General features: G+C 73.8%; 50 protein-coding genes and 1 pseudogene (1 of these 51 running past the window's edge). 20 read left to right on the top strand and 31 right to left on the bottom strand.

Going from position 1 to position 55,220, the window contains the following annotated elements; genetic code table 11:
* The 4 genes and pseudogenes from ACFWE1_RS04875 to ACFWE1_RS04890 form a co-directional block, all read right to left on the bottom strand.
* Nucleotides 1-1,785, bottom strand: a pseudogene (locus ACFWE1_RS04875) (hypothetical protein); the annotation flags it as partial.
* A 73-nt stretch (nt 1,786-1,858) separates the two neighbouring features.
* A complete protein-coding gene (locus ACFWE1_RS04880; RefSeq protein ID WP_189083696.1) occupies nt 1,859-2,170 on the bottom strand; it encodes a WXG100 family type VII secretion target in 312 nt (103 codons plus the stop codon).
* Entirely contained in the window at nt 2,167-2,811 is a 645-nt protein-coding gene (locus ACFWE1_RS04885; protein WP_376932371.1) for a WXG100 family type VII secretion target, read from the bottom strand. The genes ACFWE1_RS04880 and ACFWE1_RS04885 overlap by 4 nt, the downstream gene beginning before the upstream one ends.
* Before the next feature lie 64 nt (nt 2,812-2,875).
* Nucleotides 2,876-3,169 carry a WXG100 family type VII secretion target gene (locus tag ACFWE1_RS04890; protein WP_056010942.1) on the bottom strand — a complete coding sequence of 98 codons (294 nt, stop codon included), beginning with the start codon at nt 3,167-3,169 and terminating at the stop codon, nt 2,876-2,878.
* A gap of 174 nt (nt 3,170-3,343) precedes the next feature.
* Here ACFWE1_RS04890 and ACFWE1_RS04895 point away from each other — a divergent pair, with 174 nt between their 5' ends.
* A complete protein-coding gene (locus tag ACFWE1_RS04895) occupies nt 3,344-3,961 on the top strand; it encodes a hypothetical protein (protein WP_376932372.1) in 618 nt (205 codons plus the stop codon).
* Complete coding sequence (locus tag ACFWE1_RS04900) at nt 3,961-4,701, top strand: hypothetical protein (protein ID WP_376932373.1); 741 nt, start codon at nt 3,961-3,963, stop codon at nt 4,699-4,701. Before ACFWE1_RS04895 ends, ACFWE1_RS04900 begins: the two co-directional genes overlap by 1 nt.
* Here ACFWE1_RS04900 and ACFWE1_RS04905 read toward each other — a convergent pair.
* From ACFWE1_RS04905 to ACFWE1_RS04915, 3 genes are all read right to left on the bottom strand, one after another.
* Nucleotides 4,685-5,293, bottom strand: a complete 609-nt coding sequence (locus ACFWE1_RS04905; protein ID WP_376932374.1) for an FHA domain-containing protein — start codon at nt 5,291-5,293, stop codon at nt 4,685-4,687. The two genes, ACFWE1_RS04900 and ACFWE1_RS04905, sit on opposite strands and share 17 nt — an antisense overlap.
* 80 nt (nt 5,294-5,373) lie before the next feature.
* Nucleotides 5,374-9,708 (bottom strand): FtsK/SpoIIIE domain-containing protein, encoded by a 4,335-nt coding sequence (locus ACFWE1_RS04910; protein ID WP_376932375.1) that lies wholly within the window; start codon nt 9,706-9,708, stop codon nt 5,374-5,376.
* A 22-nt stretch (nt 9,709-9,730) separates the two neighbouring features.
* The gene (locus ACFWE1_RS04915; RefSeq protein ID WP_376932376.1) at nt 9,731-10,840 is read right to left on the bottom strand and encodes a hypothetical protein; all 1,110 of its coding nucleotides are present in this window, start codon (nt 10,838-10,840) and stop codon (nt 9,731-9,733) included.
* A gap of 51 nt (nt 10,841-10,891) precedes the next feature.
* Between ACFWE1_RS04915 and ACFWE1_RS04920 the strand changes: the two genes are divergently transcribed.
* Both ACFWE1_RS04920 and ACFWE1_RS04925 read left to right on the top strand, forming a co-directional pair.
* Nucleotides 10,892-11,509, top strand: a complete 618-nt coding sequence (locus tag ACFWE1_RS04920; protein WP_376932377.1) for a hypothetical protein — start codon at nt 10,892-10,894, stop codon at nt 11,507-11,509.
* A complete protein-coding gene (locus ACFWE1_RS04925) occupies nt 11,506-12,276 on the top strand; it encodes a hypothetical protein (RefSeq protein ID WP_376932378.1) in 771 nt (256 codons plus the stop codon). The genes ACFWE1_RS04920 and ACFWE1_RS04925 overlap by 4 nt, the downstream gene beginning before the upstream one ends.
* 7 nt (nt 12,277-12,283) lie before the next feature.
* Here ACFWE1_RS04925 and ACFWE1_RS04930 read toward each other — a convergent pair whose 3' ends face one another.
* From ACFWE1_RS04930 to rpoB, 3 genes are all read right to left on the bottom strand, one after another.
* A complete protein-coding gene (locus tag ACFWE1_RS04930) occupies nt 12,284-13,321 on the bottom strand; it encodes a hypothetical protein (protein WP_376932379.1) in 1,038 nt (345 codons plus the stop codon).
* Between the two features lie 138 nt (nt 13,322-13,459).
* Complete coding sequence (gene rpoC, locus ACFWE1_RS04935; RefSeq protein ID WP_376932380.1) at nt 13,460-17,356, bottom strand: DNA-directed RNA polymerase subunit beta'; 3,897 nt, start codon at nt 17,354-17,356, stop codon at nt 13,460-13,462.
* A gap of 41 nt (nt 17,357-17,397) precedes the next feature.
* Entirely contained in the window at nt 17,398-20,889 is a 3,492-nt protein-coding gene (rpoB, locus tag ACFWE1_RS04940) for a DNA-directed RNA polymerase subunit beta (RefSeq protein ID WP_376933064.1), read from the bottom strand.
* Between the two features lie 337 nt (nt 20,890-21,226).
* On the opposite strand from rpoB, the gene ACFWE1_RS04945 reads away from it, so the two are divergent.
* Genes ACFWE1_RS04945 through ACFWE1_RS04955 form a run of 3 tightly spaced genes read left to right on the top strand, consistent with a single transcriptional unit; the run spans nt 21,227 to nt 23,698 of the window.
* Entirely contained in the window at nt 21,227-22,003 is a 777-nt protein-coding gene (locus ACFWE1_RS04945; RefSeq protein ID WP_376932381.1) for a hypothetical protein, read from the top strand.
* Between the two features lie 18 nt (nt 22,004-22,021).
* Nucleotides 22,022-22,783, top strand: a complete 762-nt coding sequence (locus ACFWE1_RS04950) for a spermidine synthase (protein WP_376932382.1) — start codon at nt 22,022-22,024, stop codon at nt 22,781-22,783.
* Between the two features lie 48 nt (nt 22,784-22,831).
* A complete protein-coding gene (locus ACFWE1_RS04955) occupies nt 22,832-23,698 on the top strand; it encodes a spermidine synthase (RefSeq protein WP_376932383.1) in 867 nt (288 codons plus the stop codon).
* 63 nt (nt 23,699-23,761) lie between these two features.
* Here the strand turns inward: ACFWE1_RS04955 and ACFWE1_RS04960 are convergent, their stop codons facing one another.
* The 3 genes from ACFWE1_RS04960 to ACFWE1_RS04970 are packed head-to-tail and all read right to left on the bottom strand — an operon-like array spanning nt 23,762 to nt 26,111.
* Entirely contained in the window at nt 23,762-24,670 is a 909-nt protein-coding gene (locus ACFWE1_RS04960) for a biotin-dependent carboxyltransferase family protein (RefSeq protein WP_376932384.1), read from the bottom strand.
* Complete coding sequence (locus ACFWE1_RS04965; protein WP_376932385.1) at nt 24,667-25,353, bottom strand: allophanate hydrolase subunit 1; 687 nt, start codon at nt 25,351-25,353, stop codon at nt 24,667-24,669. Before ACFWE1_RS04965 ends, ACFWE1_RS04960 begins: the two co-directional genes overlap by 4 nt.
* On the bottom strand, nt 25,350-26,111 hold the full coding sequence (locus ACFWE1_RS04970) for a LamB/YcsF family protein (protein WP_376932386.1): 762 nt from the start codon (nt 26,109-26,111) through the stop codon (nt 25,350-25,352). The genes ACFWE1_RS04965 and ACFWE1_RS04970 overlap by 4 nt, the downstream gene beginning before the upstream one ends.
* A 106-nt stretch (nt 26,112-26,217) precedes the next feature.
* Between ACFWE1_RS04970 and ACFWE1_RS04975 the strand changes: the two genes are divergently transcribed.
* The 3 genes from ACFWE1_RS04975 (at nt 26,218) to ACFWE1_RS04985 (ending at nt 28,641) form a co-directional block, all read left to right on the top strand.
* Nucleotides 26,218-27,384 carry a PQQ-dependent sugar dehydrogenase gene (locus tag ACFWE1_RS04975; RefSeq protein ID WP_376932387.1) on the top strand — a complete coding sequence of 389 codons (1,167 nt, stop codon included), beginning with the start codon at nt 26,218-26,220 and terminating at the stop codon, nt 27,382-27,384.
* Nucleotides 27,385-27,442: 58 nt separating this feature from the next.
* Nucleotides 27,443-27,940: a SprT-like domain-containing protein gene (locus ACFWE1_RS04980; protein ID WP_189083680.1), complete on the top strand. Its 498-nt coding sequence runs from the start codon at nt 27,443-27,445 to the stop codon at nt 27,938-27,940.
* An 89-nt stretch (nt 27,941-28,029) separates the two neighbouring features.
* The gene (locus tag ACFWE1_RS04985) at nt 28,030-28,641 is read left to right on the top strand and encodes a CGNR zinc finger domain-containing protein (RefSeq protein ID WP_376932388.1); all 612 of its coding nucleotides are present in this window, start codon (nt 28,030-28,032) and stop codon (nt 28,639-28,641) included.
* 6 nt (nt 28,642-28,647) lie between these two features.
* Here ACFWE1_RS04985 and ACFWE1_RS04990 read toward each other — a convergent pair whose 3' ends face one another.
* Both ACFWE1_RS04990 and ACFWE1_RS04995 read right to left on the bottom strand, forming a co-directional pair.
* Nucleotides 28,648-29,424, bottom strand: a complete 777-nt coding sequence (locus ACFWE1_RS04990) for a 2-phosphosulfolactate phosphatase (RefSeq protein ID WP_376932389.1) — start codon at nt 29,422-29,424, stop codon at nt 28,648-28,650.
* A gap of 53 nt (nt 29,425-29,477) precedes the next feature.
* A complete protein-coding gene (locus tag ACFWE1_RS04995) occupies nt 29,478-30,752 on the bottom strand; it encodes a hypothetical protein (RefSeq protein WP_376932390.1) in 1,275 nt (424 codons plus the stop codon).
* A gap of 59 nt (nt 30,753-30,811) precedes the next feature.
* On the opposite strand from ACFWE1_RS04995, the gene ACFWE1_RS05000 reads away from it, so the two are divergent.
* From ACFWE1_RS05000 to ACFWE1_RS05015, 4 genes are all read left to right on the top strand, one after another.
* Nucleotides 30,812-31,321, top strand: a complete 510-nt coding sequence (locus ACFWE1_RS05000; RefSeq protein WP_376932391.1) for a hypothetical protein — start codon at nt 30,812-30,814, stop codon at nt 31,319-31,321.
* 225 nt (nt 31,322-31,546) lie between these two features.
* Nucleotides 31,547-33,178 carry a DEAD/DEAH box helicase gene (locus tag ACFWE1_RS05005; RefSeq protein ID WP_376932392.1) on the top strand — a complete coding sequence of 544 codons (1,632 nt, stop codon included), beginning with the start codon at nt 31,547-31,549 and terminating at the stop codon, nt 33,176-33,178.
* An 88-nt stretch (nt 33,179-33,266) separates the two neighbouring features.
* Complete coding sequence (locus ACFWE1_RS05010) at nt 33,267-33,770, top strand: GNAT family N-acetyltransferase (protein ID WP_189083674.1); 504 nt, start codon at nt 33,267-33,269, stop codon at nt 33,768-33,770.
* A gap of 44 nt (nt 33,771-33,814) precedes the next feature.
* Nucleotides 33,815-34,765, top strand: coding sequence for a nucleoside hydrolase (locus ACFWE1_RS05015; protein WP_376932393.1), 951 nt, complete (start codon nt 33,815-33,817; stop codon nt 34,763-34,765).
* A 64-nt stretch (nt 34,766-34,829) separates the two neighbouring features.
* Here the strand turns inward: ACFWE1_RS05015 and ACFWE1_RS05020 are convergent, their stop codons facing one another.
* From ACFWE1_RS05020 to ACFWE1_RS05030, 3 genes are all read right to left on the bottom strand, one after another.
* A complete protein-coding gene (locus tag ACFWE1_RS05020; RefSeq protein WP_376932394.1) occupies nt 34,830-35,732 on the bottom strand; it encodes a TerC family protein in 903 nt (300 codons plus the stop codon).
* Between the two features lie 67 nt (nt 35,733-35,799).
* Complete coding sequence (locus ACFWE1_RS05025; protein WP_376932395.1) at nt 35,800-36,555, bottom strand: alpha/beta hydrolase; 756 nt, start codon at nt 36,553-36,555, stop codon at nt 35,800-35,802.
* A 153-nt stretch (nt 36,556-36,708) separates the two neighbouring features.
* The gene (locus tag ACFWE1_RS05030) at nt 36,709-37,290 is read right to left on the bottom strand and encodes an NUDIX hydrolase family protein (protein ID WP_189083670.1); all 582 of its coding nucleotides are present in this window, start codon (nt 37,288-37,290) and stop codon (nt 36,709-36,711) included.
* A 44-nt stretch (nt 37,291-37,334) separates the two neighbouring features.
* On the opposite strand from ACFWE1_RS05030, the gene ACFWE1_RS05035 reads away from it, so the two are divergent.
* Complete coding sequence (locus ACFWE1_RS05035) at nt 37,335-37,997, top strand: alpha/beta hydrolase (protein WP_376932396.1); 663 nt, start codon at nt 37,335-37,337, stop codon at nt 37,995-37,997.
* Nucleotides 37,998-38,004: 7 nt separating this feature from the next.
* Here ACFWE1_RS05035 and ACFWE1_RS05040 read toward each other — a convergent pair whose 3' ends face one another.
* Nucleotides 38,005-38,379, bottom strand: coding sequence for a DUF5997 family protein (locus tag ACFWE1_RS05040; protein WP_376933065.1), 375 nt, complete (start codon nt 38,377-38,379; stop codon nt 38,005-38,007).
* 72 nt (nt 38,380-38,451) lie between these two features.
* Between ACFWE1_RS05040 and ACFWE1_RS05045 the strand changes: the two genes are divergently transcribed.
* Together ACFWE1_RS05045 and ACFWE1_RS05050 are read left to right on the top strand one after the other, a co-directional pair.
* Nucleotides 38,452-39,195, top strand: coding sequence for a LysR family transcriptional regulator substrate-binding protein (locus ACFWE1_RS05045; RefSeq protein ID WP_376932397.1), 744 nt, complete (start codon nt 38,452-38,454; stop codon nt 39,193-39,195).
* 52 nt (nt 39,196-39,247) lie between these two features.
* A complete protein-coding gene (locus tag ACFWE1_RS05050) occupies nt 39,248-39,988 on the top strand; it encodes a glutamine amidotransferase (RefSeq protein WP_376932398.1) in 741 nt (246 codons plus the stop codon).
* Nucleotides 39,989-40,043: 55 nt separating this feature from the next.
* Here ACFWE1_RS05050 and ACFWE1_RS05055 read toward each other — a convergent pair whose 3' ends face one another.
* From ACFWE1_RS05055 to ACFWE1_RS05070, 4 genes are all read right to left on the bottom strand, one after another.
* Nucleotides 40,044-40,826, bottom strand: coding sequence for a YidC/Oxa1 family membrane protein insertase (locus tag ACFWE1_RS05055; protein ID WP_376932399.1), 783 nt, complete (start codon nt 40,824-40,826; stop codon nt 40,044-40,046).
* Nucleotides 40,827-40,927: 101 nt separating this feature from the next.
* Complete coding sequence (locus ACFWE1_RS05060) at nt 40,928-41,221, bottom strand: DUF6412 domain-containing protein (protein WP_376932400.1); 294 nt, start codon at nt 41,219-41,221, stop codon at nt 40,928-40,930.
* A gap of 54 nt (nt 41,222-41,275) precedes the next feature.
* Complete coding sequence (locus ACFWE1_RS05065) at nt 41,276-41,860, bottom strand: GNAT family N-acetyltransferase (protein WP_376932401.1); 585 nt, start codon at nt 41,858-41,860, stop codon at nt 41,276-41,278.
* Nucleotides 41,857-42,480: a TetR/AcrR family transcriptional regulator gene (locus tag ACFWE1_RS05070; protein WP_376932402.1), complete on the bottom strand. Its 624-nt coding sequence runs from the start codon at nt 42,478-42,480 to the stop codon at nt 41,857-41,859. The genes ACFWE1_RS05065 and ACFWE1_RS05070 overlap by 4 nt, the downstream gene beginning before the upstream one ends.
* Before the next feature lie 87 nt (nt 42,481-42,567).
* Between ACFWE1_RS05070 and ACFWE1_RS05075 the strand changes: the two genes are divergently transcribed.
* The 3 genes from ACFWE1_RS05075 (at nt 42,568) to ACFWE1_RS05085 (ending at nt 45,755) form a co-directional block, all read left to right on the top strand.
* Nucleotides 42,568-43,434, top strand: a complete 867-nt coding sequence (locus ACFWE1_RS05075; RefSeq protein ID WP_376932403.1) for a carbon-nitrogen hydrolase family protein — start codon at nt 42,568-42,570, stop codon at nt 43,432-43,434.
* Nucleotides 43,431-44,843, top strand: coding sequence for an APC family permease (locus tag ACFWE1_RS05080; RefSeq protein WP_376932404.1), 1,413 nt, complete (start codon nt 43,431-43,433; stop codon nt 44,841-44,843). Before ACFWE1_RS05075 ends, ACFWE1_RS05080 begins: the two co-directional genes overlap by 4 nt.
* A gap of 189 nt (nt 44,844-45,032) precedes the next feature.
* The gene (locus ACFWE1_RS05085) at nt 45,033-45,755 is read left to right on the top strand and encodes a GntR family transcriptional regulator (RefSeq protein ID WP_376933066.1); all 723 of its coding nucleotides are present in this window, start codon (nt 45,033-45,035) and stop codon (nt 45,753-45,755) included.
* Between the two features lie 245 nt (nt 45,756-46,000).
* On the opposite strand, the gene ACFWE1_RS05090 is transcribed toward ACFWE1_RS05085, so the two are convergent.
* From ACFWE1_RS05090 to ACFWE1_RS05125, 8 genes are all read right to left on the bottom strand, one after another.
* Nucleotides 46,001-47,122 carry a Gfo/Idh/MocA family protein gene (locus ACFWE1_RS05090; protein ID WP_376932405.1) on the bottom strand — a complete coding sequence of 374 codons (1,122 nt, stop codon included), beginning with the start codon at nt 47,120-47,122 and terminating at the stop codon, nt 46,001-46,003.
* A complete protein-coding gene (locus ACFWE1_RS05095; RefSeq protein WP_376932406.1) occupies nt 47,119-48,084 on the bottom strand; it encodes an ROK family protein in 966 nt (321 codons plus the stop codon). The genes ACFWE1_RS05090 and ACFWE1_RS05095 overlap by 4 nt, the downstream gene beginning before the upstream one ends.
* Nucleotides 48,081-48,974, bottom strand: a complete 894-nt coding sequence (locus ACFWE1_RS05100) for a TIM barrel protein (protein ID WP_376932407.1) — start codon at nt 48,972-48,974, stop codon at nt 48,081-48,083. Before ACFWE1_RS05100 ends, ACFWE1_RS05095 begins: the two co-directional genes overlap by 4 nt.
* Nucleotides 48,975-49,000: 26 nt before the next feature.
* On the bottom strand, nt 49,001-50,128 hold the full coding sequence (locus ACFWE1_RS05105) for an ABC transporter ATP-binding protein (protein WP_376932408.1): 1,128 nt from the start codon (nt 50,126-50,128) through the stop codon (nt 49,001-49,003).
* 16 nt (nt 50,129-50,144) lie between these two features.
* Nucleotides 50,145-51,878 carry an ABC transporter permease gene (locus ACFWE1_RS05110; RefSeq protein ID WP_376932409.1) on the bottom strand — a complete coding sequence of 578 codons (1,734 nt, stop codon included), beginning with the start codon at nt 51,876-51,878 and terminating at the stop codon, nt 50,145-50,147.
* Nucleotides 51,879-51,938: 60 nt separating this feature from the next.
* Nucleotides 51,939-52,976, bottom strand: coding sequence for an extracellular solute-binding protein (locus tag ACFWE1_RS05115; protein ID WP_376932410.1), 1,038 nt, complete (start codon nt 52,974-52,976; stop codon nt 51,939-51,941).
* Nucleotides 52,973-54,442: a CehA/McbA family metallohydrolase gene (locus ACFWE1_RS05120; protein ID WP_376932411.1), complete on the bottom strand. Its 1,470-nt coding sequence runs from the start codon at nt 54,440-54,442 to the stop codon at nt 52,973-52,975. The genes ACFWE1_RS05115 and ACFWE1_RS05120 overlap by 4 nt, the downstream gene beginning before the upstream one ends.
* Nucleotides 54,443-54,527: 85 nt before the next feature.
* On the bottom strand, nt 54,528-55,220 hold the 3' portion of the coding sequence (locus tag ACFWE1_RS05125; RefSeq protein ID WP_376932412.1) for a 6-phosphogluconolactonase. It continues 129 nt past the right edge of the window; the window shows 693 of its 822 coding nt (coding positions 130-822); its start codon lies off the right edge, out of view; the stop codon is at nt 54,528-54,530.

Raw genomic sequence — 55,220 nt, forward strand, 5'->3', positions numbered from 1 at the left:
ACCCGGCGTGCCCGCATCCACGGAGCCGGGCGTCCCGCCGTCCGCGTGACCGGGGGTGCCTGCGCCATCGCCGCCCGCGGTGGGCACGTCGACCGAGCCGCCGGCCCCGCCGTCGCCGGCTCCGCCGCCGAGGTCCCCGGGCGCCGAGGGGGCGTCCGTCGGGATGTCGACCGAACCGCCGCCGTCACCGGCACCACCGCCGGCGTCGCCGCCGCCGGGGGTCGGACCGTCGCTCGGGATGTCGACCCCGCCGCCGCCGTCACCGGCCGAGGTGCCGGCATCGCCGGCGCCGGGCGTCGGCGCGTCGTTCGGCACGTCGACCGCGCCGCCGCCGTTGCCGGCCGTCGCGGTGGTCTGGTTGCTTCCGCCGGGAGTCGGCGTGTCGGCGCCCGGCACGGTGACCGCCGGCAGCGTCGAGCCGTTGCCGGGACCGCTGGGCGTCGACGGGCTCGAGGGCCCGCCGTGGCCGCCGGGACGGCCCGCGAGCGCACCGCCGAGGAGCGCGCCGGCCGCGATCGAGCTGAGCGGCGAGAACGGCGTGCCGTTCAGGCCGGACTCGGCGAGGCCCGAGGCGAGCCCGTCGACCGCACCGCCGCCGGTCTCGACGGCGATGTGCGTGACGCGCTGCATGGCGCCCGGGTTGATGCGGTTCGTGAGCCGCCCCGCCGCGCCGGAGACCGTGCCGCCCGCCGCGCCGCCCGCCGCCGAGGCGAGGGCCGCGTTCAGCACGTTCTGCGGCTGGTAGTTCGGGTCGAGCGCGCCGCGCACCTGGTTGAAGGAGGCGGTCGTGATCGCGCTCGCGAGTCCGGCGGAGAGCGCCTCGCGAGCGACGCGGATGCCGCCGCGCACCGCCATGCGGGCGACGCGGAGGGCCGCCATGATGAGGCGGCGGAGCTTCTGGCAGAGCGCGGCGATCTTGATCGCCCAGCGCGTGACGGTGAGCATGATCTTCGCGGCCATCGCGGCCGCGCCGGCGCCGAAGGTCACGGCGCCGAGGAGCGCCCCGATGCCGATCTCGAGGGCGATCTCGATGGCCATCTGCGCGATGAACCAGCCGATCTCCTCCCACGCCTTGTCGACGGCGTCGATCATGCCCTGCGCGAAGCCGGCCATCGAGTTCGCGCTCTCGGAGAGCTTGCCGAACGAACTGCCGAGCGAGGTCTGGCAGCGGCGGATGTTGCTCGCCTGCGACGGCGGCAGCGTCATCGACGACACGTTCACGAAGGCGGAGCCCACCTCGGACTTCGCGGACGTCATCGCCTGCGCGAGGCTGCTCCACGCCTGCTGCGCGGTCGAGAGCTTGCCGCGGTCGGCCGAGGGCAGGACCACGCCGAGGGTGGCGAGCGCGTCCTTCAGGAAGTCACCGAATTCGCCGAGCGGACCCTCCGGGCCCTTGCCGAGCGCCGTGGGCACCGAGGCGTGCGGCTCGTTCACGACGGCGGTCTCCTCGGGGATGCTCGAGGAGGACGCGGGCTTGAAGGCGCCGACGAGCTGCGCCCCGTCGTAGGCGCGACCGGTGTTGCCGAGCGCCGCGTCGACGATGCGCAGGGCGTTGGACATGCCGTGCACGGCCTTCAGCAGGTCGACCGCGTAGCCGTCGTAGCCCGGCTCGCCGTCCTGGCCGTGCGCGAAGACCTCGGCCGACTCGTCGTCGCCGGCCATGCCGCCGGTGCCGCCGAGGGCCGACTCGCAGGCGCGCGCCGCCTGGGAGGCCGAGCTCGCGATCGAGAACAGCGCGGTGCCGTCGGCGGCGAGCCGTGCGGCGTCGAGGCGGACCTGCGTCATGAGTGCACTCCCGGTGGGATCGGATGGTGGATGTCTGGGGCTGATCGGGGCACGCGGAGCGCGCCGCGCCGGGTCAGCCGCTCAGGCCGTTGGCGAGGTTGCTCCAGGCGCCGTCGAGGGTCTCGATGGTCTCGGTGTAGGCCTGGTGGGCGCCGGAGACCTGGTCCTGCAGGCCTTCGGCGGCCTGGGTCATCGCCTCGGCGCCGAGCTGCCACTTCTCGAACATGCCGATGAAGTTCGCCATGGCGGGGCCCTGCCACTCGGCGGGCAGCATGTAGGCGAAGCCGCTCGCGCCCTGCTTCAGTGCGGAGCAGTACGTGACGAGCTCGCCCAGCATGTCGGCGAGTGCCTTCAGTTCGGTCGTGTCGGCCTGCTGCTCGCTCATGCGCCGGTGCCCTCTCCGTCTGCGGCGCCGATGACCGGCACCTCTCCGATCTCGACCGGCGCGACCTGTGCGGTGATCGCCGGCTCGCCGTCGGCGCCGAGGCGGAACACGCCCTCGCCGATCGAGTCGTCGTCGCCGTCTCCGTCGGTGTCGCCGGAGCCGCCGCCGGTGGCCTGCCCGCTCGACTTGCGCGGGCCGAGGGCCCCGCCGCCGAACTGCTCGACCTCGTCGTCGCCGGCGTAGTCGCGGCCGAAGAACTCGGCCATGTCCTCGGCCTTCTCCTCACCGCTCGCGACCCGCGTGCTGAGCTGGCCGGTGCCGGAGCGCATGGCGGCGAGCGCGGGCGCCCGGCCGGTGAAGGAGCGCTGCACGCCCGACTCGTTCTGCGTGTACGAGCCGTCGGCGGCGATGAGCCCGGCCTGGAGCGCGGCGAGCGACTGCCGGACGAAGCCGGCCGTGGTCATGAAGGTCGCCCAGCCCTCGGAGAAGCTCTCGGCGTCCTCGCCCTTCCACGTCACGTCGACCGTGCGCTTGACCTGCGCGTCGACGGTCGACAGGTTCGTGTCGAACGTCGCGAGCACGGTGCCGAGCAGCGCGGAGACCTCGCTGAGCGCCGAGGCGCGGACTCTGAACTGGACCACAGGGTTCCCTCCCGACCGGATTGGCTCCGCGGGCGGGTGCCCGCGGAGCCGTCAGCGACGGATATCAGCCGTTGAACGTGCCGGCGATGGCGTTCTCGCTGTCCTCGTAGGACAGCGCGGCCTGGTTCAGCAGGTCGCTGATGCCCTGCAGCGACTCCTTCAGCTGGAGACCGGCCTGGTCCCACTGCGAGTACAGCTCGTTGAAGCTCTGCGACGCGGTGCCCGACCAGTCGCCCGAGATGAGGCCCTCGACGAGGGACTTCAGGTTGGACAGCTGCGACTCGATCGACTGCGAGCCGCTCGAGAGCTGACCGGCGACCCCGGCGAGGGAGTCGGACGTAACGCGGATCTCCGCCATGGTTTCCTCCAGATTTGGCTGGTGTCGAGGGCCGGACGGGGATGTCCGTTCCCGGCGCGTGCCTCACGTTACCCGGAGTCGGCGCGGATTCCGATGGGGAGAACTCCCCGTCCGCCGCTCCCCCGGACTGGGTACAGTCGTTCTCGCCGCTGTTCTCCACGCGAAAGGCCCGCCGTGCGCCCCTCCGACGCCACCCTCGCCGCCCTGCCGGAGTCGTTCCGTTCCGCCCGTTCGACGACGCGGACGGTCGTGTTCTCCGTGCTCGCCGGCGTCGCGCTCGTCGCGCTCGTCCTCGTGCTCGTGAACTTCGGCGCGATCCGCGACGACGCGAGCGAGATGACCGGCCGCCGCTCGGGCCTGCGCGGCGTCGTCGCGCCGACCCTCGTCATCGTGACGGCCTTCTTCGCCGTGCTCTTCGCCTGGTTCGCGATCGGCGGCGCGCACCGCTGGATCCGCGTCGACACCGGCACGCCGCTCTCGGGCCGGCACTTCCTGGCGGCCGGCGGCCGGGCGGAGGCCGAGGCCCTGCACGCCCGCTTCGCGACCGGCGACCCGGCGGTCTACCTGCCCGTGCCGAATCACAAAAAGGGCGACATCCGCCTCTCCATCTACCTCGCCGTGCCGGACCGCACCGCGTACGTCACGGTGCGGCTCGGCAAAGAGCCCGGCGCGACGGGGCTGCCGCTCATCACGCTGCACGATCGCGCGTACGTGCAGCTGAAGCGGCTCGGCACGGGCGACCTCGTGCGCCCCTCGGCCTCCGGCGTCGTCGACCCGTTCCTCCGCGGCTGATGACGGTCCCGGTCGGCCCGGTGCGCTTCGTCGCGCAGCCCGATCCCGTCAAGGCCGCCTCGGTGCCGCGGTGGAACCGGCGGTTCATCACGACGGGCTGGGTGCTCCTCGTGCTCGCCGCCCTGGGCGTCGTCGCGCTCGTGGTCACGGGCTTCGGCAGCTGGTTCACGATCGGCCTCGTCGTCGTCTTCGGGCTCGCGGCCGGCGGCCTGCTCGTCACGAGCCTGCTGCGGGGGCGGATGCTGCGGCTGCTGCTCGCCCCCGGCGCGCCCGTGCTCGTGGTCACCGACACCGGGGTCGCGACCGCGGGGATGCCGGAGGTCCCGTGGTCGGAACTCGCCTTCGTCGGGGTGCTGAACGACCGCCCGCGCACGGCGCGGCTCCGCGCGGTGCCGATCTTCGGCCAGGCCGGCGGGCTCGCTCTGAAGGCCGGCAACGGCACCCTGCTCTGCGAGCTCGGCGTGCGCGACGGCGAGGCGCTGCGCGCCCGGCTGAGCGATCGGGGCGCGGCCTCCCGCATCGGACTCTACGGCCGCTGGCCCGACGGCGCGAGGCGAGGGCTCGTGCCGCTCCTGATGGACGCGGTGCTCACCGACGACGTCGCCGCGACGGCGGTGCAGCTGCTGCTCGCCGAGGCATCCGCCCGCGGCATCCCGCACGCGCTGTTCGAACAGGCGCTGCCGTTCACCGCGTGGAAGGGCCCCCTGCTCGACCCCGCGTGGCCTACGCCGCCTGGATGACGAAGCTCAGATCGCCCAGCCAGACCGTGTCGCCGACGACGGCCGGCACCCGGGTGCCGGCGCTCTCGAGCTCGATCTCGCGGCCGCCCCGCTCGAGGCGCGAGCCGTTCGCCGAGCCGGCGTCGCCGACCGTGATGCCGCCGCCGGCGACCTCGAGGAAGAGGTGCACCCGCGAGACGGAGCGGGTGTCGTCGAGGACCTCGACGGCGCGGGCACCCATCGCGAGCGCGGTGTCCGCGGGCTTGCGGCCGATGACCGCCGCCCCCTCGACGACGACGCGCTGGCCGGTGGAGAACAGCAGCTCGACGCGCTCGACGGCGGCCGGAGCCGCGGTCGGCGGCGCCGGCATCGTCTCGACCCGCGGGGTCTGCTGCCACGGCAGGGAGCGCGGCAGCGGCACGGGCTCGACGGGAGCCGCCTGCACGGGCGCCTGCGCGACCGGGGCCGCGCTCGGCGCGGGCTTCGCACCGGCGAACGGCGCGGGCACGGGTGGCGCGCTCTGGGCCTGCGGGATCAGCTGACCGCACGAGAGGCAGTACATGCTGTTCGGCTCCAGCGTCGCATCGCAGTACGCGCAGCGGGCAGAGGCCACTCGGATCATCCCCTTCTCGACGGGCTCGGGCCCGATTCCCCCGGGTCCAGCCCGGCCAGTCTACGTGCGCCGGAGGGCGCCTACTGCCGAATGTCCGGCACTCGCACCGGCAGCCAGCCGCCGGGCGTCGTGAGCACCGCCGTGCCGGGCGTGCCCCGGCCCAGCATGAACTTCGGCACGGGCGTGCCGATCGCCTGCGTGCCCATGATCGTCGACTCCGGCCGGAGCAGCAGGGCGCGCCGCGAACGCTTGGCCTCGACCACCGGGCCGCCGAACAGGGTCGACAGCGACTCGGAGTCGGCCGCGACGATGAACGTCGCCCGGTGCTTCGCCCCCGTGAGGGCGTGCTCGAGCGGCGCGTTCTTGTACTGCTCGGCGTCGTCGACGACGACGGTGACGTGCTCGCCCGCGGCGTCGAGGATCGGGTCGAGCTCGGCGGGCGTCAGATCGCCGCCCTGCACGACCGGGATGCTGTGCGCCCCGGCGACCTCGGTCAGGATCGAGTCGCGGGCCGAGACGACGACGAGCGGGGTCTTGCGCCAGGCCAGCTGATGCACGATCGCGGCGAGCGCCGAGGAGCGGCCGGACTTGCGCGCCCCGGTGACGAGGAAGCCTCCGTCGGCGGGCCAGTCGAGGGTGAACCGCGAGAGCAGGTCGCCGCCGACCGCGACGACGGGGCCGTCGGCGGGCCCGGAGTCGCCGAGGGGCAGCTCGTACGCCGCCGTGAGGGCGTAGTGCCCCGGCAGCGGGTCGACCCGGAACGGCGAGGGCAGGGCCTGCAGCTGCGGGAACTGGTCGTAGTGGTCGCGCACCTGCTCCACGATGCGGCGGAGCGCCGTGGTCTGCGCCTCGCCGCTCGTGTCGCGGCTCAGCACCGCGAGCTGCGCCTCGGCGCCGGCCGCGCCGAACAGCACGCGGCCGGGCGCCAGGTCGAGCGGGATGTCGCGGGCGAGGATGCCGGCGGTGCGGTAGTCGGCGATGTCGCGCATCGGCAGCACGTACTGCTCGTCGATGAACGCGACGACCTTGTCGCCGGTGATGCCGCGGTCGCCGGTGAGGAGCACCCGCACCCCGACCGCCGGACCCTCGCGGAGCACCCGCATGAACTGGTCGCGGAAGGTGACGAGCTGGTCGGGGTTCATCGTCGAGAGCATCCGCTCCCAGCCGTCGACCGCGACGACCGCGTACGGCAGGCGGGTCTCCGGCGTGGACTGGGCGCGCTGCTCCGAGATGTGCCCGACGCCCGCGGCCGACAGCACCGCCTGGCGGCGGCCGAGCTCCTCCAGCAGCCGCTGCACGAGCCGGGGCAGCCGGTCGGCGTCGAGCTGCGTGACGACGGCGCCGGTGTGCGGCGCGTCGACGAGGGGCAGCAGCGCGCCGTTGCCGAAGTCGATGACGTAGAGGTGCAGGTCGGCGGGCGAGAACTCCTGCACGAGCTGGCCCAGCATGGTGCGCAGCGCCGTGGTGCGGCCCGACATCGCCCCGCCGAGGAAGAGCACGTGCGAGCCCTCGTCGACGCGCCAGGTGAGGCTGCGCTGCGACTGCTCGCCCGGGACGTCCTCGAGGCCGAGCACGATCGACTGCTCGGGGATCGCCTCGTCCTGGAACTTCTCGAGCGGCAGCACCGTCGGCAGCGGCATGAGCCACGGCGAGGGGTTCTTCGGCACGCCGAGCTGCGCGGTCGCGGCCGTGATGAGGTTCACGATCGCGCGCAGGTCGGTGTCGTCGTGGTCGGTGTTCTGCGCCTGCGTGGAGACGGGCTTCGGGTAGCGCACGGGGTAGCCGAGCTCGTCCCACTCGAGCGGCGCCTTGCGCGGCAGCACCTTGACCTGGCGCTGCACGCCGGGGCGGATGCCCGCCACGCGCGCGGTCTGGAACGGCGCGGGCGCCGAGGCCGGGCCCGTGCGCACGTAGCCCCGGCCGGGCGTCGAGGCGCTGATCAGGGCGGCCTCACCCGAACCGAGGATGTCGGCCGAGTCGGCCCGGTCGGTCACCCGCAGCGCGACGCGCAGGTTGATGTTCGACTGCATCTCGGGCGTGACGACGCCGGAGGGCCGCTGCGTGGCGAGCACGAGGTTGACGCCGAGCGAGCGGCCGACGCGGGCGATGCGGACGAGGCCGTCGATGAACTCCGGCAGCTCGGTGCGGAGCTCGGCGAACTCGTCGATGACGATCATGAGCCGGGCGAGGCCGCGGCGGGCGGCCGTGTCGGCGTCCTTCGCCCACGCGGAGTCCACGTCCTTCGCGCTCATGTCGCGGAGCACCTTCTCGCGGCGCTTCAGCTCGGCGTCGAGCGAGGCGAGCGCGCGCTCGGTCTCGCGGGCGTCGAGGTTCGTCACCATGCCGACGGTGTGCGGCAGCCGCTCGCAGTCGGCGAAGGCGGAGCCGCCCTTGTAGTCGACGAGCACGAAGTTCAGGGCGTCGGGCCGGTTCGCCATCGCGAGGCTCACGACGAGCGCCTGCAGGAACTCGGACTTGCCGGAGCCCGTGGTGCCGGCGACGAGTGCGTGCGGGCCGTCGCGGGAGATGTCGATCGCGAACTCGCCCTCCCCCGTCGCCCCGACGACGACGAAGGTGTTGCGGGGGTGGGTCGACCAGCGCCGCACGAGCGGCTCCGGGTCGTCGAGGTCGAGCTTCATCAGCTCGGCGAAGCGCACCGCCGTCGGCAGCATCGCGTCGTCGCCGACGCCGCTCACGTGCCGCAGCGAGCACAGGCTGCGGGCGAGCCGCTCGCAGTGCGCGGTCGACAGGCCGTCGACGAGCACGATGGGCCAGTACTCGGCCCCCGTCTCCACGCGGGCCATGGCGGGGTCGCCGTGGTCGATCGCGACGACGCTCTTCGCCTCCTCGGGGAGCCGCGCGCGCTCGGAGTCGAGCGCGACGACGTGGATGCCGTGGCTCGCCCCGTGCTCGAGGAGCGGCACCATGCCGGGCAGCATGCGGTACTCCCGCGCACCGTCGACGACGACGAGCACGTCGCTCGGCGGCTCGGCGCCGCGCTGCCCCGACTGCCGCATCCGCTGCTCGAGCATGACCCCGAGTTCGCGCACCCGCTCGCGCCGCGTGTCATCGGTGTTGCCGATCGCCGCCGCGGCCGCCCCGCCGGCGGCGGCGTGCGGCAGCCACTGCACCCACGACCAGTCGGGCGCGGCGTCGTCGGGGCAGACGACGACGAGCTCGGCGTCGCGCGGCGAGCGCAGGGTCACCCAGCTCGCGACGACCGAGCGGGCCACCGAGCGCACCGCGTCCTGCGGACCGGCGATGCCGAGGGGCCCGGCGCGGAGCTCGGCGGCCACGGGCGCCGGGGAGACCCCGACGCGGCGGGCCTCGCCGCGGTCGCGCCCGCCGCCCTCGAAGCGCACGTCGAGGGCGACCTCGGCGACGCCCACGCGCATCGAGAGCGCGTCGACGTCGCTGCGGCGACGCTCCCAGAGCCGGGAGAGGGGCCGGGTGGCGATGTCGAGGATGACCACGGGGTCGGGCAGCCGGTACCAGCGCTCGATCCGCTGGCGCTTCGCGAGCTCGTCGATGCGGCGCTCGGCGATGCGGACCTCCTCGATCCACTGCTGCTCGGTCTTCACGCCCTTCTTCTTCGCCAGCTTGCGGTTCGTGAGGAACGAGCCGACGACCATGATCGGGCTCGCCGCGGCCATCAGCAGCATGATCGGGCGGCCGAAGACCACGGCCATGGTCACGCCGAGGACGACGGGGATGATCGCCGACAGCCACGGCAGCGGCGACTGGTCCGGGTCCTCCGGGCGGTCGCCGGGCAGCGGCACGACCGGCTGCTCGGCGGCGGGGCGGATGCGCGAGGGCCGGTTGAAGCCGCGGTCGCCGAGCGCGTCGCGGGTCAGGTCGGCATCGGCGGCCGGCGCGATGCCGAGGCGGACGACGCTGCTGCCGAGCTGCACGAGGTCGGCGGGCACGATCGACGTCGGCCCCTCGATGGGCTGCCCGTTCACCCAGACGGCGGCGCCGGGCACGGGTTCGACGGTCGCCCCGAGCGGTGCCGGCCGACCGTCGGCGGAGACGCCGTCGGCGATCGTGAACGTCGCATGGGTCGGCTGCAGCGCACTGTCGGCGATGGCGAGGGTCGCACCGGCGGCGCTGCCCACGGTCACGGCGGCCCCCCGGGCCACCGGGGCCGTCTCGCCCGCGAAGGGGCCGCCGACGAGCTCGAGGCGGAGCGTGCCGGGCTGCAGCGAGGCATCGGCCGCCGCGGGCACGGTCGCCCCGGAGAGCAGGGTGCTCTCCGCGAGCGGCGCGGCGGGGCCGGCGAGGGGGTCGAGCGCCTCGCTCGGCAGGCCGAGCGACTCGGCGACCTCGCCGACGGTGGTCGCCTCGTCGACGTCGAGCGCCCAACTTCCCGCGGCGTCCGGGCTCGCGCTGCGATCGATCGTGAGTCTCAGGCTCATGGCGTGCGCCTCCAGCGACTGGTCATCGGGCCCCCACACGGTCGAGGGCGGCGAGGAGCGGGGCGAGCAGACCGCCCGCGCCCTGGTGGTCTTCGACGGGCACGCGCGGCACGATCGCGCTCGCGACGCCCCGCTTGCCCTGCTTCGGCTTCGCGATCGGGGCGGTGCCGGGCCGCAGGGACGCGGACGCGGCATCCGCCCCGTCGTCGCCGGCCGGCACGAGCGTGACCGAGGCGAGCGCCTGCTCGCCGCCCGTGGTCGCGAGCTGCACGGCGAACTGGTCGGCCGCGCCGTCGCCCCGGTACTCGATCGCGCCGTCGGCGTCGCAGCGGAGCTGCCCGCGGATCGCGGTGCCGCAGCCGACGAGCACGAGCTCGTCGTCGCCGAGCACGAAGCCGAGCTGCTCGAGCGAGAGCTCGGCGGCGCCCTCGTCGAGCTCGACGACGAGGTCGCTCGTCACGAGCGGCGCCGCGCCGGGGCGGAGCACGGATGCCTGGATCACCCCTTCCGGCGACCAGGCGCCGTAGTCGTCGGCGAAGCGGTAGACGAGCTCGGCCGGGCCGGTGTAGCCCTGCGCGGCCCGGAAGACGAGGTGGGTCGGCGTCGCCCAGAGCGAGCCGGCCTGTGCTGGGTGCACGGCCACGGCGCGGAGCCGGCCGCCGGCGCCGCACACCGCGCACTCGACGCCGAGCTCCGAGATCGGCAGCCGGAGGAGGGCGCCCGCCGCGGTCGGCCGGAGCGCCCGGGCGGGCTCCGCGCTCGGCGTCTCGGGGGCCTCGAGGCTCACCCGGTACTCGGCGACGGTCGTGATGCGGCCGTCGGTGAGTGGGACGGGCACGGCGACGGCCGCGGCGTCCGGGTCGTAGTCGGGGGCCGCGAGCGAGATGCTGCGCTCGTCGCAGCCGACGACGAGCGGGGTCGCCTGCGCGGGCACCCGGCAGTCGGTGATCCGCCACGGCGCCGCGATGTCGATCGTGGTGCTGCCGCGGTACGGGATCGCGACGTCGCCCGAGCCGGGCCCGGGGGGCGCGTCGCCCGCGGCCCCGGCCGGCGGGGCCGCAGCCAGGGCGGCCAGCACCGCGAGCAGCATCGACAGCGCGGCGGCGCCGAGCCGTCGTCGCGTGCTGCCCACTCCGGTCCCCTCCCTCGCGTGCCCCGTTCGGGGCAGGCGCACCGATATAGCATGGTACGCGGTCGCGCGGCCGGGCCGGGCCCGCTGCGCGCCGCCGAGCCGTTCGACCCCGAGGGAGCCGAGATGACCGACCGCACGCCGCCGCCCGCCGCAGGGCCGGCCGCGCTCGGCCAGACGCCCGCGCCGGCCCGGGTCGCCGGCGGCGCCCGCGCCCTCGGCAGCGGCTCCTCGGTGCTGCCCGAGCTCGCCGAGGCCCCGCCGCGCACGCGACGCTGGTGGCTGCACCCGGCGTTCCTCGTCTCCGTCGGGCTCACCTTCCTGGCGCTCGCGGGCGCCCTCGCCTGGTGGATCGTGTCGATGGCGACCGATTCGAGCGTGCGCGTCGAGGGGCTCACCGCCTCGGTCGAGTCCGGCAATCTGCGACTCGACTGGTCCGGCCCCGACGCCGACTACCAGCTCTTCGTCGTCGACGGCGACGGCACCCAGTCCGATCTCAGCGGGCTCGTGCGCGGCACGGAGGCGTGGATCCCGGCCGCCGCAGGCCTCGCCGACGACCGCAGCTGCTTCGTGGTGCGCCCCGGCGGCACCGAGGGCGAGGTCTCGCTCGACGCCGCCACGCTCTCGGGCCAGCGCGGGGCCAGCGTGTGCGCCGCGGACGCCTCCTCATGAGCCGGGCCGGCGGGGCGCGGTCGACGGGGCGCCGCCGCGGCATCCGCGCCGCCCTGCTGCTCGCGGTGCCGCTGCTGCTCTCCGGCTGCGCCGCGACGCCCCCGCTGCCGACCGAGCCGCCCGGGATCGACACCGAGTCCTTCGACGGCACCAGCGGCAACGGGCTCTGGCTCGTGCCCTCGACCGAGCTCGCTGATCGGATCCTCGACGCGGTGCGCGGCGGCGGCTCGGTCGCGGTGACCGGGACGGTGCACGAGTTCGTCACCTCCGAGGAGGGCGAGCTGCTGCCCGGGCGCACGATCACGGTCGACTACGCGGGACGGGCGGGCGCGTTCCGTGCGAGCCTCGCGGCCGACGGCGTCTCGACCTCGATGCTCGTCGACGAGGGCCGCACCGCGGTGCGGGGCAATGCCGCCTTCGCCGCCGCGAGCGAGCGGCCCGAGCTCGTGGAGGGCGTCTGCACGGTCGGCGCCGACCCGGCGGTCGCCCAGTGGGCGCCGTTCACCGACCCGGAGGCCCTGCTCGAGGCGATCCTCTCCGGGGCGGAGCTGTCGGTCGCCGCCCCGAGCGGCGACGGCGAGACGCTCGCGGTGCAGATCGGGGCGAGCGACAGCCGTGCCGGCGTGCTCGTCGTGGAGCGCTACGGGCCGCCGCTCCCCCGCGCGCTCACGCTCGCCGAGACCGACGGCGACGCCGAGCTCGCGTTCGCCGACTGGGGCGCGGAGCTCGAGCTCGGCGCCGCCGCCGCCGAGCTCGGCTGCGAGTAGCCCGCGCTCAGCGCAGCTGCGCCTGCGGCCCCGCCGCGATCTCGCGGTCGTAGGCCTCGAGGGCGAGCCGGTTGCGCTCGGTCACCTTGCGGCCGCGCGCCGCGATCCAGCCGCCGAGCCAGATCGGGATCTCCCGGGCGATGACGGCCGCCACGATCGCGAAGGGGTCGAGCCAGCGCTGCGCCACGAAGCCGGGCACGTCGCCCGGGGTGATCGTCCACGCGACCGACCAGAGCGCGCCGCCCACGTAGGAGAAGTACACGGCGACGGCGACGAGCAGGCCGAAGACCGCGTAGCACCACCAGCCGCCCTTGTTGACGATCGCGGCGAGCAGCGCGAAGCCGAGGAAGAACACCGCGACGGGCACCCAGAACAGCTGCTTGGTCGCGAACTGGGTGAGCTGCTCGGTCGCCGAGCCCGCATCGCCCTGGCTGAGCAGCAGCAGGTACGCGGCGCCCAGGTACAGCGCGGCGAAGAGCACGGTGCCGATGAGGGCGACGAGGATGCCGAAGCCGCGGTTGCCCTTCGCCTTCGGCGGCTCGGGGGCCTGCACGTAGACGGTCTGCGGGCCGGCCGTGTATCCCGGCTCCGGGGCGAGCGTGGCCGCCCCGGCCGCGGCGCCGGCCGCAGCGCCCGCTGGGACGTAGGTCTCGCGGCGGACCGTGTCCGCCGCGACGGGCTCGGGGTACTCCTCGGCGGGCGCGTCGCCGCCGGGGACCACGCCCGCGCGCTGCACGGCGGCGTCGAGCCTGGCGTTGGCGTCGAGGTCCTCGTGCGCGGGCTCCGGCTCCTCGATGACGCCGGGGGCCTCGCCGAGGGCCGCGCTCGCGGACTCGGGGGCCGGGGCGGCGTCGTGCGCCGGTGCGTCGCCCGCGGACGGGGCGGGCTCCTCAGCGGGCGAGGCGGGCGCCGCGACGGGCTCCGGCAGCACCGCGGTCGGGTGCTCGGTGTCCGCGTCGCGCGCGGCGGGCGCGAGGTCGGCGTTCGCGGCCGAGTCGTCGCTCGCGCGCGTCGGCTCGTCGTCTCCGGGCGTCGTGCTCGTCATGGTCTGCTCCCTCCGGGCACCCCGTGTGACCGATTCGGCTCATGGTAGCGCCGCGGCGGCCCCTGCCCGCGGAAGCGCGCGGGAGACGCCGAAGGGCCCCGGATCGCTCCGGGGCCCTTCGGGTTCAGCGCGTCGCGCTCAGCTGTAGTTGCCGGGCGTGAAGTCGTCGCTCGAGAACGCGTCGAAGTCGACGAAGCTGAGGTCGCCCTCGTTGAACGACGCGTCGTCGGCGAAGATGCGGTTCGGGTAGCGCTCCGCCTTCGCCTCCTCCGTCGCCTCGACCGTGACGTTCCGGTACTTCGGAAGGCCCGTGCCGGCGGGGATCAGCTTGCCGATGATCACGTTCTCCTTGAGGCCGACCAGCGGGTCGCTCTTGCCCTCCATGGCGGCCTGCGTGAGCACGCGGGTCGTCTCCTGGAAGGACGCGGCCGACAGCCACGACTCGGTCGCCAGCGAGGCCTTGGTGATGCCCATGACCTCCTGACGCGCCGAGGCGGTCTTCTTGCCCTCGGTGAGCGCCGCGCGGTTGATCGAGTTGTACTTCGACCGGTCGACGAGCTCGCCGGGCAGCAGCTCGGTGTCGCCGTGGTCGACGACGGTGACCTTGCGCAGCATCTGGCGCACGATGACCTCGATGTGCTTGTCGTGGATCGGCACGCCCTGCGAGCGGTACACGTCCTGCACGCCGTTCACCAGGTGCTTCTGCACCTCGCGCACACCCTTGACCCGGAGGACCTCCTTCGGGTCGACCGTGCCGACGATGAGCTGCTGGCCGAGCTCGACGTGCTGCCCGTCCTCGACGAGCAGCGTCGAGCGCTTGAGCACGTTGTACGTGATCGGCTCGTCGCCGTTGTCGGGGGTCAGGATGACCTTGCGCTGCTTGTCGGTCTCGTCGATCGTGATGCGACCGGGGGCCTCGACGATCGGCGACGCGCCCTTGGGGGTGCGGGCCTCGAAGAGCTCCTGCACGCGGGGCAGACCCTGCGTGATGTCGTCGGCCGAGGCCGAACCACCGGTGTGGAAGGTACGCATCGTGAGCTGGGTGCCCGGCTCACCGATCGACTGGGCCGCGATGATGCCGACGGCCTCGCCGATGTCGACGAGCTTGCCGGTCGCGAGCGAACGGCCGTAGCACTTCGCGCAGACGCCGACCGCCGACTCGCAGGTGAGCACCGAGCGGACCTTGATGGACTCGACGCCCGCCGCGATCAGCTTGTCGATGAGCACGTCGCCCACGTCCTCGCCGGCCTCGGCGACGACCTCGCCCGCGGCGCTCACGGCGTCGGCCGCGAGCGAACGGGCGAACACGGAGTTCTCCACGTTCGGGTCGCGCACGAGCTCGCCCGAGGCGTCGGTGAGGCCGATCGGCAGTTCGAGGCCCTTGCCGGTGCCGCAGTCGTCCTCGCGGATGATGACGTCCTGCGAGACGTCGACGAGACGACGGGTCAGGTAGCCGGAGTCCGCGGTGCGGAGCGCCGTATCGGCCAGACCCTTGCGGGCACCGTGGGTCGCGATGAAGTACTCGGCGACCGAGAGGCCCTCGCGGTACGAGGAGATGATCGGGCGAGGGATGATCTCACCCTTCGGGTTGTTCACCAGGCCTCGCATACCGGCGATGTTGCGCACCTGCAGCCAGTTACCACGGGCGCCCGAGGTCACCATGCGGTTGATGGTGTTGTCGGTCGGGAAGCTCTCCTGCATGGCCTTGGCGACCTCGTCGGTGGCCTTGGTCCAGATCTGGATGAGCTCCTGGCGGCGCTCGAGGTCGGTCGTGAGACCCTTCTCGAACTGCGACTGCACCTTGGCGGCCTGCTTCTCGTACTTCGCCACGATCTCGCCCTTGCTCGGCGGCGTGATGATGTCCGAGAGCGCGACGGTCACGCCCGAGCGGGTCGCCCAGCGGAAGCCGGCGTCCTTGATGCGGTCGAGGGTCGCGGCGACCTCCGTCTTCGGGTAGCGCTCGGCGAGGTCGTTGACGATCGCCGAGATCTGGCCCTTGCCGGCCTGCTTGTTGAAGTACGGGTAGTCGACCGGCAGCGCCTCGTTGAAGATCGCCCGGCCGAGTGTGGTCTCCAGCAGGAACGACTTGCCCGGCTCGAAGCCCTCCGGCTCCTGGCCCTCGGCGAAGTGCAGGCCCTCGAGGCGGATCTTCACGACCGCGCCGAGGTCGAGCTTGAGGTCGCCCGGACGGTTCTGGTCGAACGCGAGGATCGCCTCGGCGATCGACGAGAACGCGCGGCCCTCGCCGGCGGCGCCCGGCTTCTCGGTCGTCAGGTGGTGCAGGCCGATGATCATGTCCTGCGAGGGCAGGGTCACCGGACGGCCGTCCGACGGCTTCAGGATGTTGTTCGACGCGAGCATGAGCACGCGGGCCTCGGCCTGGGCCTCGACCGACAGCGGCAGGTGGACGGCCATCTGGTCGCCGTCGAAGTCCGCGTTGAACGCGGCGCAGACGAGCGGGTGGAGCTGGATGGCCTTGCCCTCGACGAGCTGCGGCTCGAACGCCTGGATGCCGAGACGGTGCAGCGTGGGCGCACGGTTCAGCAGCACGGGGCGCTCGCGGATGATCTCCTCGAGCACGTCCCACACCTGCGGGCGCGAACGCTCGACCATGCGCTTGGCGGCCTTGATGTTCTGCGCGTGGCTCAGGTCGATGAGGCGCTTGATCACGAACGGCTTGAAGAGCTCCAGCGCCATCTGCTTGGGCAGACCGCACTGGTGCAGCTTCAACTGCGGGCCGACGACGATGACCGAACGGCCGGAGTAGTCGACGCGCTTGCCGAGCAGGTTCTGGCGGAACCGGCCCTGCTTGCCCTTCAGCATGTCGCTGAGGGACTTCAGGGCGCGGTTGCCGGTGCCCGTGACCGGGCGACCGCGACGGCCGTTGTCGAACAGGGCGTCGACGGCCTCCTGCAGCATGCGCTTCTCGTTGTTCACGATGATCTCGGGGGCACCGAGGTCGAGCAGGCGGCGGAGACGGTTGTTCCGGTTGATGACGCGGCGGTACAGGTCGTTCAGGTCGGAGGTCGCGAAGCGGCCGCCGTCGAGCTGGACCATCGGGCGCAGCTCCGGCGGGATCACCGGCACCACGTCGAGCACCATCGCCGCCGGCGAGCTGCCGGTCTGCAGGAACGAGTTGACGACCTTGAGGCGCTTGATGGCGCGGATCTTCTTCTGACCCTTGCCCTCGGCGATCTGCAGGTGCAGGTCCTCGGCCTCGGCCGCGAGGTCGAACGAGAGCAGGCGCTTCTTGATGGCCTCGGCGCCCATGTAGGCCTCGAAGTACATGCCGAAGCGGTCCTGCAGCTCGTGGAAGACCGAGTCCTCGGGCTTCAGCTCGCCGACCTTCAGCGTGCGGAAGTCCTCCCAGACGCGCTCGAGGTGCGCGATCTGCTCGTCGGCCGACTTGCGGACCTGGGTCATCTCCTTGTCGGCGGCGGCCTCGGCGCGCTTGCGGACGTCGGACTTGGCGCCGTCGGCCTCGAGCTGCGCGAGCTCCTCCTCCTTGCGGGCCATGAGCGTCGCGATGCGGGCGTCGCGCTGGTCGCCGATGGTCTTGATCTCGAGCCGGAGCTCGTTCTCGAGGCCGGGCATGTCGGCGTGACGGCCGTCCTCGTCGACATCGATCACCATGTAGGCGGCGAAGTAGATGACCTTCTCGAGGTCCTTCGGCGCCATGTCGAGCAGGTAGCCGAGGCGCGAGGGGACGCCCTTGAAGTACCAGATGTGCGTCACCGGGGCGGCGAGCTCGATGTGGCCCATCCGCTCGCGGCGGACCGAGCTCTTGGTGACCTCGACCCCGCACCGCTCGCAGACGATGCCCTTGAAGCGGACGCGCTTGTACTTGCCGCAGGCGCACTCCCAGTCACGGGACGGCCCGAAGATCTGCTCGCCGAAGAGCCCGTCCTTCTCGGGCTTCAGCGTGCGGTAGTTGATGGTCTCCGGCTTCTTGACCTCGCCGTGGGACCACTTGCGGATGTCCTCTGCGGTGGCCAGGCCGATACGAAGCTCATCGAACGTCGTTGCGTCGAGCAATTTCTCTCCTAGATTCCTGAAGTCGTTTCGTACCTGGCGGTTCAGATCTCGTCGATGTTCGACGACTCGAAGCGCGCGGAGATGTTGATGCCGAGCTCCTCCGCTGCGCGGAAGGCCTCGTCATCGGTGTCGCGGAGCGAGACCGCGGTGCCGTCGGCCGAGAGCACCTCGACGTTCAGGCAGAGCGACTGCATCTCCTTCATGAGCACCTTGAACGACTCGGGGATGCCGGGCTCCTGGATGTTCTCGCCCTTGACGATCGCCTCGTACACCTTGACGCGGCCGAGGATGTCGTCGGACTTGATCGTGAGGAGCTCCTGGAGGGCGTAGGCGGCGCCGTACGCCTCGAGCGCCCACACCTCCATCTCGCCGAAGCGCTGGCCGCCGAACTGCGCCTTTCCACCCAGCGGCTGCTGCGTGATCATCGAGTAGGGGCCGGTGGAGCGGGCGTGGATCTTGTCGTCCACGAGGTGGTGCAGCTTCAGGATGTACATGTAGCCGACCGAGACGGGGTACGGGAACGGCTCGCCCGAGCGACCGTCGAACAGCTGGGTCTTGCCCGAGGAGTCGATGAGGCGCTCGCCGTCGCGGTTCGGCAGCGTCGAGTCGAGGAGACCTGCGATCTCCTCCTCGTGCGCGCCGTCGAACACCGGGGTGGCGACCTTGGTGCCGGGGGCGGCCTCGCGGGCGCCCTCGGGGAGGGACTTCGCCCACTCCGGGGTGCCGTCGACCTTCCAGCCCTGCTTCGCGACCCAGCCGAGGTGGGTCTCGAGCACCTGGCCGAAGTTCATTCGACCCGGGATGCCGAGCGGGTTCAGCACGACGTCGACCGGCGTGCCGTCCGCGAGGAACGGCATGTCCTCGACCGGCAGGATCTTCGAGATGACGCCCTTGTTGCCGTGGCGGCCGGCGAGCTTGTCGCCCTCGGTGATCTTGCGCTTCTGGGCGATGTACACGACCACGCGCTGGTTGACGCCCGAGCCGAGCTCGTCGTCGCCGTCCTGCGAGTCGAACACCTTGACGCCGATGATGGTGCCCTGCTCGCCGTGGGGCACCTTCAGGGAGGTGTCGCGGACCTCGCGGCTCTTCTCGTTGAAGATCGCGCGGAGCAGGCGTTCCTCGGCGCTGAGCTCGGTCTCGCCCTTCGGCGTGACCTTGCCGACGAGGATGTCGCCGGGGCGCACCTCGGCACCGATGCGGATGATGCCGCGCTCGTCGAGGTCGGCGAGCAGGTCGGGGCTCACGTTCGGGAGATCGCGGGTGATCTCCTCCTTGCCGAGCTTGGTGTCGCGGGCGTCGACCTCGTACTCCTCGATGTGGATCGAGGAGAGGACGTCGTCCTTCACCAGGTTCTGGCTGAGGATGATCGCGTCCTCGAAGTTGTGGCCCTCCCACGGCATGAACGCCACGAGGAGGTTCTTGCCGAGCGCGAGCTCGCCGTTGTCGGTGGCGGGGCCGTCGGCGATGACCTCGCCGACCTCGACGCGCTCGCCGGCCGAGACCACGACGCGGTTGTTGTACGAGGTGCCCTGGTTCGAACGGTCGAACTTGCGCAGGTAGTACGTCTGCGTGCCGCCCTCGTCGAGCTGCACGGTGACGGAGTCGGCCGAGACCTCGGCGACGACGCCCGCACGGTCGGCGGTGATGACGTCACCGGCGTCGACGGCCGCGTAACCCTCCATGCCGGTGCCGACGAGCGGCGAGTCGCTGCGCAGCAGCGGCACGGCCTGGCGCTGCATGTTCGCACCCATGAGGGCGCGGTTCGCGTCGTCGTGCTCGAGGAACGGGATGAGGGAGGTACCCACCGACACCATCTGGCGCGGCGAGACGTCCATGTAGCCGATCTCGGCGGCCGGGAACAGGTCGACCTCGCCGCCCTTCTTGCGGGCGAGCACGCGGTCCTCGACGAAGGAGCCGTCGGCCTTCAGCGGCGCGTTGGCCTGGGCGACGATGAAGTCGTCCTCCTCCGACGCGGTCAGGTAGTCGATCTGGTTGCTGACCTTGCCGTTCTCGACGCGGCGGTACGGCGTCTCGATGAAGCCGAACGAGTTGATCCGCGCGAACGAGGCGAGCGAGCCGATCAGGCCGATGTTCGGGCCTTCCGGGGTCTCGATCGGGCACATGCGGCCGTAGTGCGAGGGGTGCACGTCGCGGACCTCGACGCCCGCGCGGTCGCGCGAGAGGCCGCCGGGGCCGAGCGCCGAGAGGCGGCGCTTGTGGGTGAGGCCGGCCAGCGGGTTGTTCTGGTCCATGAACTGCGACAGCTGCGAGGTGCCGAAGAACTCCTTGATCGCGGCGACGACGGGTCGCACGTTGATCAGGGTCTGCGGGGTGATCGCCTCGATGTCCTGCGTCGTCATGCGCTCGCGGACGACGCGCTCCATGCGGCTGAGGCCGGTGCGCACCTGGTTCTGGATGAGCTCGCCCACCGCGCGGATGCGACGGTTGCCGAAGTTGTCGATGTCGTCGACGTCGAGGCGGATCTCGACCGCCTTGCCGCCGCGGCGACCCGGCAGGGTCTCGCGACCCTCGTGCAGCGCGACGAGGTACTTGATCGTCGCGACGATGTCGTCGACGGTCAGGACCGAGTCCGTCAGCGGGGCCTCGAGGCCGAGCTTCTGGTTGATCTTGTACCGGCCGACCTTCGCGAGGTCGTAGCGCTTCGGGTTGAAGTAGAAGTTGTCGAGGAGCGCGCGCGCGGCCTCGGCGGCGACCTGCTCTCCCGGACGGAGCTTGCGGTAGATGTCCTTGAGCGCCTCTTCCTTCGTGAGGATGTTGTCCTTCTCGAGGGTGAGGGCGATCGACTCGTAGCCGGCGAACTGCTCGAGGATCTCCTCGGAGGTGAGGCCGAGGGCCTTCAGGAAGACCGTGACCGACTGCTTGCGCTTGCGGTCGATGCGGACGCCGACCTGGTCGCGCTTGTCGATCTCGAACTCGAGCCAGGCGCCGCGGCTCGGGATGACGCGAGCGGAGTAGATGTCCTTGTCGCTCGTCTTGTCGGGGGTGCGCTCGAAGTACACGCCGGGCGAACGGACGAGCTGCGAGACGACGACGCGCTCGGTGCCGTTGATCACGAAGGTGCCGCGGGCGGTCATCAGCGGGAAGTCGCCCATGAACACCGTCTGGGTCTTGATCTCGCCCGTGAGGTGGTTCATGAACTCGGCGTTCACGTAGAGCGGTGCGGAGTAGGTCTTGCCCTTCTCCTTGCACTCGTCGATCGTGTACTTCGGCGGCTCGAGCTCAGGGTTGGTGAACGAGAGCTGCATGGTCTCGCCGAGGTCCTCGATCGGGGAGATCTCCTCGAAGATCTCCTCGAGGCCGGTGGCCTCGGGCAGGTCCTTCCGGCCCTCTGCCATGGCCTGCTCGACGCGCGCCTTCCACGCGTCGTTGCCGACGAGCCAGTCGAAGCTCTCGGTCTGCAGGGCGAGCAGGTCGGGGACGGTGAGGGTGTCGGTGACCTTCGCGAACGAGAGGCGACTTGCCTCGCGTCCGTTCTTGGGGGTGGGCGTGGTCGCGTTGCGCGCAGCAGCCAAGGAAATGACCTCCATGGGCCCGTCGGCCCGGTTCATTGTCACAAGTGGAGAGTTGCCCCGAGACGTGTGCGGGAGTCGGTGATCGCGAGATCACGGACTACACGGAGCCGACCGCAATATGAAGGCAGAGTGGGTCTGGGAGCGCAAAGGTCAAGCATATGCGACAAGACGCGCCATGTCCAGCCGGATTCTTGATTTCGTCGAAGATCTCCGGTATAAACGCGCGGCGCGGGGTGTCGGATGCCTCGAAGCGGCCCCGCCTCGCCCGGGATTCCGGGCCGTTCCTCCCCGGTTCCGCCGCCCGCGATCCCTAGACTGACCGGCACGAGGAGGTGCCATGACCGAGCCAGGTGCCGTTCCCAGCCCGCCGGGCGTTCGCGGCGCCCGCCGCGCCGCCATCGTCGCGCTCGTCGTCTCGATCTCCCTCACCGCGGTGGTCGGCATCGTGGTGCTGCTCACCGGCGACTTCGGCGAGGTGCAGGGCCGCGTGCTCACGACCACCCTCCTCGTCGCCGGCTTCAGCACCGTCGCGCTCTGCCATCTCGCCGTCGCCGGGCGGCCCGTCCGGCTCGTCGGCTTCGTCGGGCTCGCCGTCAGCGCGATCGCGCTCGTCATCGGCCTCGTGCTGATCTGGATGCCCTGGGACGCCTGGAACGACGGCTCGGGCGAGCTCTGGCGCTGGTTCGGCGTCGCCGGCGTGCTCGCCCTCAGTCTCGCGCACGCGAACCTGCTGCTGCTCCTCGCCGGCCGACGGCACCCCGTCGTGCGCGCCGCGATGGCCGTCACCCTCGCCGCGATCGCGCTCGTCGCGCTGCTCGTCATCCTGCCGATCCTGAGCGACGGGCGGATCCCGGGCGACGGCGGCTGGGACGCGTACTGGCGCTGGTTCGGCGTCGTCGCGATCGTCGACGCGCTCGGCACGATCGTGCTGCCCGTCGTCGGGCTGCTCCTGCGCGATCGGCCGGTCGAGGCATCCGCCCCCGACGCGCTCGAGCGGCGCATCGCGGCCCTCGCGGCGCAGCGCGGCCTCGACCGCGAGGCCCTGCTCACCGCCGCGCTCGACGCCTTCGAGGCCCGCCCCGGCCGGACGGAGGACGTCGCCGAGGGGCGCTGACCCGGCGACGGCATCCGCATGGCCCGCCTCGAGTTCGCGCGCGACGTGTTCAGCGGCAGCGGCTGGACGCTGCTCGTCGACGGCACCGCCCAGTCCCACGTCGACGCCGACGACCCCGCTCGGCTGTTCTTCGAGTACGTGCGCCGGATCGGCCACGTCGTCGACGCGATGGCGACGCCCGGCGCACCGCTGCGCGCGCTGCACCTCGGCGGCGGGGCGCTGACGATCCCGCGATACGTGGCGGCGACCCGGCCGGGCTCCGCGCAACTCGTCGTCGAGCTCGACGCCGAGCTGCTCGACCTCGTGCTCGAGCGGCTGCCCCTGCCCGCCGGCGTCGAGACGCGCATCGCCGACGCCGCCGACGCCGTGCCGGCGCTGCGCGAGGCGGGCGCCGGCTTCGACCTCGTCGTGCTCGACCTGTACTCCCGGCTCGAACCGCCCGCCTTCGTCGCCGACGTCGCGTTCCAGCGCGAACTGCTCGCCCTCCTCGACCCCGTCGACGGCCCGCCGCTGCTCATCGCGAACGTGGCGGACGCCGCCGGCCTCGGCCGGCTGCGCGAGCAGGCCCGCGCGATCGCCAGGGCGCGGCCGGGCACCGAGCTGCTCGTCGCGGGCGACGCGGGGGTGCTGGCCGGCACCGAGGAGGGCAATGCGGTGCTCGTCGCCGGTCCGGCGGGCATCCCGCCCCTCGTGGCCGAGCACCTCGCGCTGCACGGGCCGCACCCGGCCGCCGTGCTCGAACGGGACCGGCTCGACGCGGTGCTCTTCGGCGCCTGCTGACGGCGCCCGCCCGGCGCACCCGCCGAGGGCGCGGGGTAGCGTGGAGCCGTGCCGCACCATGCCGATCCGCCGCTCGAACGCCGCCTCTCCGCGAGCGGCCACCTCGCGAGGCTCGAGGAGTCCCGCAGTACGCCGGGCTCCTGGACGCTCTACGTCGACGGCACCCCGCAGTCGCACGTCGAGCTCGACCGGCCCGAGTGGCTCGGCTTCGAGTACGTGCGCCGCATCGGGCACGCCGTCGACCTCGTCCGCGCCGAGGGCGAGCCGATCACGGCGCTGCACCTCGGCGGCGGGGCGCTCACCCTGCCGCGCTACGTCGTCGCGACGCGCCCCGGCTCACGGCAGCAGGTGATCGAGCTCGAGTCGGAGCTCGTCGAGCTCGTGCGCGAGGTGCTGCCGCTCCCCCGCGGCGCGCAGCTGCGGGTGCGCCACGGCGACGCCCGGGCGGTGCTGCAGAAGCTGCCCGCGGGGCTCGACGGCGCCGTCGACCTCGCCGTCGTCGACATCTTCTCGGGCGCACGCACCCCCGCGCACGTGACGAGCGCCGAGTTCTACAGCCTGCTGCAGCCGCGGCTTGCGCCCGGCGGCATCGTCGCGGTGAACGTCGCCGACGGGGCCGGGCTCGGCTTCGCCCGCGCGCAGGCAGCGACCCTGGGCCACGTCTTCGCCCACGTCGCGATCGCCGCCGACGCCTCGATGCTGAAGGGGCGGCGCTTCGGCAACGTCGTCATGTACGCGAGCGACGCCGAGCTGCCCTTCGCCGAGCTGCCGCGCCGCCTCGCGAGCGACCCGGCGCCCGCCAAGCTCGTCGACGGCGAGGAGCTGCGCCGCTTCGTCGCGGGCGCGCCGGTCGTCACGGATGCCACGGCGGTGCCGAGCCCGCCGCCGGCCCGCTCCGTCTTCCTCGCCAAGTAGCGCGTCCCGGCCCTCTCCCACAACTCAGGAAGAACCCGACCGGCATCCCGGCACCGCCACCGATCACTGATCGGCTTGAGGCGCATAACCGCCGGATGTTCCTGAGTTGTGTGAGGCGTGGCGGAAGCGCACGGGCTGGCCGGGGCGGAGCTGGGCGACACGGTCGAGCGAGGCGGGCGCGACGATCGCGATCACCGGGTAGCCGCCGGTGACCGGGCGGTCGGGCCCGAGGATCGTCGGCTGCCCCGAGGTCGAGACCTGCATCGAGCCCGGCACCGTCGCCTCGCTCGCGAGCTCGCCGCTCACGAGCCGGTCGAGCGCCGGCCCCTCGAGCCGGGTGCCGACGCGGTCGGCCGCGGCCGAGGTGCGCCACTCCACGTCGAAGAGGAGGGCGCGGGCCGGCTCCGTGAACCAGTCGGCGCGCGGGCCCGGCACGAGTTCGAGCACGACGGGCCCGTCCGCCGGGGCGAAGGCGGCCTCCCGGTCGAGCAGCGCGACCGGCGCCTCGGGCTCGGGGCCGATCGGCACGCGGTCGCCCGCCGCGACGGGAGCGGGGCCGAGCCCGGCGAGCGTGTCCCGGGAGCGCGAGCCAAGCACCTCGGGCACCGCGATGCCGCCGCGCACTCCGACGAGGTACCGGAGCCCGTGCTCGGCGGGCCGCAGCTCCAGCTCGGCGCCGGCCGGCACCCGCACGGCGACCGCCGGCGGCGCCTCGACGCCGTCGACGAGGATGGGGCCGCGGGCGCCCGTGACGGCGATCCAGGCATCCGACTCCGCGACCGCCCGGAAGCCGCCGAGCAGCACCTCGAGGCCCGCCGCTCCCTCGGCATTGCCGACGAGCCGGTTCGCGAGGGCGAGCGCCCCGCGGTCGGCGGCGCCAGAACGGCCGACGCCGAGGCGGGCGAGGCCGGGCCGGCCGAGGTCCTCGACGAGGCAGGATGCCCCGGGCGCGACGATGCGCAGCGCGCTCACGAGCCCGCTCCGAACGACGAGCCGACCTCGCGGAAGCGCACCCGCGCCCCGGGCACCAGCCGGGCCGGCGGATCGGCCCGTTCGTCCCAGAGCACCGCCTCGGTGCGGCCGATGAGGCGCCAGCCGCCCGGGCTCTCGCGCGGATAGGCCCCGGTGTAGCCGTCGGCGAGCGCGAGCGACCCGGCGGGCACCCGGGTGCGCGGGGCGTCGAGCCGGGGCACGCGGTACGGCCAGTCGTCGCTCACGAGGTAGGCGAAGCCCGGGGCGAAGCCGATGAACGCGACCCGCCACTCGGCGGCGAGGTGACGGGCGACGAGCTCGGCCGCCCCGATGCCGAGCAGGCGCGCGGTGTCGTCAAGATCCTCGCCGTCGTAGCTCGCCTCGATGACGACGGACGGCGCGCCGGCGACCGCGTCGGGCCGGGCCGCGTGCGGCCGCGGCCCGCCGGCCGCGCCTCGGCCGGGGCCGTCGTGGGCCGCACGCCGCACCCAGCTCGCCGCCGTCTCGAGCGGCAGCACCCGGTGGTCGACGGCGACGAGCACGGTGCGCGCGGCCGGCACGAGCTCGACGAGCCCCGCCGGCGGGTCGCCGGCGAGCGCCTCGTGCAGCGCGAGCACCTCCGCCTGCGAGCCGCACTCGACGAGGATCGCGTCGGGTCCGCTCGGCAGCAGTCGCACGGTCATGCGAAGGCCCGGACCTGGACGCCGGCCTCCTCGAGCGCCGCCCGGACCCGCCGAGCGAGCTCGGGCGCGCCGGGCGTGTCCCCATGCAGGCAGATCGAGTCGGGGGCGAGTTCGAGCGCGCCGCCGTCCGCGAGCGGCGCCGCTCCGGTGGTGGCGAGGGCGACGGCCCGGGCGGCGACCTCCTCGGGATCGGTGACGAGCGCGCCCTCGGTCCCGCGCGGCAGCAGCAGGCCGTCGGCGCCGTAGCCGCGATCGGCGAACGCCTCGCGGGCGAAGCGCAGGCCGGCCGCCTGGGCCGCCCGCTCGATCGCCCCGCCGGGCGCGCCGAGCACGGGCAGCGCGGGGTCGTAGGCGGCGAGCGCCTCGGCGAACGCGGCGGCGGCGCGCTCGTCGGCACCGAGCCGGTGGTAGAGCGCGCCGTGCGCCTTGACGTAGCGGACGCGGACGCCCCGCGCCCGGGCGAGGCCGTCGAGCGCGCCGAGCTGGTAGAGCAGCTCGGCGGCGAGCTCCTCGGGCGCGGCGTCGAGGGCGCGCCGGCCGAAGCCCGCGAGGTCGCGGTAGCCGGGATGCGCGCCGAGGGCGACGCCGTGCCGGGCGGCGAGCCCGACGCTCCGGTGCATCGTGACGGGGTCGCCGGCGTGAAAGCCGCACGCGACGTTCGCGCTCGTCACGAGGCCGAACATCGCCTCGTCGTCGCCGAGCCGCCACGCCCCGAACGACTCGCCGAGGTCGCAGTTCAGATCGATCGCCGCCGCCATCCCCCCATTCTGCCGCGACGCGCGCGACGTCGCGCGGCGGGCGTTGCCGCGCGGCTGCGCGGCGCGCAGACTGGACGTGACGACGTCGACGAGGAACGGGGGCAGGATGCCGAACCGCGCCCGCCGGGCGAACGGCCCCGCCGCGGTCGTCGCCCTCGCCCTCCTCGCGCTCGCCGGCTGCGCCCCCGACGGACGCCCCGCGCAGACGAGCCCGCCGCCGAGCGGCGCCGAGACGCCAACGGCCACGAGCCCGGCCCCCTCCCCGCCGCCCGCGCCGCCGCCGGTGCTCCGGCCCGACGGCACGGTCCGCGAGCTCGCGACGGGCCTCGACGCCCCCTGGTCGGTCGTCGCCCTGCCGAACGGCGCGGTGCTCGTGAGCGAGCGCGACCTCGCCCGCATCGTCGAGGTGCTGCCCGGCGGCGGCACCCGCGTGGTCGCCGAGGTGCCCGGCGTCGCCCCGGGCGGCGAGGGCGGGCTGCTGGGCCTCGCTCAGCTGCCGGGCGACGGCGAGCGCGAGGCATCCCTCTACGCGATGTTCACGGGCACCGACGACAACCGGATCGTGCGGATGCCGGTGACCGGCGACCCCGGCGCCATCGCGCTCGGCGCCGCCGAACCGGTGCTCACCGGCATCCCGAAGGCGGGCAACCACAACGGCGGCCGGCTCGCCTTCGGCCCCGACGGTTTCCTCTACGCGACGACGGGCGACGCCGGGCTGCGCGAGGCGGCGCGCGATCGCGGCTCGCTCGCCGGCAAGATCCTGCGGATGACGCCCGACGGGGCGCCCGCGCCCGGCAATCCCTTCGGCACGCACGTCTGGAGCCTCGGTCACCGTAACCCGCAGGGCATCGCCTGGGACGCCTCGGGCCGGCTGTGGGCGGCGGAGTTCGGCCAGAACACCTGGGACGAGCTCAACCTCATCGAAGCGGGCGGCGACTACGGCTGGCCCGTCGTGGAGGGGATCGCCGGCGACCCGGCCTTCGTCGACCCGGTGCTGCAGTGGCCGACGTCGGAGGCGAGCCCGAGCGGGTTGGCCGCGGCCGGGGACGCGCTGTTCCTCGCGGCGCTCCGCGGCGAACGGCTGTGGGCGATCGCTCCGGCGAGCGCGGCGGCGCCGACGGCGGAGGCCTGGTTCGCGGGCGAGCACGGGCGGCTGCGCGACGTCGTCGCGGCGCCCGGCGGCGGGCTCTGGGTGCTGACGAATAACACCGACGGGCGCGGCGAGCCCCACGCGGGAGACGACCGGCTGCTGCTCGTCGGGCTCACGGGCTGAGGCGGCGCGGACGCGGCGAGCGGGCCCGGTGCCGGTGGGCGGCGCTATTCTCTGTGCCATGGCGGAACTCGAGCGGGTCAGGCGGTGGGCCGAGGCGCTCATCGCCCTGCACCTCGACCCCGCCCAGTGGAGCTTCGGCTTCGACAATGCGAAGAAGCGCGCCGGCCTCTGCAACTACACGGCCAAGCACATCTCGGTGTCACGCTACCTCGCCGCCCGCTACGACGACGACGAGATCCACCAGATCCTGCTGCACGAGGTCGCGCACGCGCTCGCCGGCCCGCGCGCCGGGCACGGCCCGAAGTGGGCGAAGACCGCGGCCGAGCTCGGCTACGTCGGCCGCCGCACGCACGACGGCGAGATCGCCGACGAGCTCGCGCCCTGGGTGGGCCGCTGCCCGGCGGGGCACGTGCACTACCGGTACCGCCGGCCCGAGCGGCCGCTCAGCTGCGGGCTCTGCCGGCGCGGCTTCGACCGGGCGAACCTCATCGAGTGGCACCGCCGCGACATCACCCCGGCGATGCGCCGCCGCGCCGCGAGCGCCGCGGCCGGCTGACCCGCCCGCGCCGAACGTGGCCCGCACGTCGGGCAGAATGGACAGCGCGCCCGAGCGGCGCCCCGCACCTCCCCACCCGAAAGCGCAGCATGCCCGTCTCCACCGTGCAGATCCCCGTCGGCCAGTGGGTCGTCTCCGGCGACGGGCTCCGCTGGTGGTTCGACTCCGGCTCGCTCGCGCTCGACTTCGCGTGCACGGGCCCGATCGGCGCCTCGCTCGCCGAGGAGCTGCTGCACGCCCCCGACGACCTCGCCGGCTGGCTGCGCGAGCGCTTCCCCATGGCGATCGGCGACGCCCGCACCCGCGACCTCTTCGATGCCACGGCGCTCCGCGACGCGATCACCCGGCTCGCCCTCGCCGCGGCGCACGGCGGCGAGCGCCGCAGCGACGACGTCGACATCGTGAACCTCTACGCCGCGACCCCCGACATCCCGCCGTCCCTCGCCGGCGGCTCGCGCCAGGCGGGCCGCTCGGTGCAACTCGTCGGCCAGGCGCTGTCGACGATCGCCCGCGACGCGGTCGACCTGCTCGGGGCGGCGAACGCCGAGCGCATCCGCGTCTGCGCGGGCGACGACTGCGACATCGTCTTCCTCGACACCTCGCGGGCGGGCAGCCGCCGCTGGTGCTCGATGCAGCGCTGCGGCAACCGGGCGAAGGTACGCGCGCACCGTGCGCGAAAGCGCCCCGTCACCGCGGGCTGAGCCGGCTCAGCCGACGCGGAACACCTCGCCGCGGAGCTCGGGCACGAGCTCGGTGACGTCGGTCTGCGCCGCCGCGGCGACGCCCGCGCCCACGCCCCGGCCGACGAGCTCGACCCCGCTGCCGCTCGCGCTCTGCAGGTGGCCGACGGCGCGGCGCAGGCCCTCGAAGGCGGCGCAGGCGACGGCGGCCTCCGGCGCGGTGTGGTCGATGCCGAGGGCGACGAGGGCGTCGACGACCGCGCCACCGGCGAGCTGATCCTCGACGGCGAAGCGCACCCCGTCGCCGCCGCGCTCGCCCGCGGCGAGGATCGCGACGCTGAGCCGTCGGCCGCGCTCCTCCTGCAGAGCGAGGATGCGGCGGGCGACCGCCGTGCGGTTGCGCAGCGAGGCGGCGAGCACGACGGGGGTGTCGGTGCCGCCGGCCTCCGCTCGCACGGCGAAGCCGCGCGCCAGGGTCGCCCCGTTCGGCGAGGCGAGCACGAGGGTCGCGCCGGGCTCGGCGGGCAGCTCCTGCCCGTCCGCGAGGCCGGCGAGGAAGGCGGCGGGTGCGCTCAGGCCGGTGCCGTCGCCGAGGCCCGCGGCGAACGCCTCGGCGCCGGGCTCGCCCTTCGGCCAGGGCGCCACGGCGAGGCCGTGCTCGGCGGCCGCGACGACCGCGGTCGTGAAGGAGAGGGCGTCGACGAGCACGACGACGTCGGCGGGCGCGAGGCGTTCGAAGCCTTCGGCGCCCCACTCGAACCGGACCTGGTACTTGGACTGGGCGAAGGGGGCGTCAGACTGCACCGGGCCAGGCTAGTGGACGCGGGAGGGATGCCCCGCCCATGCGTCCTCGTGCGTCAGCGCCGCCCGGCGCCGGCGTCCCAGGAGGCGAGCGCCTCGGCGTCCGCAGCCCGCGCCGCGGCACGCCGGGCGGCATCGAGGGCGGCGACCGGATCGGGTTCCTGGCGGGCGATGACGAGCTGGCGCTCCGCCTCGGCGAGCCGGGTGCGCGCCCCCGCGCCGACGAGGCCGCGACCGCGTTCGACGAGGGCGCGGGCGACCCCCAGCTGGCTCTCGGCGATCGCGAGCGCGCCGCCGAGCGCCGAACGCGCCCCGTCGAGCCGCGCCTGCGCGGTGCGCGCCTCGGCCCGCGCCGATTCGAGGCGGTCGAGGGCCGCGTCGAGCCGGTCGCGCTCGGCGAAGGGGTCGGGCAGCTCGGCGACGTCGGCCGCGGCGCCCGCGACCCCGATGAGCTCGGCGACGCCCGCGATGGCCTCGCCGAGCTCGCGGGCGTCCTCGGGGTCGCTCAGCGCGTCGCGCTCGCGGCGGGCGTCGACGAGTTCTGCGTCGAGGCGGCGCATCCCCTGCTCCGCGGCGCGCTCCGCGTCGGCGAGCTCGAGCTCGAGCCGGTCGATCGCGTCGAGGTCGCCGGCGGCCCGGTCGAGGTCCGCGGCGATCCGGGCGGCGCGCTCGGCGTCGCCCGCGCCGGCCGCGGCCCCGGTGGCGGCGAGCGCGGCGTCCGCTGCGGCGAGCGCGAGGTCGACGCGCTCGAGGGCGGCGCGGCCCCCGACGAGGGCGGTGGGCCGGAACCGGGTGCCGAGCCGGTCCAGGGCGGCCGCGGCATCCTGTCGCCGTCGCCCGAGCCTGGCGGCCGTCTCCGGCAGCTCCGCGAGCGTCGCGCCCGCGCCCCGTTCGGCGGCCCGGCGGGCGCCGAGCGCCTGCTCCGCCTGCTCGAGCGCGCCGAGCGCCGAGGTGCACAGCCCGGCGATGCGCTCGCTCCAGCTGCGCCGCTCGGCGGCCGTGTCGGGCTCCGCGTCGTCGAGCCGCTGCTGCAGCAGGAACGCCTCGCGCAGCCAGCGCTCGGCCCGTTCGCTCGCCTCGCGCACCGGACGGGCGGCCTCGGCGCCGAACTGCGCCTCGGCGAACGCGATCTCGCGGCGGGCCTCGCGGACCCGTTCGTCGGTCTCGACGATGAGCTGCTTCGCCCGCACCTCGACCGCGCGGCCGCGCTCGAGGTCGGCGAGCTCGCGGCGGCGGCCGAGCCGGCGCACCCCGGCGATCGCGGCGACGAGCGCGACGGCGGCGCCGCCGAAGACGAGGAGGGAGGGCAGCCACCAGAGTCCATCGGCCATGGCCGGAGTCTACGGCGCGCGCCTCGACGGCGGCCGGGGGTCCGCGTAGCCTCTCGAACATGCGCGTGCTGCTGAAGCTCACCCTCGATTGCGACCCGGACGCCGCGTGGCGGGCCCTGCGGAGCCCCGCGGTGCTGCGGGAGGTCGTGGCGCCCTGGCTCGACTTCCGCTCCCTCGAGCCTGGCGGGCTGCCGACCACGTGGCCGGAGGGGCCGCACCGGGTGCAGCCGCTCGCGTTGCGGCGGTGGCCGGCGGGCGAGGAGGTGGTCGATCTGCGGTTCCTCGAGGGCGAGCGCGACGGCCTGCCCGCCGAGGTGCGGATGCTCCGGGACGGCGGCGGCGCCACCTCCGGCCCGTTCGCGGCGTTCCGCAGCTGGGACCACCGGATGGCCGTCTCCCCCGCGCCCGGCGGGCGCACCCGGTACCGCGACCAGCTGCGGGTGAGCTCGGGATCGGCGCTCGGCGATGCCCTCGCCTGGTACCCCGTCTGGGCGTTCTGGCAGTGGCGCGGCGCGCGGCTGCGCGCCCTCGCGCCGAGCTGGGCGCACGAGCCCGAATCGGCCGGATGAGCGGCATCGGCTAGACTGTGGGTGTGGCGCGCCTCGCGCGCCCCGCGTCGTAGAACGCTTCCGGGCCGGCTCAGGCCGCCCCGATGACTCATTCGTACGGCGAACGGATGCGCCGACCGGCGCCTTCGCCACTCACCCACCGACGGGTCGAACCGCCACGGCGTGCCGCACGAATCGCGACGCCCGTGCGCGCTCCCGCCCGTGGGCCATGCCCGAAAGGCACGCATGACCACCCCCGATTTCCGCACGCTCGGCGTGCCCGCGCCGCTCGTCGACCTCCTCGCCGCCGACGGCAAGACCACCCCCACCCCGATCCAGGCCGACTCGCTGCCGGACACCCTCGCCGGGCGCGACGTGCTCGGCCGCGGCCGCACCGGCTCGGGCAAGACGATCGCCTTCGCCCTGCCGATGGTCGCCCGCCTCGGCACCGTGCTCGCCGGCGGTTCGCGCCGCGCCGGCCGCCCGCTCGGCCTCGTGCTCGCGCCGACGCGTGAGCTCGTCACCCAGATCGCCCGCACCATCGAGCCCCTCGCCGAGGCGTACGGCCTGAAGGTGACGACGATCTTCGGCGGCATCAACCAGAAGCGCCAGGTCGAGGCGCTGCGCGCCGGCGTCGACATCGTCGTGGCGGCGCCCGGCCGCCTCGAGGACCTCATGCAGCAGGGCTTCGTGCACCTCGACGCCGTCGAGATCACCGTGCTCGACGAGGCCGACCACATGGCCGACCTCGGCTTCCTGCCGGTCGTCACCCGCATCCTCGACAAGACGCCGCGCGGCGGGCAGCGCCTGCTCTTCTCGGCGACCCTCGACAACGGGGTCGACAAGCTCGTGAAGCGCTACCTGCAGAACGAGGTGCTGCACTCCGTCGACGAGGCCAACTCGCCCGTCGCCGCGATGACCCACCACGTCTACCTCACCGAGGACCAGGACACGAAGTTCGAGCTCGTGAAGTCCCTCGCGAGCGGCACCGGGCGCCGCATGCTCTTCATGCGCACGAAGCACCAGGCCAAGAAGCTCGCGAAGAAGCTGACCGAGTCCGGCATCCCCGCCGTCGACCTGCACGGCAACCTCTCGCAGCCGCAGCGCGACCGCAACCTCGCCGCCTTCGGCGACGGCTCGGTGCGCGTGATGGTCGCGACGGATGTCGCGGCGCGCGGCGTGCACGTCGACGAGGTCGAGCTCGTGGTGCACGTCGACCCGCCCGTCGAGCACAAGGCGTACCTGCACCGCTCGGGCCGCACCGCGCGCGCCGGCAACGAGGGCGACGTCGTCACGATCGCCCTGCCGAGCCAGCTGCACGACCTGAAGCAGCTGCTCCGCAAGGCGGCGATCACCGTCACTCCGAAGCCGGCCACGCCGGCCTCCCCCGAGGTCGTCGCGCTCGTGGGTGACGTCGCGCCCTACGTGAAGCCGGCTCCGCGCCAGGCGAAGCCGCAGGGCGGCGGCGGCACCTCGCAGGGGGCGAACGCGCAGCGCAAGCGCGCCCGTCGCACCGGCGGCGCGGAGGGCGGCGGGCCCCGCGAGGGCGGCCGTGGCCGCGGCGGGCGCGGCGGCGCGCCTCGCGGCGATGCCGAGCGCACCGAGCGCAGCGGCGAGGGCGGCGGCTCGCGCCGTCGTCGCGGCGGCGGTCGCGGTCAGGGCGGGGCGGATGCCGCCTCGCGCACGGCCTCGTCGCAGGGCTCCGGTCGCGGCGGCGAGCGCGGCTCGTCGAGCACCTCGGGCGGCCGGGCGTCGGGCTCCGGTCGCGGCCAGGGCGGCACGGCGAAGAGCGCGCGCGGCCCGCAGCCGCTGCGCGTCGGCAGCCTCGTCGGCGGCTCCTCGCGGGGCGCCCGCACGAACCGCCGCGCCCAGGGCTGACCCGCCACACCCCCGACGATCGGGCGGCGACGGTGCTCCGTCGCCGCCCGATTTCGTCGTGCGGCCGTGCTGGCCTACTCTCAGGTGCATGAGCACCGAGGTTGTTGCACAGGTCGTCGTCCGCCCCATCCGCGATTCGGATGTCGAGGCGCTCGGTCGCGTGCATGCGACGTGCTGGCACGAGACCTACGACCACCTGATCTCGAAGGCGGCGCTCGAGAACCTCTCCCCCCGCCGCATGGCCGAGCTGTGGAGCCACATGGCCTCCCGCGGCGAGGAGTACCGCCAGTTCGCGGCGCTCGTCGACGGTGAGATCGTCGGCTTCGTCGGCTCGGGCCCGGCGCGCGACGAGGACGCCCCGCGCGAGCGCGAGCTGAACTTCATCTACGTCCTCGACGCCTACCACGGCACCGGCATCGGCAAGAAGCTCTTCGACGCGGCCGTCGGCGACGAGCCCGTCTACCTCTGGGTCGCCGCCGACAACCCCCGCGCGCACCGCTTCTACGAGCGCAACGGCTTCGTGCTCGACGGGGCGACGCAGCGCCAGCCGTTCCTCGGCGAGGAGATCGACGAGGTCCGCTTCGTGCGCTGAGCCGCGCGCGTCACGGACGCCCCGGCGGGCTTAGGCTTCTCGGCATGCCGATTCCCGTGATCCTCGACGTCGACACCGGCGTCGACGATGCCCTCGCCCTCCTCTTCGCCGTCGCGCACCCCGAGATCGACGTGCTCGCCGTCTCCTGCGTCGCGGGCAACGCCTCGCTCGAGCAGGTCGTCGACAATACGCTGCGCATCCTCGACGTCGCCGGGGCCGGTGAGATTCCGGTCGCCGCGGGCGCCGTGCGGCCGCTGCTCGAGCCCGCCCGCTCCGCCTCCCACGTGCACGGCGCCGACGGCCTCGGCGGGCTCGTGCTGCCCGAGACCTCCCGCCGCGCGGTCGAGCTGAGCGCCGTCGAGCTGCTGCGCCGCACCATCCTCGCGCGCCCGACACCGGTGACGCTCGTCGCGCTCGCGCCGCAGACGAACCTCGCGCTGCTGCTGCGCACCCACCCGGAGGTCGCCGCGAACCTCGAGCGGATCGTCTTCATGGGCGGCTCGGCGAGCGTCGGCAACGCCACCGCGGTCGCGGAGTTCAACGTCTGGCACGACCCGGAGGCCGCGGCGATCGTGCTCGACTCCGGCGTGCCCTGCTACATGTACGGCCTCGACGTCTTCAACCGGGTCTCGGTCGCGCAGGACCGCGCCGCCGAGCTCGAGGCGGGCGAGCACCCCGTCGGCCGCGTCGTCGGCGCCCTGCTCGGCCACCGCATCGCCCTCAGCGAGGACGAGCGCGCCCAGTACACGGGCCTCATCGGCGACGCCGGCGCCGTCTGCGCGCTCGTCGACCCTGAGGCGCTCCGCACCGAGCAGCGCCCGGTCCGGGTCGAGCTCGCGGGCTACAGCCGCGGGCAGACGCTCGTCGACCTGCGCGAGTTCCCCGGCGAAGACGTCGTGCACGGCCTGGCCGGCGAATGGGCGACCGCGGAGGTCGCGCTCGGCATCGACGCGGAGCGCGTCGCCGCGCTCTTCCTCGACACCGTGCTCGGCTGAGCCGGAGAACGGGGGATGCCGCGCCGGCACGTGCGGGCGCGGCATCCGTCGTCTGCGCTGCCGCTCAGCCGAGGCCGCGGGGCTCCTGGTGCCCGTCGTCCTCGGCGAGCTCGCCCTTGACCGGCTTGCGGGAGAGGCCGACCGCGCCGCTCCCCGGCGCGGCGGAGGTGGCCGCGTGCACCGCGATCTCCTCGTTCTCGACCGGGAACGCCGTGTGCAGGCGCACGGGGTCGCGCTGCTGGGCGAGGCGCTTGGCCCGCCGGCTCGCGGCGATGAGGTTCAGCGCCTCGACGAAGATCGCGAAGGCCATCGGGCCGTAGATGAGCGCCTTGTCGATCTTCACCCCGAAGCCGTCGGCGATGAGGAACACGCCGATGAGCAGCAGGAACGCGAGCGCGAGCATCTTCACCGTGGGGTGCGCGTTGACGAAGGCGAAGATGAACCGCGCGGCGAAGAGCATGATGCCGAACGACAGCACCACGACGGTGATGATGACGACGAGGTTCTCGGTCATGCCGACCGCGGTGATGACCGAGTCGAGCGAGAACACCAAGTCGAGCACGAGGATCTGCGCGATCACCGAGCCGAAGCTCGCGCGCGCCGCCGAGCCCGCGGTGTGCTCCTCGGCCCCCTCGAGCTTCTGGTGGATCTCGTGCACGGCCTTGTACACGAGGAAGAGGCCGCCGGCGATGAGGATCAGGTCGCGGCCGGAGAAGCCGATGCCGGCGATCTCGAAGAGGTCGGTCTTCAGCGTGATGATCCAGCCCGCGAAGAGCACGAGCAGCACGCGCATGAGCATCGCGAGGGTGAGGCCGAGGTTGCGGGCCTTCGCCTGCTGCTCGACGGGCAGTTTGGAGGCGAGGATCGAGATGAAGATGACGTTGTCGACGCCGAGGACCACCTCGAGCACGAAGAGCGTCAGGAAGACGGCGATCAGGTCGGGCGTGAACTCGAGCGAGAACTCCATGGGGTCATGAATACCACGGCGGGCTGCGCAGATTCCGCGCAGCCCGCCGCCTGGGTCTTGTCCCGGCTCAGTCGGCCCGGGGCCCGAGGTGCCTTGCGAAGAATCGGGCGGCGTCCTCGCCCGCGAACGCCGGCACGCCGGTGTGGCCGCCGAGGTTGGCCTGCAGCGTCTTCTCGGTGGAGCCGAAGGCGTCGAAGAGCTCGAGCGCCATCGCCCGGTCGTTCCCCTCGTCGTCCCACTGGAGGAGCACGTGCAGCGGGATGGTGACCTCCCGCGCCTCCGCCAGGGTGGCGCGCGGCACGTAGCTGCCGGCGAACAGTCCGGCCGCCGCGATCCGCGGCTCGATCGCGGCGAGCCGCACCCCGATCGCGATGACCCCGCCGGAGAAGCCGACCCGCGGGGCGAGTTCGGGGAGCGCGAGCAGTTCGTCGAGCGCGGTCTGCCACTCGGGAACGGCCCGATCGACGAGCGGCAGGATGAGCCGGTCGACGGTGTCCTCCGTCGGCGGCACGCCAGCCGCGATCGCCCGGCCGAGCTCGGCCCTGGCCTCGGCGGCGCCGGGCAGCGGAGCGCGCTCGCCCGCCCCCGGCAGTTCGAGGGAGACGGAGGCGAAGCCCTGCTCGGCCGCGCTGCGGGCGCGGGCGGCGAGGCGCGGATGCATCCGCGCCATCCCGATCCCGCCGGGCTGCCCCATGAGGATCAGCGGGGCGGGCGCGGCGGCGGTCGCGGTCGGCGGCGTCCAGAGGATGCCGGGGACCTCGCCCAGGGTGAAGGTCCGCTCGACGAGGCCGTCGTCGAGCCGGTGCGTGGAAGTGACGTGCATGGTCGTGCCTTTCGGAGTGCGGCGGATTCGCGGCGCTCCCGGACGACTTATCGCCCGACCGTGACTCCGCTGGGGAGCACCGACGTGGATTCGTTCACGGGTACCACCTCCTCGGCTCGCTGCACGGACGGTTCAGGCTAGCAGCTGCGGCGCTCAGCGCAGCGCGCCGACGGAGGCGAGCGCCTGGCGCACGAGCACCCCGCGGCCGCCCTCGAGCTCGTCGCCGACGGCGCGGCTCGCCGCCTCCTCTGGCGGCATCCAGCTCACCTCGAGCGCGTCCTGCCGCGGCTCGCAGGTGCCCGTCACCGGCACGACGTAGACGAGCGAGACGGCGTGCTGCCGCTCGTCGGTGAACGGCGTGATGCCGGGCATCGGGAAGTACTCGGCGACCGTCGCGGGCACCGGGCTCGCCGGCAGCAGCGGGAAGGCCATCGGCCCGAGGTCCTTCTCGAGGTGGCGGAACAGCGCGTCGCGCAGGGTCTCGCCGTACATCACCCGCCCGGAGACGAGCGTGCGGGTCATCTCGCCGACCGTGTTCGCCCGCAGCAGCAGGCCGACCTCGGTGACCTGGCCGAGGCCGTCGACGCGCACCGGCAGCGCCTCGACGTAGAGCAGCGGCAGCCGGCCGCGCACCTCGGCGAGCTCGAGGTCGCTCAGCCAGCCGGGATTGGTGGGCTGCGGGACGTCGGGCTCGTCGCCCGGCGTCCAGTCGGGGTCCGGGGTGCGCACGCTCATGCGTCGATTCTGCCCCACCCGGCCGCCCGGCGTACGCTCGGACGATGCGGATCGATGACGAGGCGGTGCTCTGGTCGGCCTCCGGCGACGACCGGGCGGGGCGGCCACTGCTCGTGCTGCTGCACGGCTACAACTCGAACGAGGGCGACCTGTTCGGGCTCGCGCCGTACCTGCCGCTCGACCCCGTGATCGCCTCGCTCCGCGCGCCGCTCGACGCCGGGTACGGCTACGCCTGGTTCGAGATCTTCGACGCGGCGGGGCGGCTCGACGACGACGATCCGGCGAAGCTCGCCGCGGCCGAGGAGGCGGTCGACGCCGTGATCGACTGGCTCGACCGCAACGCCGGCGACGCGCCGTCCATCGGCCTCATCGGCTTCTCGCAGGGCGGGGCGATGAGCCTCGAACTGCTGCGCCGCGCCCCCGAGCGCATCGCGTTCGCCGCCATCCTCGCCGGCTTCGCGATGCCCGGCGTGCGAGACGGCGACGCCCGCCTCGCCGAGCTCGCGCGCCCGGTGTTCTGGGGACGCGGCACGGAGGATGCGGTCATCCCCGCCTCGGCCGTCGCCCGCACGGCCGCCTGGCTGCCCGGGCACAGCGCGCTCGACTCGCGGATCTACGAAGGGCTCGCGCACTCGGTCTCCGAGCGGGAGCTCGCCGACCTCACGGCCTTCGTCGGCGCACGGTACTCGGCCGCGGCCTCGGACTGAACCCCGCTCAGTCCTGCTCGGCGGCGCGCGCGGCGCGCTCGCGATCGCGCTCGGCGATGCGGGCCTTCTCGGCGCGCACCGCAGCCTGGGTGGCCCGCTCCTGCACGAGCCAGGCGGGCGGGGCCGCGAGGAGCGCCTTGATCTCGGCGGTCGTCAACGGCTCGGTGATGCCGCCGCGGGCGAGGCCCGAGTTCGAGACGCCGAGCTTGGCGGCGACGACGCCGCGCGGGTGCGGGCCCTCGGCGCGCAGCGTGCGCAGCCACTCCGGCGGATCGGCCTGCAGCGCGGCCAGCTCGTCGCGGGAGACGACGCCCTCCTGGAACTCGGCGGGCGCCGCCGACAGCAGGATGCCGAGCTTCTTCGCCGCGGTCTCGGGCTTCATGGTCTGCGCCTTGGCGCGGCTCGGCTGGTTCTCGCTCACCCTGCAACCGTAGCCGACGGTAGCCTGAGACGGATGACGCTGCGACTCGACTACGTCGCCGGGGTGAGCCCGGCGAAGTGGCTGCGCGCGTGGGCCGAGCGGCACCCGGAGCTGCCGCTCGAGGCCGTGCGGGTCGACGAGTCCGCGCAGCTCGACCGGCTGCTGGCGGGCGAGGTCGATCTCGCCTTCGTGCGGCTGCCCGTCGACGAGGCGGGCCTGCACGTCATCCCGCTCTGGGAGGAGCAGCCCGTCGTCGTGCTCGAGAAGGGGCATCCCTTCGCCGACGCCGAGGCGCTCTCCCTCGCCGAGCTCGAGGGCGAGCCCCTCGCCCCCGTGCAGGACGACCCGGCCATGACCATCGAGCTCGTCGCCGCGGGCACCGGCTACGCGGTCGTGCCGCACGCGATCGCCCGGCTGCACCACCGGCGCGACGTCGTCGCGCTGCCGCTCGAGGGGGCGCCGACCACCCGCATCGCGCTCGTCTGGCGCGTCGAGCGCGACGACGAGGCGGTGCAGGAGTTCGTCGGCGTCGTGCGCGGCCGCACCGCACGCAGCTCGCGCGGCGCGGAGGGCGAGGCCCCGGCGCAGCGCGGCGGCTCCGAGCGGCATCGCGAGCGCGGGCGCGGCGGCGGCGAGGGCGGCGCCTCCGGGAAGCCCGGCGCGGGTCGCGGCGGCGGACGCGGCGGGTCCGGGCGCGGAGCGGCAGGCGGTCGCGGGAGCGGTTCGGGACGCGGGGGCTCCGGTCGCGGCCGCCAGAACCGCGGGCGCAAGCGCTGAGCCCTCGTCACCGAGTGGCGCCGGCCGGGCGTTCCAGGAGACGATGGACGGCATGACCCGGCCCTTCCTCTTCCTCTCGGCGCGGCCCGAGGCCGAGGCGGTCGGCCCCGAGTACGAGGCCGTGCGGCGGGCCATGGGTCTCGACGCCGGACGCCTCGAGCACCTCCGCCTGGACGTGGAGCCGCTGTCGCAACTCGTGCTCGGCGACTTCGCGGGCATCGTCGTCGGCGGCAGCCCCTTCAACGTGACCACCCCCGAGGAGCGCAAGGGCGCGATGCAGCTCCGCGTCGAGGACGACCTCGCCCGGCTCGCCGAGTGGGCCCTCGCGGGCGACCGGCACGTCATGTTCACCTGCTACGGCATCGGCGTGCTCACCCGGCTGCTCGGCGGCACCGTCGGCACCCGTTTCGGCGAGGACGCCGCCGCCGTCGAGCTCGCCCTCACCGAGGCCGGCCGGGCCGACCGGCTCGCGGGCGTGCTGCCCGATCGCTTCGACGCGCTCGTCGGCCACAAGGAGGCGACGGAGGAGCTGCCCCACGACGCGGTGCTCCTCGCCCGCTCGGCCGGATGCCCCGTGCAGCTGTACCGGGTGGGCGAGCACGTCTACGCAACGCAGTTCCACCCCGAGGTGTCCACGGCCGACTTCGTCGCCCGGGCGCGGGTGTACCGGCACCACGGCTACTTCCCGGCGAGCGAGCTGCGCGAGGTCGAGCAGCGGCTCGGCGCGGCATCCGTCACCGAGCCGCAGCGGCTGCTGCGCCGCTTCGTCGAGCTCGCCGCCGACCCCGCCTGAGCACCCGCTCCGACTTGCCCGACTTTCATGAAAGTCGGGCAAGTCGAAGTGAGGGTCAGCCGAGGGGGTAGCGGCGGCGCAGCACGAGCCGCTGCACGAGCGTCCAGGCGACCGTCGTCAGCAGGTACAGGCCCGCAGCGAGCGGCACGAACATCGCGATGCCCGCGGTGAGGAAGTGCAACGGCAGGAGCGCCTTCGACAGGTCCGGCATCGCCGGCGCGCCGGGCGCGGCGGGCGTCGGCGCGGCGCTCGCGGCCGGGCGGGGCACCGCGAGCGGGCCGCCGGGGCGCGCCGCCCGCAGCGTCAGGAAGCCGACCGCGGCGATCGCGGCGACGAGCCCGGCGAAGACGAGCAGATCGAGCGGCTGCGGCACGCCGGCCGCGATCGTGCCGACGAGGCTGTGCCCCAGCGGGACGCCGAGGAGCGTCTGGTCGAGCAGCAGGTTCGGGTGCCCGTTCACCACCGGCAGGATGAACAGGGCGTAGATGATGCCGACGACGGGCGCCTGCACGAGCATCGGCAGGCAGCCCGCGAACGGGCTCGTGCCCTCCTCGGCGTAGAGGGCGCGGAACTCGCGCTGCAGCCGCTCCGGGTTGTTCGCGTGCTTGCGCTGCAGCTCCTGCAGCTTCGGCGCGATCCTGGTGCGGGTCTGCTCGCCCTTCGCGAGCGCGACGCCGACGGGGATGAGCGCGGCGCGCACGAGGAGGGTGACGAGCACGACGGATGCCGCGGCGGCGGCCCCGCCGAGGAGGGGCTCGAGGAATCCGGCGAGCCCCATGAGCAGGGTGTAGGCGCCGTCGATGACGGCGGCGATGGGCGGAAAGGCGTAGAGGTCCACTGGTGCGTCCTAGCGGTCGGCGCGACGGATCGTCGCGCGCGGAACGGGGTTCCGTCTGGCCGCGGGGCCGCAGCTCGCGCCGGGGCGCGGTGGCGTGCGGGTCAGGCGGCCGCGGCCGCCCGTCCCGGGGCCCTGGGACGCGCCCGGCCCGGGGCGTCGGGGTCGGACTGCGAGAGGAGGCGCCAGGGGTCGGCGGTCTGCCGGAGCCTCGTGGCGGCCCCGGTGGGATCGGCGGCGACGAGCCCGGGCAGCGCGCGCACCGAGAGCACGACCACGGCGACCGCTGCGGCGCCGACGACGCCGAGGAGCAGCACGCTCAGCTGGCCGTTCGCGGCCGCGCCGAGCTCGAACGCGGCCGCGAGGAAGCGCAGCAGGTTCGTCAGCAGCTCGATCATGGGTCCTCCCGCGCCCCGCGAGGGCGCTGCATCGACGGTACCAGGCGGACGGGCTCAGTCGTCGAGGAGGCGCTGGAAGAGCACGTGGTCCTGCCACTCGCCGGCGATGCGGAGGTACCGCGGGGCGAGCCCGATGCGGGTGAAGCCGTTGCGCTCGAGCACGGTCTGCGAGGCGGCGTTGTGCACCAGCGTGCCCGCCTGCACCCGGTGCAGTCCGGCCCGGCGGGCGAAGTGCAGCGCGCCGCCGACCGCGGCGGTCGCGAGCCCGCGCCCCTGCCGCTCGGCGTCGATCCAGTAGCCGAGGTGCGCGTTCTGGAAGACGCCGCGCACGAGGTCGCTCAGGTTCACCCGGCCGACGATGCGCTCGCCGGCAGGTTCGCCGCCTCCGTCGCCGCCTCCCGCGCGGTCGCCTCGCTCGACGAGGACGAGCGGGATGGCCGTGCCCTCCGCCAACCGGCGGAGGCTCGCCGCCACCTCGCGCTCCTGCACGGACGCGCTGAAGAACTCCGGCGTGCGCTCGGGCTCCCACGGGGCGAGGTGCGCCCGGTTGCGCTCGTAGGCGGCCGCGAGCGGGGCCCCGTCGCCAGGGGCGATCGCCCGCAGCTCGATGCCGCCGTCCAGTTCGATGGGGGTGATCACCGGGCGACCCCCGCGGGCACCGGCAGCTCGGCGCCGAGGAGCGCCGCGCCGAGGCTCAGGATGGTCTCGAGCGCCTCGTCGCTCGTGAGCCGGCCCGTGATCACGGGCCCGGCGAGTCCGTCCTCCGCGGCGAGCAGCAGGCGGGCGACGCGCGCGGGCGGGAGCTCGGTGCGGAAGTCGCCGGCGTCGAGGCCGTCGCGCACGATCTCTTCGAAGAGCTCGAGCTGGGCCCGCTCGAACTCGGTCGCGGGGGCCTCGAACCCCTGGTCGCGGACGCACTGGGCACCGAGCTCGATGAGGAGCACCGTCGCGTCGAACGACGGCTCGCCGGCGATCGGGATGCCGAGCCGCAGGCACTCAGCGAGCCGGGCCGGCGCGCCCTCGGCGAGCGCGACCCGGTCGCGCCGCCGGGCGATGTACTCGAGCGCCGCGGTCTCGTAGGTCTCGGCGTAGAGCGCGGGGAGCTCCGGGTAGTAGTACGACACCGAGGCGGGCGTGAGCTTCGCGGCCTCGGCGATGTCGGTGAGCCGGGCGGCTGCGGCGCCGCGCTCGATGAGCAGCCTGGACGTGACGGCGACGAGCTCGCTCCGCCGCTGCGCCTGGTTCCGTGGTCGCGCCATCCCGTAATTCTTCCACGTTCTTTTGACGAACGCTTGACAGGCCGTATATTCATTCTTCAAACTTTGACGAATAAATGGAGGTCTGCGATGACGCGGAGTCTGACGGTCGCGCTCGCCCAGCTGGCGGCGGCACCACGGTTCGAGGTGGAGGAGTTCGGCGAGCGCCTGCGCGCGCTCGTGCGACGCAATCCGACGGCCGAGTTCTGGGCGTTCCCCGAGCTGCACCTGGATGCGGCCGACACCGCCGAAGGCATCGAGGCATCCGCCCGCCCGCTCGGCGACCCGCGCCTCGCCGCGCTCGGCGAGCTCGCCCACGAGCTGGGCGTGTGGCTCGCGCCCGGCACGATCTACGAACGCGGCGAGACGGGCGCCGTGCACAATACGGCGCTCGTGTTCGCGCCGAGCGGCGAACGCGTCGCCGGCTACCGCAAGATCTTCCCGTGGCGCCCCGTCGAGACCGCGGCCCCCGGCGATCGCTTCGAGGTGTTCGAGCTTCCGGGGATCGGGCGGATGGGGCTCTCCATCTGCTACGACATCTGGTTCCCGGAGCACGCGCGCCACCTCGCCTGGCTCGGAGCCGACGTCATCCTGAACCTCGTGCAGACCGCGACGAGCGACCGCGAGCAGGAGCTCGCGATCGTCCGCGGCAACGCCGTCATGAACCAGCTGTGGATCGCCTCGGTCAACGCGGCCGCGCCCACCGGCCGCGGCCGATCCCTCGTCGTCGACCCCACCGGCTCGGTGCGGGCCGCCTCGCCCGACGCATCCGAGGAGGTGCTGACCGTCGTCGTCGACTTCGGCCTCACCGAGCTCACCCGCGATCGCGGCACCGCCGGGGTCTCCCGACCCTGGTCGCAGTTCCACGACGGCGACGACCCCGTCGCCCTCCCCCTCTACGACGGCCGCATCGAGCCGTCGAGCTGGCACCCCCGTTCGAAGGAGAACCGCCCGTGACCGCCCCCTCCCCCACCCCGACGCCCACCGCGGCGCCCGACCCCCGCCGGCTGCTGCGCCGCCTCGGCCTCGCCGGCGTCGTGTTCTTCGGCCTGGCGTACATGGCGCCCGGCATCGTCACCTCGACGTTCGGCGTGGTGTCGTCGACGAGCGGCGGCGCCGCCCCGACGGCGTACCTCGTCGCGACCGTCGCCATGGGCCTCACGGCGGTGTCCTACGCGATGCTCGCCCGCGCCTACCCGAGCTCCGGGTCCTCGTACAGCTACGTCGGCCGGCTGCTCGGCCGACACGCGGGCTTCCTCGCGGGGTGGGTGATCCTGCTCGACTACCTGTTCCTGCCGATGGTCGCCTGGCTCATCCAGTCGGTGTACCTCAATGCGCAGTTCCCGAGCGTGCCGCTGTGGGTGTGGGTGCTCGTGAACATCGTGCCGACCACCATCGTGAACCTGCTCGGCATCACGCTCGCCGACCGGGTGAACACGTGGCTCACCATCGCGGCGATGGCGCTGGTCGCCACGACCACGGCCGTCATCATCGGCTTCGTGGTGAGCGGTTCGAGCCCCGCGGCCGCACCGGCGGACGCGTTCTGGGGAGCGGATGCCTCGATCCTCGCCGTCGCGGCGGCGGCCGCCGTCGCCGCCTACTCGTTCCTCGGCTTCGACGCCGTGTCGACGCTCAGCGAGGAGACCAGGAACCCGCGGCGCAACATCCCGCTCGGGATCATCCTCGTCGTGCTCATCGGCGGCGCGATCTTCGTGGGCGTCTCCTTCGTGATGCAGCTCGCGCACCCGGGCGGCGACTTCGACAACCCGGACATCGCCGGCTACTCGCTGCTCGTCGCGGCGGGCGGCGAGTCGCTCGCGAACGTGATCAACCTCGTCGGCATCATCGCCGCCTTCGGCTCGGGCCTCGCCATCCAGGCGACGTCGAGCCGGCTGCTCTACGTCATCGGCCGCGACGGAGTGCTGCCGCGCGGGCTCTTCGGCCGCTTGAACGCGTTCCGGGTGCCGTGGGTCAACATCCTGCTCATCGCCGGCATCGGGATGATCGGCATGCTGCTCGACATCGCTCAGGCGACCGCCCTCATCAACTTCGGCGCCTTCCTCGCGTTCGCCCTGGTGAACACCGCCTTCCTCGCCTGGATCTGGCGCTCGCGCGCGCAGCGCGCCGGCTGGGCCTCGAGCCTGCTCTCGCTCGTGCCGATCGCGGGCGCCGTCATCGATCTCGCGCTGTTCTCGCAGCTGCACGACACCGCGTTCCTCATCGGCGGCGCCTGGCTCCTGCTCGGCGTGGTGGTGCTCGCCGTCGCGACCCGCGGCTTCCGGCGCCCCGTGCCGCGCCTCGAAGACGAGACGGGCGATCTCGGGCCGGCGAAGGCCGCCGATTCCGAGGCCGTCACCGCCCCGTAGGCGACGGCGGGGCGGGGCGCGCCGCGCGCGCGCCCCGCCCCATCCGCCCCGCCCCATCCGCCCCGCCGCGGGAAACCCGGGCGGATGCCGCTCCGAGCATCTATATTTGTCCTGACATATACGGGCTCGGAGGATGACGTGGCAGAGACGACGACGGTGGGCGACGCCCCCTTCCCGCCGGAGCTGTTCATGGACCTCGATCGCTCGAGCCCGGTTCCGCTGTACTACCAGGTCGCCGAACGCATCGAATCGGCGATCACCTCGCACGCGCTGCCCGCAGGCTCCCGCATCGAGAACGAGATCGCGCTCAGCGAGCGGCTCGGCATCTCCCGCCCGACGATCCGCCGGGCCATCCAGGAGGTCGTCGACAAGGGCCTGCTCGTCCGCCGTCGCGGCATCGGGACGCAGGTCGTGCAGGGGCAGGTGACGCGCGGGCTGGAGCTCACGAGCCTCTTCGACGACCTCATCCGCGGCGGCCAGGTGCCCACGACCGAGCTGCTCTCCCGTGAGATCCTGCCGGCGAGCGCGGCGGTCGCCGAGGCGCTCGCCGTGCCGCTCGGCAGCGACACGCTGCACCTGCGCCGGCTGCGCTCCGCCGACGGGGTGCCCGTCGCGGTGCTCGACAACGTGCTGCCCGCCGACTACCTCGACCTCGACACGGCGGCGCTGCAGAGCTACGGGCTCTACCAGGTGCTGCGCTCACGGGGCACGACCATGCGGGTCGCCCGGCAGCGCATCGGCGCGCGCCGCGCCAGCGCCGACGAGAGCGAGCTGCTCGAGCTCGAGGACGGCGCCCCGGTGCTCACCGCCTCGCGGACGGTCTTCGACGACTCCGGGCGCGCGGTGGAGCTCGGCACGCACTGCTACCGCCCCGACCTCTACTCCTTCGACGTCACGCTCGTGCAGAAGTAGGGCGCCGCTTCGACAGGCTCGCTTCGACAGGCTCAGCGAACCAGGGCTGGTCCCCCGAGCCCGTCGAGGGGCCGCTTCGACAGGCTCAGCGAACCAGACGAGCTCAGCGAACCAGGCGCTTCGACGAGCTCAGCGAACCAGACGCTTCGACAGGCTCAGCGAACCAGACGAGCTCAGCGAACCAGCGAACGACGAGTTGCCCGACTTTCATGAAAGTCGGGCAACTCGTCGTTCGAGGGACTGGCTCAGGCCGCGTCGGCCTCCGTGCTGATCGTCTCGCCGCGGGCGGCCGCGACGGCCTTCGCGAGCGCCTGCAGGCTGCGCACGTCGCGCTTGGCCCCGGCGAAATCGGAGACGACCGGCTCGTCGTGCCGGATGGAGCGGGTGAAGGCGTCGAGCTGGCGCAGGAAGCCCGTCTCGTAGCCGTCGGCGTAGCTCGTGTCGCGGCGCTCGAGCCCGACATTCCGCTCGACGCGGAGGCGGCTGCGCTCCTCGAGCAGGTACGGCTTCGCGAGGTGGTACTCGAGGCGGCCGTTCGAGGCCAGCACCTTGAGCTCCTCGTCGTACTCGGGGTACTCGGGCAGCCAGTTCCAGCTGAGCACGTAGCGCACGTCGCCGACGGCGGCGGTCGCGATGAGCGAGGCCGGCGCGCTGCCCTCGAGCGTGGGGAACGCCTCGGCGGTCCACGTCTCGGGCAGCTCCAGGCCGAGGGCGCGCAGCAGGCTCAGCTCGTGCACGACCGAGCCGTTCAGCACGTTCCGGTAGTAGCGCTGCACCGCCTCCGAGGCGCCGGGCAGGGCGATCGCCGACTGCTCGGCCTCGTACGCCTGCGCCCGTTCGATCTCGGCGAGGTCGGCGTCGGGCTGCGGCGGCGTCATCCGCAGGTGGTCGACCTGCGGCAGGTCGTCGGGGTGGGCGACGGTGATGCGCACCAGGCGCACGTCGTCGAGCTCGGCGAGCTCCGCGCGCGCCCGCTCGGTGAGCGGGTCGTACATCTTCATGTAGCCGACCTGCGCGACGACGCCGGCCTCGGCGGCCGCCGCCTCGAGCTCCTCGATCTCGGCGATGGTGAGCGCGAGCGGCTTCTCGGCGAGCACGTGCTTGCCGGCGCGGATGGCGGCGAGCGCGAGCTGCGCGTGCGAGCCGGGCGTGGCGATGAGCACCGCCTCGACCTCGGGCGCGGCGATCGCCTCGGCCGGGGAGGTGGTGCCGCGGATGCCGGTGCGCCCGGTGACCTCGGCGACGCGCGACGGCGACAGGTCGCAGACGACGGCGATCTCGTAGCCGGCGCGCGCGAGGCTCGGCAGGTGCACCGACTGGGTGATCGTGCCTGCGCCGATCACGGCGATGCGGACGGGTGCGGTCATGCGGTTCTCTCTTCTCGTGATGCCGGGCCGGCCGCGGTCGGCGGTGCGGCCTCGGGGGCGGTGGCGAGCTCCCAGGCGAGCGCGGCGGCGCCCAGGAGTCCGGGGTTCACGGGCACGCCGCTCGGCAGGAGCGGCGGCGGGGACGGCCGGCGCGACGCGACGCGCTCGTACTCGGCGCGGATGCCTCGGGCCAGCCGCGTGTCCGCGGAGCCGAGGCCGCCCGCCAGCACGACCGCGGGCGGGTCGAGCAGCGAGACGAGCTGCGCGATCGCGCGCCCGATCGCGGCGGCGGCGGTGTCGACGATCTCGGCGGCGACGGGGTCGCCCGAGGCATCCGCCTGCAGCACGCCGCGCGCGCCGCCCTCGGCGAGCTCGGTGCCGGTGCGGGCGAGGTAGCGGGCCGCGATGCCGGAGCCGGAGGCGAAGCCCTCGAGGTTGCCGCGCCACTCGGGGTCGAGCTCGGCGGGCACCGACCATTCGCCGAAGCCGATCGCCTCGCCCCGCACGCCGTCGTGGAGCGTGCGGTCGAGCACGATCGCGGTCGAGATGCCGGTGCCGAGCGACACGTAGACGAAGCCGTCGTGCTCGCGCCCGCGGCCGAGGGCGAGCTCACCGAGCGCACCCGCCTTCACATCGCTCGCGATGCGCACCGGCACGCCGCCGCCCGCGAGCGCGGCGAGCGCCTCGCCGGGCTGCACGGTCCAGTCGAGCACCTCGTGCGCGGTCACGACGCCGTCGTTCGAGACGTACTCGGGGAAGCCGGCGACGACGGCACGCACCGTTGTACCGGCGGTCCGGGCCCGTTCGAGCAGCTCGGCGGCGAGGCCGAGGGTCGCCGCGAGGCCGGGGTCGCGCCCGGCCGTCCGCGCGAAGCCCTCGTCGAACAGCCGGTACTCGCGGTCGACGAGCGCGCCGTGCGCCTTCGTGCCCCCGACGTCGAGGGCGAGCACGGCCTCGGTCATCGGCCGAGCCGCTCGGCGATCCAGTCGTGGTTGTGCCGCTGGTCGCCGACGATGCGGTCCCAGGTCTCGGCGGTCGCGGGCGCGCCGTCCTGCTCGACGACGAGCCAGCCGTCGTAGTCGCTGCGGCGGATCTGGGCGAGGAACTCCTCGAGCGGGCCGTCACCGGTGCCGAGCGGCACCGAGACCTCGTCCCACCAGTCGTCGATGCGCTCGTTGCCGGAGGCCTTCGCGGCCTCGAGCACGGCGGGGCGGACGTCCTTCACGTGCACGTGGTTCACGCGGTGGCCCCACTCGCGCAGGTAGGCGACCGGGTCGGCGCCGCCGAGCACGAAGTGGCCGGTGTCGAGGCAGAGGCCGATGCCGGTGCGCTGGAGCAGCACGTCGATCTCGGGGGCCTGCTCGACGTAGGTGCCGAAGTGCGGGTGGAAGCTCGTGCGCAGGCCGGCCTGGCGGGCCAGCTCCTCGGCCGCGGCGAGGCGCTCGAGCGCGAGGTCCCACTGCGCGGCGTCGAGGCCGCGCTCGGCGTTCGGTCGGAACGGGTGCGCGATGATCGCCTCGTCGCCCTCGTCGGCGAGGATGGCGAGCCCCTCGCCGCCGGCCGCGGCGAGCTCCTCGAGCGTGCGGCGCATGCCCTCGAGGTCGGCCGCCATGACCTCGTCGGGCTGGCTGAGGTGCAGCGGCACGTAGGCGCCGAGCACGGCGAGGCCGTGGTCGGCGAACAGGGTCGCGGTCTCCTCGGGGGTGCCGAAGAACCCGGGCGGGCCGAGCTCCGAGCCGGTGTAGCCGGCGGCGGCCATCGCCGCGACGAGCTCGCGCGGGGTCGCGGCGAGCTTCGAGACATCCGCCCCGCCGTGGATGCCGAAGCTGACGGGGGCCGAACCGATGCGCATCTGCTGCTCCTTCTTCCTGCGGTCGCTCACGCGGCCGGCGCGGCGACGAGCTCCTCGGCCGCCTCGGCCTCGGGCGCCGCTTCGCGATAGTAGTCGTCCGACTCGGGGACGAGGGCGGCGGCGCCGACACGGATGCCGGCCTCCTCGCCCGTACCGGCGGCCACCGGACGGCGGTGGTCGACCTCGCACATCGTGCCGTCGGCCAGCCGCAGCGCCGACCGGTAGCCGCGGCCGTGGTAGCTCGAGCGCACCAGGGTGCCGCGGAGGTGCGCCTGCTCGACGTCGTCGACGAGGTCGAGGTCCTCGGGCCGGAGCACGAGCTGCGCCCGGCCGTTCGGGAGCGCGCCGCTGAACGCGGGCAGGGTGCCGGTGATCGGCAGGTCGGAACGGAAGCCGCCCGCGCCGTCGCTCACGCCGCCGAGGAGCGTCACGTGGCCGATGAAGGAGGCGACGAACGCCGTCTCCGGGGTCTCGTAGATCGCCTGCGGCGAGCCGACCTGGTCGATGCGGCCGTCGTGCATGACCGCGACCTGGTCGCTCATCTCGAGCGCCTCCTCCTGGTCGTGCGTGACGTAGACCGCGGTGATGCCGACCTCGCGCTGCAGGCGCAGCAGCTCCTGGCGCATGCCGATGCGCATCTTCGCGTCGAGGTTCGACAGCGGCTCGTCGAGGAGCAGCACGTTCGGCCGGAGCGCGAGGGCGCGGGCGATGGCGACGCGCTGCTGCTGCCCGCCGGAGAGCTGGCCCGGGAATGCCTCGGCGCGGCCGTCGAGGCCGACCATCCGCAGCGACTCGGCGACCCGCTCCGCGATCTGCTCCTTGCCGAGCTTGCGCAGCTTCAGCCCGTAGGCGATGTTGTCGCGGATGCTCATGTGCGGCCAGAGGGCGTAGTTCTGGAAGACGAAGCCGATGTTGCGCTTCCACGACGGCATCCGCGCGATGTCGCGCCCGTCGAAGGTGACCCGCCCGCTCGTCGCGGTCTCGAAGCCCGCGAGGATGCGCAGCAGGGTCGTCTTGCCGCAGCCGGAGGGCCCCAGCAGCGTCGTGAACGAGCGCGCCTCGATCTCGAGGTCGACGCCCTTCAGCGCGACGTGCCCCGGGAACTCCTTGCTGATGGCCTCGACGCCGACGGCGACTCCGTTGCCACGTTCCATTGCTCTCTCGCTTTCTTTAGACGCTCGTGACCGAGGCGAACTTGCGCCGCACGAAGTACAGCGGGATGTAGACGGCCAGCATCAGCACGACGGTCATCGCGGAGGCGACGCCGAAGGGGCTCGCCGGCTGCATCGCGTTCGTGAAGATGACGACGGTCATCGTGATGAACGGCACCGAGTACAGCATCACCGTGGCGCTCAGCTCGGTGACCATCTGCAGGAAGCCGACGGTGCCGCCGGACACGATCGCGGGCCGCACGAGCGGCACGGTGATCTGCCGGAAGGCGCGCATCGGCTTCGCGCCGACGCTCATGGCCGCCTCCTCGAGGGCCGGGTGCACCTGCGTGAGCGCGGCCTCGATCGACTTCGTGACGTAGGGGATGCGGCGGATGAAGTACGCCAGCACGAGGATCGTCGCCGTGCCGGTGAGGATCAGCGGCCCGCTGCCGAAGGCGAGGATGAGACCGATCGCGAGCACGGTGCCCGGGATGATGTACGGCACCATCGTGATGACGTTCAGCGCAGGGCTGATGACCGAGTAGCGGCGGCGCACGGTGAGGTACGCGACGAGCACGGCGACGATGACGCACAGCACGCAGGCGATGCCCGCGAGCAGCAGGCTCATCAGGATGACCTCGAGGTTCTCGTCGAAGAGCCGCACGTAGTTGTCGAGGGTGGGGATCCACTTCAGGATGCCCGCCTTCCAGGTGAGCAGGCTCGTGCCGACCACGACGAGGTGCGGCACGAAGGACAGGCCGAAGACGACGCCCAGGTAGGCGATCATGAGGCCCTTCTTCACGCCGCGCACCGGCTGGAGCGGACGGCGCCGGCTCGACACCGAGGCGTAGGTGCGGCGGCGCAGCGCCCACTGCTGCAGGGCGAGCGCGATGCACGCGACGCCGAGCATGACGAGGCTGCCCGCCGAGGCGATGGCGGGGTTCGTCGAGACCTCGGAGAGGAACTCGTAGTACACGGCCGTGGGCAGCATGGGGGTGCCGCCGCCGATGATGAGCGGCGTGCCGAAGTCGGTGAAGATCTTCATGCTCGACATGTAGAAGCCGGTGACGAGGGCCGGCACCGCCATCGGCAGCACGATCCGCAGGCGGGTGCGCCAGGGGCCGGCGCCGACGCTCGAGGAGGCCTCGTCGAGGCTCGGGTCGATCGCCCGGAACGCGTCGTAGGCGAGCAGGAACACGAGGGCCTGCGTGGCCCAGACGGTCACCCAGACGATGCCGCCCGGGCCGATGATGGTGTCGAACGGCAGCTCGATGCCCCACGCCCGCAGCTGGGTGGTGAGGATACCGCCGCGGCCGAGCAGCAGCACCCACGCGTAGGCGCCGAGGAACGGCGGCGACACCGTCGCCATCGTGGCGAGAGTGAGGAAGCCGTTGCGGCCCGGCAGGTCGAACTGCGCGAGCACGTAGGCGGCCGGCACCGCGACGGCGCAGGCGAGCACGCCCGCGACGACCGCGACGACGAGGGAGTTCAGGATGGCTTCCTGGAACCTCGGCGTCGTGAAGAACTCGATGAAGTTCGCGAACGAGAAGCCGCCGTCGTCCGTGAACGCCTCGCCGACGAGCCGCAGCTGCGGGAGCACGATCGTCGAGGCGAGCAGCAGGAGCAGCCCGAGCGCGACGAGCAGCCAGACGCCGGGGCGACGGCTCGCGCGGCGCTTGACGGGGACGGGTGCGGGCGGCGCGAGCGTCTCCTCGAGCGGTTCGACGCGCTCCCGCAGGTCGTTGCTAGGCATGTTGGCACCGTTTCCGGCCGGGCCGACGCGTGTCGCGTCGACCCGGCCTGGGGGGATGGATTACTTGGCGCTCGCGAGCTTCTCGTCGAAGCGGGTGAGCACGGCGTCCTTGTCGGTCGCGAAGACCGCGGGGTCCGGCGCGGCGAGCTTCAGCTCGTCGGCGGCGGGCAGCCCGGCGGGCGGGGCGACGTCGGTGCGCGCCGAGCGGCGGCCGACCTCGTCGACCATGAGCTGCTGGGCCTCCTTCGACATGAGGTAGTTCACGAAGGTCTCGGCGGCCTTCGGGTGCTTCGCGCCCTCGATCACGGCGGCGACGCCGATCTGGTTCGACACGACGTCGCTCGGGTAGACGAGCTCGAGCGGGGCGCCCTCGGCGACCCAGGTCGCGCCGAGGTCCTCGTTGATGAAGCCGAGCGCGTACTCGCCGGTGCGCACGCCGTCGAACATCTGCGAGCTGCCGTCGACGACCTTCGCGTTCGGCAGGAAGTCGTCGAGGAAGTCCCAGTCGTGTGCGGTCACCATGGCCGCGAGCAGCGAGTAGGAGGTGCCGGAGGAGCGCGGGTTCGCGAAGGCGATCTGGCCCGCCTCGCGCCACTTCGGATCGGCGAGGTCCTCGAAGCTCTGCGGGTAGCTCGACGCGTCGGTGACGCGCTCGGTGTTCACCGCGATGGCCTGGAAGAGCGCATCGGTGGCGTGCCACTTGTGCTCGGGGTCGGTGACGACGGTGGCCTCGTCGTTCTCCAGCTCGACCGCGGCGAAGGCGCCGTCGGACGCGGCCGCGTAGTTCTCGCTCGAGCCGCCCCAGGCGACGTCGCCGAGCGGGTTCTTCATCTCGCTCTCGACGCGGCTGATGAGCTCGCCCGTGCCGGGGCTCGCGGTGAGCGACACCGTGATGTCGGGGTACGCCTTCTCGAACGCGGCGATGATGGGGTCGGTCACCTCGGGGCCGTGCGCCGCGTAGACGACGACGGTGCCGGACTCGGCCGAGTCGTCGCCGCCCGTGGGCTGGCCGCCGACGATGGCGCTGCAGCCGCTGAGGACGAGCGACGCCGAGACGGCGGCGATGCCGACCGCGGCGAACTTCCTGCCGTGCTTCATGATTCTCCTTCGTGCGTGTGACTGGTGGTGCGATGGACAGTGCGGACGAAGCTCGTGAGGGCTTCGAAGGACTCGTGCGAGCGCCAGGCGGAGGCCCAGTGCCGCGGGTCGTCGGAGCGGCGGTGCAGCTCGACGCGGTACGCCGCAGCGACGGGCGCCTCGTCGAGGAGGACGAGCCGCGACTGCTCGGGCTCGACGTCGCCCTGGAACCACATCAGGCCGTCGCGCAGCACGAACAGGGCGCAGGGCACGTCGATGCGGAAGTCGATCTCGAGCTCGACGGGGCCCGAGCCGAGCTCGAGGTGCTCGCCGAGGCCGGCCTCGCGGCCCTCGCTGCGCAGCCGCAGCTCGAGCTCGGCGCCGCGGGTGACGACGGTGGCCGCGCGGCGGAGCCCGTCGAGCAGCCCCTCGGCGCTGCGCTCGGCGACTCGCACCGCCGTGACCACCTGACCGAGTCGCTGGGCGGGGTCGCCGAGCTCGTGGCAGTCGGTGCCGGCGACGGGGGCGATGTCGTGGCCCTCGGCGAGCAGGCGGTCCCAGAGGCCGATGGCGGCGTCGTTGTTGGCGTCCTGCCCCTGGTTCACGACCTCGAGCAGGTCGACCTCGGCCCACGGCACGTCGGCGCGCCGCCAGGCCTGCTGGCCGCTGAAGGGGTGGTTCACGCCGAACAGCCCGCCCTGCGCGTGGACCTCGCGGACGAGCTCGCCCGCGCCCCGCTCCGGCCCGTCGACGTACACGTCGACCCACTCGCGCAGGCCGTGGGCGTTGCCGTGGCCGCGGTGCGTGGTGACCTCGATCGAGGGCAGCACGATCGGCCCGCCGGCCGCGGTCGCGGCCTCGGCGAGCGGCCCCCAGTGGCTCCAGGTGAAGTGGTCGCTGAGCGCGAGGAAGTCGAAGCCGCGGTGGCGCGCCTCGGCGACGATGGCGTCGACCCCGTCGCGCCCGTCGCTGTGCACCGAGTGGCAGTGCAGCTCGCCGCGGAGCCAGCTCGGCCCGCTCGCGGGCTCGGCGCCCGACGCCGGGGCGGCGGATGCCGCGGGCCGGCGCTCGGCGTCGGGCGCCGGAGCGCCCGGCTCCCCCGGCACGGCGATGAGCCGCAGCGCGTAGGGGCCGTCCTCGCGGAAGCGGTCGAGGTCGATCCGGAGCGTCCAGACCCCGGCCGGGATGGGACCGGCGATGGCGCCGGGGCTCGCGTGCCGCTCGCCGACGGTGAAGCGCAGCTCGCGCGGGCCCGGGCCGCCGGGGCACTGCACGTGCCCGCGGAACACGCCGTCCGGGTCGATGAGTGCGGCGTAGAGCTGGAAGCGGTCGGTGACCTTGTCGTAGTCGAGCTCGACCCGCAGCTCGCCCGTGCCCGCGGGCACGTCGACGAGCCGGTCGAGGTACTCGCCGGGCAGCGGCTGCCGCAGCACGTCGGCGACGTCGAGCAGCACGGTGCCGGTTCGATCGGCAGCGGGTGCGGTCATGATGCGTCCTTGAATCGGGGGAGGTGCGCGAGCGCAGTCCCATCCTCGACCAGCGATGTCAGAATGTCAATTTGACAATACAAAGTCATCGAACGGGCTGGCGAGCCGCCTCCTCGCGCACGCCGGCAGCGGCGCGATCCGCGACGACGAGCGCGTCGGCGCACTCCGCGACGACGGTCGCCGGCCACTCCGGGTCGTACGCCGCCGCGGTCGAGACGCGCTCGAAGGCCTCGCGCTTCTCCGCCGTCGTGATGATCATGATGGCGCTGCGGGAGAGCTCGGCGATCGTGCCGATGCCGACCGTGAGTCCGTGGCTCGGCACCGCGTCGAGCGAGCCGAACTGCGGGAAGGTGCCCAGGTTGTCGATGCGGGTCTGCTCAGCCAGCCGCACGATCCGGCTGCCGCTGTCGCGGGCCGAACCGGGCGGGTTGAAGGCGACGTGCCCGTCGCCGGCACCGCTCGCGAGCAGGAAGCAGTCGATGCCGCCCGCCTCGCGCAGCAGCTCGTCGTAGGCCTCGGGGTTCGCCGGATCCGGCTGGAGCAGCCGGTCCTCCGCCATCCCCTCGTCGGCGGCCGCCGCGTTCAGCGGACCGACCACCTCGTCGCGGACGAAGCGGCGGCAGCTGTTGTGCGCCTCGAGGTCGACGTTGCGGAAGCCCGACTCGGTCTCGACCACGTAGTCGTCCATCAGGGCGATGCGCACGTGCGAGATGGCGAGGCCGCGCTCCCGGACGAGGCGCGCGAGCGCGCGGTACGTCGGCAGCGGGGTGCGGCCGCT

It is taken from the genome of Agromyces sp. NPDC060279, assembly GCF_042726785.1.
Taxonomy (GTDB): Bacteria; Actinomycetota; Actinomycetes; order Actinomycetales; family Microbacteriaceae; genus Agromyces.

Bases quoted from the DNA above. Each gene is read 5' to 3' on its own strand.
- ACFWE1_RS04880 (WP_189083696.1), bottom strand. From the start codon at position 2,170: ATGAGCGAGCAGCAGGCCGACACGACCGAACTGAAGGCACTCGCCGAC.
- ACFWE1_RS04890 (WP_056010942.1), bottom strand. From the start codon at position 3,169: ATGGCGGAGATCCGCGTTACGTCCGACTCCCTCGCCGGGGTCGCCGGT.
- ACFWE1_RS04900 (WP_376932373.1), top strand. From the start codon at position 3,961: ATGACGGTCCCGGTCGGCCCGGTGCGCTTCGTCGCGCAGCCCGATCCC.
- ACFWE1_RS04910 (WP_376932375.1), bottom strand. From the start codon at position 9,708: ATGAGCCTGAGACTCACGATCGATCGCAGCGCGAGCCCGGACGCCGCG.
- ACFWE1_RS04920 (WP_376932377.1), top strand. From the start codon at position 10,892: ATGGTACGCGGTCGCGCGGCCGGGCCGGGCCCGCTGCGCGCCGCCGAG.
- ACFWE1_RS04925 (WP_376932378.1), top strand. From the start codon at position 11,506: ATGAGCCGGGCCGGCGGGGCGCGGTCGACGGGGCGCCGCCGCGGCATC.
- ACFWE1_RS04930 (WP_376932379.1), bottom strand. From the start codon at position 13,321: ATGACGAGCACGACGCCCGGAGACGACGAGCCGACGCGCGCGAGCGAC.
- ACFWE1_RS04945 (WP_376932381.1), top strand. From the start codon at position 21,227: ATGACCGAGCCAGGTGCCGTTCCCAGCCCGCCGGGCGTTCGCGGCGCC.
- ACFWE1_RS04950 (WP_376932382.1), top strand. From the start codon at position 22,022: ATGGCCCGCCTCGAGTTCGCGCGCGACGTGTTCAGCGGCAGCGGCTGG.
- ACFWE1_RS04965 (WP_376932385.1), bottom strand. From the start codon at position 25,353: ATGACCGTGCGACTGCTGCCGAGCGGACCCGACGCGATCCTCGTCGAG.
- ACFWE1_RS04970 (WP_376932386.1), bottom strand. From the start codon at position 26,111: ATGGCGGCGGCGATCGATCTGAACTGCGACCTCGGCGAGTCGTTCGGG.
- ACFWE1_RS04975 (WP_376932387.1), top strand. From the start codon at position 26,218: ATGCCGAACCGCGCCCGCCGGGCGAACGGCCCCGCCGCGGTCGTCGCC.
- ACFWE1_RS04980 (WP_189083680.1), top strand. From the start codon at position 27,443: ATGGCGGAACTCGAGCGGGTCAGGCGGTGGGCCGAGGCGCTCATCGCC.
- ACFWE1_RS04985 (WP_376932388.1), top strand. From the start codon at position 28,030: ATGCCCGTCTCCACCGTGCAGATCCCCGTCGGCCAGTGGGTCGTCTCC.
- ACFWE1_RS04995 (WP_376932390.1), bottom strand. From the start codon at position 30,752: ATGGCCGATGGACTCTGGTGGCTGCCCTCCCTCCTCGTCTTCGGCGGC.
- ACFWE1_RS05000 (WP_376932391.1), top strand. From the start codon at position 30,812: ATGCGCGTGCTGCTGAAGCTCACCCTCGATTGCGACCCGGACGCCGCG.
- ACFWE1_RS05005 (WP_376932392.1), top strand. From the start codon at position 31,547: ATGACCACCCCCGATTTCCGCACGCTCGGCGTGCCCGCGCCGCTCGTC.
- ACFWE1_RS05010 (WP_189083674.1), top strand. From the start codon at position 33,267: ATGAGCACCGAGGTTGTTGCACAGGTCGTCGTCCGCCCCATCCGCGAT.
- ACFWE1_RS05015 (WP_376932393.1), top strand. From the start codon at position 33,815: ATGCCGATTCCCGTGATCCTCGACGTCGACACCGGCGTCGACGATGCC.
- ACFWE1_RS05020 (WP_376932394.1), bottom strand. From the start codon at position 35,732: ATGGAGTTCTCGCTCGAGTTCACGCCCGACCTGATCGCCGTCTTCCTG.
- ACFWE1_RS05025 (WP_376932395.1), bottom strand. From the start codon at position 36,555: ATGCACGTCACTTCCACGCACCGGCTCGACGACGGCCTCGTCGAGCGG.
- ACFWE1_RS05030 (WP_189083670.1), bottom strand. From the start codon at position 37,290: ATGAGCGTGCGCACCCCGGACCCCGACTGGACGCCGGGCGACGAGCCC.
- ACFWE1_RS05035 (WP_376932396.1), top strand. From the start codon at position 37,335: ATGCGGATCGATGACGAGGCGGTGCTCTGGTCGGCCTCCGGCGACGAC.
- ACFWE1_RS05040 (WP_376933065.1), bottom strand. From the start codon at position 38,379: ATGAAGCCCGAGACCGCGGCGAAGAAGCTCGGCATCCTGCTGTCGGCG.
- ACFWE1_RS05045 (WP_376932397.1), top strand. From the start codon at position 38,452: ATGACGCTGCGACTCGACTACGTCGCCGGGGTGAGCCCGGCGAAGTGG.
- ACFWE1_RS05050 (WP_376932398.1), top strand. From the start codon at position 39,248: ATGACCCGGCCCTTCCTCTTCCTCTCGGCGCGGCCCGAGGCCGAGGCG.
- ACFWE1_RS05060 (WP_376932400.1), bottom strand. From the start codon at position 41,221: ATGATCGAGCTGCTGACGAACCTGCTGCGCTTCCTCGCGGCCGCGTTC.
- ACFWE1_RS05070 (WP_376932402.1), bottom strand. From the start codon at position 42,480: ATGGCGCGACCACGGAACCAGGCGCAGCGGCGGAGCGAGCTCGTCGCC.
- ACFWE1_RS05075 (WP_376932403.1), top strand. From the start codon at position 42,568: ATGACGCGGAGTCTGACGGTCGCGCTCGCCCAGCTGGCGGCGGCACCA.
- ACFWE1_RS05085 (WP_376933066.1), top strand. From the start codon at position 45,033: ATGGACCTCGATCGCTCGAGCCCGGTTCCGCTGTACTACCAGGTCGCC.
- ACFWE1_RS05090 (WP_376932405.1), bottom strand. From the start codon at position 47,122: ATGACCGCACCCGTCCGCATCGCCGTGATCGGCGCAGGCACGATCACC.
- ACFWE1_RS05095 (WP_376932406.1), bottom strand. From the start codon at position 48,084: ATGACCGAGGCCGTGCTCGCCCTCGACGTCGGGGGCACGAAGGCGCAC.
- ACFWE1_RS05100 (WP_376932407.1), bottom strand. From the start codon at position 48,974: ATGCGCATCGGTTCGGCCCCCGTCAGCTTCGGCATCCACGGCGGGGCG.
- ACFWE1_RS05105 (WP_376932408.1), bottom strand. From the start codon at position 50,128: ATGGAACGTGGCAACGGAGTCGCCGTCGGCGTCGAGGCCATCAGCAAG.
- ACFWE1_RS05110 (WP_376932409.1), bottom strand. From the start codon at position 51,878: ATGCCTAGCAACGACCTGCGGGAGCGCGTCGAACCGCTCGAGGAGACG.
- ACFWE1_RS05115 (WP_376932410.1), bottom strand. From the start codon at position 52,976: ATGAAGCACGGCAGGAAGTTCGCCGCGGTCGGCATCGCCGCCGTCTCG.
- ACFWE1_RS05120 (WP_376932411.1), bottom strand. From the start codon at position 54,442: ATGACCGCACCCGCTGCCGATCGAACCGGCACCGTGCTGCTCGACGTC.